Source organism: Kocuria rosea subsp. polaris (genome assembly GCF_001483755.1).
GTDB lineage: Bacteria > Actinomycetota > Actinomycetes > Actinomycetales > Micrococcaceae > Kocuria > Kocuria cellulosilytica.
The window spans coordinates 170,295-225,647 of record NZ_LQBK01000002.1 but is presented as its reverse complement, the minus strand read 5'-3'; the positions used below and the strand labels follow the sequence as shown (position 1 = coordinate 225,647).

Sequence of the window (55,353 nt, the reverse complement as noted above, 5' to 3'; positions counted from 1 at the left end):
GTGATCATGTTCTTGACGTAGTCGGCGTGGCCCGGGGCGTCCACGTGAGCGTAGTGACGCTTCTCCGTCTGGTACTCGATGTGCGCGATGTTGATGGTGATGCCGCGCTGCTTCTCCTCCGGGGCGGAGTCGATGGCGCCGAAGTCGCGCTGCTCGTTGAGGTCCGGGTACTTGTCGGCCAGGACCTTGGAGATGGCAGCCGTGAGCGTCGTCTTGCCGTGGTCGACGTGGCCGATGGTGCCGATGTTGACGTGCGGCTTGCTGCGCTCGAACTTGGCCTTCGCCATGGTTGTTCCTCCTAGAACATTTGTCGAAACTTGCTCAGCACTTCCCCGCCGCGTGGTGTGGGGGGAGCTTGAGGCGCTCAGCAGTACTGAAACCTCTGCAAGTCTACTTTGGCTGTACTTGTTTGATGAAATTCCCGGCCGGGGCCGAGGGGGTGGTGCCTACTCGCCGCGGTTCTTCTGGACGATCTCCTCGGCGACGGCCTTGGGAACCTCCGAGTAGCTGTCGAACTGCATCGAGTACACGGCGCGGCCCTGGGTCTTGGACCGGAGGTCGCCGATGTAGCCGAACATCTCGGACAGCGGGACGAGGGCCTTGACCAGCTTGACGCCGGACACGTCCTCCATGGACTGGATCTGGCCGCGGCGGGAGTTCAGGTCGCCGATGACCTCGCCCATGTACTCCTCGGGCGTGCGGACCTCGACGGCCATCAGCGGCTCGAGCAGGACGGGCTGGGCCCGGCGGGCGCCCTCCTTGAAGACCATGGAGCCGGCGATCTTGAACGCCATCTCGGAGGAGTCGACGTCGTGGTAGGCACCGTCGAGCAGCGTGGCCTTGACGCCCACGACCGGGTACCCGGCGAGGATGCCCAGGCGCATGGCGTCCTGGATGCCGGCGTCCACGGAGGGGATGTACTCGCGCGGGACGCGGCCGCCGGTGACCTTGTTGTCGAACTCGTAGAGCTCCTCGGCGTCCAGCGGGATCGGCTCGAACGCCACCTGCACCTTGGCGAACTGGCCGGAGCCGCCGGTCTGCTTCTTGTGCGTGTAGTCGACCTTGTCGACGGCCTTCTTGATGGTCTCGCGGTAGGCCACCTGGGGCTTGCCGACGTTCGCCTCGACCCGGAACTCGCGCTTCATGCGGTCCACCAGGATGTCCAGGTGGAGCTCGCCCATGCCGCCGATCTCGGTCTGGCCGGTCTCCTCGTTGAGGGACACGGTGAACGTGGGGTCCTCGGCCGAGAGCTTCTGGATCGCGGTGGAGAGCTTCTCCTGGTCGCCCTTGGTCTTCGGCTCGATGGCCACGGAGATCACGGGGGCCGGGAAGGTCATCGACTCGAGCACGATCGGCTCCTGCGGGGAGCACAGGGTGTCGCCCGTGGTGGTGTCCTTGAGCCCGATGGCCGCGTAGATGTGGCCGGCCCGGATCTCGTCGACCGGGTTCTCCTTGTTGGAGTGCATCTGGAACAGCTTGCCGATGCGCTCCTTCTTGCCCTTGGTCGAGTTGAGGACCTGCTCGCCGTTGACGGCCTTGCCGGAGTACACGCGGATGTAGGTCAGCTGCCCGTAGAACGGGTGCGAGGCGACCTTGAACGCGAGCGCCGAGAAGGGGGCGCTGTAGTCGACGGGGCGGGAGAGGATCTCCTCCTCGTCGTTGAGCGCGTGGCCCTCGACGTTCGGGACGTCCAGCGGGGACGGCAGGAAGTCGATGACGGCGTCGAGCATCGGCTGCACGCCGCGGTTCTTGAACGCGGAGCCGCACAGCACGGGGTACGCCTCGGAGTTGATGGTCAGCTTCCGGATGCCGGCCTTGAGCTCCTCGAGGGTGAGCTCCTCGCCGCCCAGGTACTTCTCCATGAGCTCGTCGTCCGCCTCGGCGACGGACTCGACCAGCTGGTTGCGGTACTCCTCGGCCCGCTCCTGCAGGTCGGCGGGGATCTCCTGGATCTCGTACTTGGCGCCCAGGGAGACGTCGCCCTTGGAGTCGCCCGGCCAGACGAAGGCCTTCATGGTGAGCAGGTCGACCACGCCGGTGAACTCGGACTCGGCGCCGATCGGCAGCTGCATCACCAGCGGCTTGGCACCGAGGCGGTTGATGATGGTGTCGACGGTGAAGTAGAAGTCGGCGCCCAGCTTGTCCATCTTGTTGACGAAGCAGATGCGGGGCACGTCGTACTTGTCGGCCTGGCGCCAGACCGTCTCCGACTGGGGCTCGACGCCCTCCTTGCCGTCGAAGACCGCCACGGCGCCGTCGAGCACGCGCAGGGAGCGCTCGACCTCGACCGTGAAGTCCACGTGGCCGGGGGTGTCGATGATGTTGATCTGGTTGTCGTGCCAGTAGCAGGACGTCGCGGCGGACGTGATCGTGATGCCGCGCTCCTGCTCCTGCGCCATCCAGTCCATGGTGGAGGCACCATCGTGGGTCTCGCCGAGCTTGTGGGAGATACCGGTGTAGAACAGGATGCGTTCGGTGGTGGTGGTCTTACCGGCATCGATGTGCGCCATGATGCCGATGTTGCGGACCTTCTTGAGGTCGGTAAGCACGTCAAGTGCCACGGTGGTTCCCTTTCGGAGATGGTGCCGGCGGCCTGCCGGCCCGGATGGGGCCGACAGGCCTGGAAGATTCTACCAGCGGTAGTGGGCGAAGGCCTTGTTGGACTCCGCCATCTTGTGGGTGTCCTCGCGGCGCTTCACGGCGGCACCGAGACCGTTGGACGCGTCCAGGATCTCGTTCTGCAGACGCTCGGTCATGGTGTTCTCACGGCGGATCTTGGAGTAGCCGACGAGCCAGCGCAGGGACAGCGCCTGGGCGCGGCCCGGCTTGACCTCGACGGGCACCTGGTAGGTGGCGCCGCCGACGCGGCGGGACTTCACCTCGAGGGCCGGCTTGACGTTCTCCAGGGCCTTCTTGAGGGTGGCGACCGGGTCGGCGCCGGACTTCGCCCGGACGCCCTCGAGGGCGCCGTAGACGATGCGCTCGGCGGTGGACTTCTTGCCGTCCTGGAGGACCTTGTTGATCAGCTGCGTGACGACCGGGGAGCTGTAGACCGGGTCGACGACGAGCGGGCGCTTGGGAGCGGGACCCTTACGAGGCATTACTTCTTCTCCTTCTTGGCGCCGTAACGGGAACGGGCCTGCTGGCGGCCCTTGACACCCTGGGTGTCGAGCGCGCCGCGGACGATCTTGTAGCGGACACCGGGGAGGTCCTTCACGCGACCGCCGCGGACGAGCACGATGGAGTGCTCCTGGAGGTTGTGGCCCTCACCGGGGATGTAGGCCGTGACCTCGACGCCGCCGTTGAGCTTCACGCGGGCGACCTTGCGCAGCGCGGAGTTCGGCTTCTTCGGCGTGGTGGTGTACACGCGGGTGCACACACCGCGCTTCATGGGGCTGCCCTTGAGTGCGGGCGCCTTGGTCTTGACGACCTTCGGGGTCCGGCCCTTGCGGACCAGCTGCTGGATTGTAGGCACAGTGTCTCCTGATCGGACGGGACGCGTCAGCGGCCCGCTGGGTGTTCGGCTCCCCGCTCCCGGCCGGGGCCTGGTGCGGGTGCGGCGCTCGGTGTGGGCCCGGCGGGCGGGCACCACGGTCGCCGCGCCGAAGGTAGCTGGGCAGACGAAAAGGATGGCATTTTGGTACACACCGCGTACCAGAGGACCGAGTCCGTTCTGCCATGATTTCTCCGGCCTCCAGGGGCGGCGGGCGCCGAGGGATGACCGTTCAATTCCTCGACAGCCTATCAGACGCCGGCCGGGGCGGGAAAACGCGGGCCCGCCCGTCCGGCCGGCGCGGTCCCGGCGTACGGTCAGCGCCCGGTCGCGGCGAGGTCGGCGGAGATCCGCCGGGCGCACTCGAGCAGTGGCGGCACGACGTCGTCCACCGGGTCCCCGGCGCTCGCCCCGGGCATCCCCACGCGCATGGAGACGTTCACGGCCGCGACCACGCGGCCGGTGCCGTCGGTCACCGGGGCGGCGACCGAGCGCAGCCCCACCTCGAGCTCCTGGTCCACGAGGGCCCACCCCTGGGCGCGCACCTGCCGCAGGTCCGCCTCGAGGGCGGCGCGGTCGGTGAGGGTGTGGGCGGTCAGCCGCTCGATGCGCGCCGTGCGGAAGTACCCGGCGAGCTGCTCCGCGTCCAGCGCGGCGAGCAGGACCCGGCCCATGGACGTGGCGTGGGCGGGGAAACGGGTGCCCACGGCGATCGCCACGGTCATGATCCGGTGCGTGGAGACCCGGGCCACGTAGACGATGTCGGAGCCGTCCAGCACGGAGGCGGACGTGGACTCCTCGACCTGCGCCGAGAGCGTCTCGAGGTGCGGGGCGGCCAGGGCCGGCAGCGACAGCGAGGAGAGGTAGGAGTAGCCGAGCTGGAGGACCATGGGGGTGAGCTCGAAGAGGCGCCCGTCGGTCCGGACGTAGCCCAGCTCCTCGAGGGTGAGCAGGAACCGGCGTGCGGTGGCGCGGGTGAGCCCGGTGCGCCGGGCCACGTCGCTGAGGGTCATCCGGGGGTGCCGGGCGTCGAAGGCCGTGATCACGCCGAGCCCGCGCGCCAGCGACTGCACGAACTGTCCCGGGCTGCTCCGCTCCCCCGCCGGGGCGGTGGGGTCCTGCTCGGTCATCGGTGGCCTCCTGTGGGCCTCGTCCGGGGGCGCGGCGGCCGGTGCCGGCCGCCGCTCCCCCCGGGTCGGTGCGGTGCTCAGCGGGCGGGCCGCAGCGGGACGTCGACGATCTGCCGGAGCTCCTCAAAGCTCGTCCCGAAGGTCTCGCGCACCGAGACGCCGTCCTCCTCGATGAGGAACACGGCCTGGTCGGTGTAGATCCGCGAGACGCAGCCCACGCCGGTGAGCGGCATGGTGCACTGCTCCACGAGCTTCGACTGCCCCTTCTTGGTCTGCAGGGACATCATCACGAACGTCATCTTCGCACCGGTGGCCAGGTCCATGGCCCCGCCCACCGCGGGGATCGCGTCCGGCTTGCCCGTGTGCCAGTTGGCGAGGTTGCCCTTCCGGTCCACCTGGAACGCGCCGAGCACGCAGCAGTCGAGGTGCCCGCCGCGCATCATGGCGAAGGAGTCCGCGTGGTGGAAGTACGAGCAGCCCGGCGTCTCGACCACGGGGATCTTGCCCGCGTTGATGAGGTCGGCGTCGACCTCGTCGCCGTGGGCCTCGGGGCCCATGCCGAGCATGCCGTTCTCGGTGTGCAGGGTGACGTCGTCCTCGGCGGTCAGGTAGTTGGAGACCAGGGTCGGCTGGCCGATGCCGAGGTTGACGTAGGAGCCGGCCGGGATGTCGCGGGCCACCAGGCGGGCCAGCTCCTCCGGGGCGAGCGGGGTCTCGGACGTCATGGGCACGACGTCCACGGTGTTCTCGCTCATGTCAGAGCTCCTCTCGGGGGTCGGTCTGGGCCGGCGCGTCGATCCGCACGACGGTGTCCACGTAGATGCCCGGGGTCACGACGACCTCGGGGTCCAGCCCGCCGCGCTCCACGAGCTCCGCGACCTGCACGATGGAGGTGGCGGCCGCGGCGGCCATGATGGGGCCGAAGTTGCGCGCCGTCTTGCGGTACACGAGGTTGCCCGCCCGGTCCGCGACGTGCGCCTTGGTCAGGGCGAAGTCGGCCTTGATGGGATGCTCCAGGACGTAGTGGCGGCCGTCGATCTCGCGGACCTCCTTGCCCTCGGCGAGCGGGGTGCCGTAGCCGGTGGGGGTGAAGAACGCCCCGATGCCGGCGCCGGCGGCGCGGATGCGCTCGGCGAGGTTGCCCTGGGGGACGACCTCGAGCTCGATCTGCCCGGCCCGGTACTTCTCGTCGAAGTGCCACGAGTCGGACTGGCGCGGGAAGGAGCAGATGATCTTCTGCACGCGCCCCAGCTGGATCAGCCGGGCCAGGCCCACGTCGCCGTTGCCGGCGTTGTTGTTCACGACCGTCAGGTCGGTGGCGCCGTGGTCGATCAGCGCGTCGATGAGCTCGACGGGCTGGCCGGCCACGCCGAAGCCGCCGATCATGACGGTCGCGCCGTCGTGGATCGGGGCCACGGCCTGCGCGCAGCTGTCTGCGATGTTCAGCATGCGTTGTGCCTCTCTTCGGTGGTCTTCTTCGCCCGGGTCCCTCGCGGGTCTCAGGCGTTCTCGTTCTCGAGCACGACGGCGAGGCCCTGGCCCACGCCGATGCAGATGGCCGCGACGCCCCAGCGCTGCCCGGAGGCCTGCAGGGACCGCGCGAGCGTGCCGAGGATGCGGGTCCCGGAGGCCCCGAGGGGGTGGCCGATGGCGATGGCGCCGCCGTGCCGGTTGACGATTCCCGGGTCGATCCCCCAGGCGTCGACGCACGCGAGGGACTGAGCGGCGAAGGCCTCGTTGAGCTCGACGGCGGCGACGTCGTCCCAGCCGATCCCGGCGCGCCGCAGGGCGAGGTTCGCGGCCTCGACCGGGGCGAAGCCGAAGAACTGCGGCTCGTTGGCGGCCGCGCCCCGGCCGGCGATGCGGGCGAGGGGCTGCAGGCCGGTCAGCTCGGCGGCCTTCTCGGAGCCCAGCAGGGCGGCGGAGGCGCCGTCGTTGAGCGGCGAGGCGTTGCCGGCGGTGACGGTGCCGCCCTGCTCCGCCGAGCGGAAGACGGTCCTGAGCCCGCCCAGCTTCTCGACGGTCGAGGACGCGCGGACTGACTCGTCCTGGGTCAGCTCGGTGCCGGGGACCTGGACGGTGAGGTCCGCGTAGAAGCCCTCGTCCCAGGCCTGCTGGGTGAGCTGGTGGGAGCGGTGCGCGAACTCGTCCATGCGGTCGCGGGTGATGCCGTGCCGCTCGGCGAGCTGCTCGGTGGCCTCCCCCAGGGACACGGTCCACGCGGAGTTCATGCTCGGGTTGACGAGCCGCCAGCCCAGCGTGGTGGAGGCCAGGGTCATGTCGCCGGCCGGGTAGGGTTTCTCCGTCTTCGGGAGCACCCAGGGGGCCCGGCTCATGGACTCGACGCCGCCGACGAGCATCACGTCGGCCTCGCCCGCGGCGATCTGCCGGGACGCGATGATCGCCGCGTCCAGGGAGGAGCCGCACAGCCGGTTGACGGTGGTGCCGGGCAGCTCCACGGGGAGCCCGGCCAGCAGCGTGGCCATGCGGGCGACGTTGCGGTTCTCCTCGCCGGCGCCGTTGGCGTTGCCGAGCACGACCTCGTCGATCGCGGCGGGGTCCAGCGCGGATGCGCGCCGGAGCTGCTCGCCGACCACGAGGGCGGCCAGGTCGTCGGGGCGCACGCCCGCCAGGGCGCCGCCGAAGCGGCCGAAGGGCGTGCGGACGGCGTCGTAGATGTAGGCCTGGGTCATGGTGTTCCTCACTTGCGTCGTTGCAGGTCGGTCACGGGGGTCGGGGTCCCGGGGTCTCGGGGTGGTGGGGCGTCGGTCACGGGGCGCGACCGGCACGGGGGCGCGGCGCGGGGCCGCGCAGGACTCAGGCGCCCTCGGCGTCGAGGGCGTCGAGGACCTGCTTGGCGTGCTTGAAGGCGTTGTTGGCCGAGGGCACGGAGAGGTAGATCGCCGACTGCAGCAGGATCTCCTTGATCTCGTCCCGCTCCAGGCCGTTGCGCAGGGCGGCGCGGACGTGCATCTCGAACTCCTCCCAGTGCCCGGCGGCGATCAGCGCGGTCAGGGTGACGGCGCTGCGCATCCGCCGGTCCAGTCCCGGCCGGGTCCAGATCTCGCCCCACGCGTAGCGGGAGATGAAGTCCTGGAACTCGGCGGTGAAGGCGTCCTTGCCGGCCTCGGCGCGGTCCACGTGGGCGTCGGAGAGCACCTCGCGGCGCACCGCCATGCCGTCCGCGTGCGCCTCCTGCTCGGTGCGCCGGGGGTTGCTGCTCATGCTCGTGCTCCTTCGGGGGTCGTGGTCGTCGTGGGGGCCTGCCGGCCGAAGTGCTCGTCCAGCAGCCGCGCCACGTCCTGCGGGGCCTCGGCGGGCACCAGGTGGCCGGCGCCCTCGACGACGACGAGACGCCCGCCGGTCGCCTCCGCGAGCCGCGCCACCGACTCCGGCGGCGTCGCGACGTCGTGCGCGCCCACCACGGCGAGCACGGGGACGTCGGCCGGGGCGGGCTCCGCGTGCGCGTCGAAGGCGGCGAGGGCCTCGCAGGCCCGGGCGTAGGAGAACCGGTCCGCGCCCTGCAGGTCGTGCAGCAGGGCCGTGGTGGTGGCCGCGTCCCGCTCGATGAAGCCCGGGGCGAACCACCGCTGCGCGGAGCCCACGACCTGGGTGGGGGTGCCGGCCGCGGCCACGAGCTCGGCACGCTGCGCCCAGGCACCGGGCTCCCCCACCCGGGCGGCGGTGCCGACCAGCGCGGCGGCGCGGACCCGCTCCGGGGCGTCGAGGAGCAGCTGCTGCCCCACGCACCCGCCGATCGAGCAGCCCGCGTAGAAGAACGGTCGTTCGATCTCGGCCCTGGGCGCCGCGCGGTGGCGGTCCACGGCCGTCAGCACCGCCCGGGCGAGCTCGGCCACGGTGAACGGCTCGTCGGTGGGTGCGGAGGCGCCGTGCCCGGGCAGGTCCCAGCCCAGCACCCGCACGTCGGCCCCGAGCCGCCGGGCCACGCCCGACCAGAGCGACGTCACGGACGTGCCCAGCGAGGGGCCGAGCACCAGCAGCGGGGCCTGCGCGGACGGTGCCGGCCGGTCGGCGAACTCGACGAGGGTGAGGACGGGGACGCTCATGCGGTGCTCCTGGCGCTGGTCCCGGCGTACCCGCCGGACGTGGTCGAAGGATCGTTCGCCGACCGGTCGTGCCGCTCGAGCACCCGGTCGATCAGCAGGTCGTTGGCGCCGAGGTAGCCGGCGGGGTCGAGCAGCCGGGTCACGACCCCCCGGTCCACGGGGGTGCCGTCCGCCAGGAGGGTGCCCGCGGCGAGGCCCTCGAGGGCGTCGAGCATGCCCTGCCGGTCGCTCGCGTGCTCGCGCACGACCGCCTGGACCTGCTGCTTCCCCGTGGCGCCGTCGGCGGCGGGCGGCAGCAGCGGCGCGAGCGCCGCGCTGATCCGCTCGGCGAGCACGGCGGGCCCGGACGCGTCCAGGTTGGCCCGCATCCGGGCGAGGTCCACGGTCAGGCCCGCCGTGAGCTCGGCCGCGTGCGACGACGCCGCCACGGCGAGCCGGGCCAGCTCCCGCAGCGCCGGCCACTCCGTGTGCCACGCGCCGTCGGGGCGCTCGTCGACGTACTGGGCGGCGGCGAGGTGGAGCTGGGCGACGAGCTGGGGCGCGGTCAGGGCGGTGCGCTTGAGCAGCACGGAGAGCACCGGGTTCTGCTTCTGGGGCATCGCGGAGGACACGCCGCGCCCCTCAGCGGCCGGTTCGCGCAGCTCGCCGAGCTCGGGGCGGGAGAGGAGCAGCACGTCGTTGGCGATCCGGCCCAGGGCCGCGCAGACGGCGGCCAGGGTCTCCGCGGTGCGCAGGACCGGCCGCCTGCTGGTGTGCCACACGTGCGCCGGCATGCTCAGCCCCAGCTCGCCGGCCCAGCGGCGGGCGAGCTCGACGGCCTGCTCGGCGGCGTCGGGCGTGCCGGGGAAGAGCGCGATGCTCCCGGCGAGGGTGCCGGCGGCCCCGCCCCAGGACACCGGCAGCCGGGTGAGCCCGGCGAGGTCCGCCTCGAGGTCCTGCAGTCCGGCGAGCCAGCCGGCGGCCTTGAGGCCGAAGGTGGTGGGCAGCGCGTGCTGCGTCAGGGTGCGGGCGGCCTGGAGGGTGCCGCGGTGGGTCTGCGCCAGCCGGGCCAGGGCGTCCGCGGTGCCGCACAGCTGCCGTCCCAGGGGCTCGGCGGCGCGCCGGACCAGGAGCATCATGGCGGTGTCCATGACGTCCTGGCTGGTCAGGCCGCGGTGCACGAAGCGCACGGCGTCGGGGTCGAGCTCCCCCAGCCGGCGCCGGTAGTCGGCGAGGAGCGGGATGACCGGGTTGCCGCCGCCCTCGGCGCGCCGGGCGATGTCCCCGGCGTCGTAGTCGGCGGCGCGGGCGGCCGCGCGGGCGGACTCCGCGGCGGCGCGGGGGGCGAGCCCGGCGTCCGCCTGCGCGGCGACCCAGGCGGCCTCGACGTCGAGCAGCGCCTGGAGCACGGCGGTGTCGTCCGTGTGCGCGTCGCCCCGGTGGGCCCCGGGGCGGAGCAGCCCGGCGTCGGTCATGCGCGTCCTCCTTCGGTGGTCGTCCGGTCGTGCGTCGTGGTCGGCGGTGCCGTGCGGGAGCCCCGGCCGGGGCTCCCGCACGGGCGGGTCACTGCTCGAGGTTCGGGTAGGTGAGGAAGACGGTCTCGTCCTGGCCCTGCATGCGGACGTCGAAGCGCAGGGAGCCGTCGGCCTCGCGCTCGGCGATCAGCGTGCGGCGCCGGTCCTCGGGCAGCGAGCCCAGCAGCGGGTCGTTCGCCAGCGCCTCGGTGTCCTCCGGCAGGTAGATGCGGGTGAACAGCCGGTTGAGCAGGCCGCGGGCGAAGACCGTCAGCGTGATGAACGGCGCCTTGCCGGGCTCGGTCGGCCCCGGGTCCACGGTGGTGAAGGTGTAGTGGCCCTCGTTGTCCACGGACGCGCGGCCGAAGCCGGTGAAGGTCCAGCCGTCGCGCACGAGCGAGCCGGTCGCGGTGGGCACGTCGCCGTTGCCGTCGGCCTGCCAGATCTCGAGCATCGCGTCCGGCACGTGCTCGCCGTGGCCGTCGGTGACCGTGCCGTGCAGGCGCACCGCCTGCGGGTGCCCGAGCGGCACGAGCAGCTCGCCCTTGTCGTAGGGCAGCGCGTAGCCGAAGAACGGCCCGATGGTCTGGCCGGGGGTGGCCGGGAGCCTGCGGTTCGCCGGGGTCTCAGACATTGGAGTCGCCTTCCGTCCAGGTGCGGTTCGAGCCGCTGAGCACGATGTCCCACGTGTAGCCGAGCAGCCACTCGTGCTCCGAGGTGTCGTGGTCGTACCGGGCCACGAGCCGTTCGCGGGCCTTCGGGTCCACGATGGACTGGAAGATCGGGTCCAGGGCGAACAGCGGGTCGGAGGGGAAGTACATCTGGGTGATCATCCGCTGGGTGAAGTCCGTGCCGAACAGCGAGAAGTGCACGTGCGCGGGCCGCCAGGCGTTGTGGTGGTTCTTCCAGGGGTACGGTCCGGGCTTGATGGTGACGAACTCATAGGAGCCGTCGTCGCCGGTCAGGCACCGGCCCACGCCCGTGAAGTTCGGGTCGATGGGCGCGGGGTGCTGGTCCCGCTTGTGGATGTAGCGCCCGGCCGCGTTGGCCTGCCAGATCTCCACGAGCTGGTTCCGCACGGGCCGGCCGTCGCCGTCGAGGACCCGGCCGCGGATCTTGATCCGCTCGCCGATGGGCTCCCCGCCCGACTGGATGGTCAGGTCCGACTCGAGCCGGTGCACGTCCCGCTCGCCGAAGGCGGGGGCGTGCAGCTCGATGGTCTCGGGGTCCGCGTGGTGCAGGTCCTTGGTGGGGTGCCGCAGGATCGAGCTGCGGTAGGGCGCGTAGTCCAGGCGCGGCTGCGTCTCGGTGCGCCCCGACGCCGCGTAGTCCTCGGCGACCTGCGCCATCTCGCGGTCGAGGTCGGCCTGCGTGTCGGCCGCGTCGTCGGGTCCCTTCGGGGTGAGGTGCACGAAGGCCTCCCCCGTCCCCTGGTCCTGGTCGGTCATGGTTCAGCTCCTTTGTCGCGAGGTGGCTGCCGCACCGGCGGGCGTCGCGCCCGCCGTGATCGGCGCCTGCGCGGAGAACTCTCCGAGGCTAGCGCATCCGGTGCAGCATTCGCACATGTGTTCGTTGTGCGAACTTATTCTGGGGTCACAGTCGACGGGCGCGGCCGTCAGCGGTCGTCGGGCCAGCCCGTGTAGGACTCCGCGAAGTAGGCGGCCCCGCGCGCCGAGCCGGTGATGGCCTTGAACTCGCCGTGCCGGCGCTTCTGGTTGAAGGGGTTCTCCCCCGGCTGGGTGTGCATGAGCTGGGTGGCCCAGTAGGAGAAGTTCTGGGCCTTCCAGACGCGCTCCAGCGCCGTGGCCGAGTACCCGGCCAGCCCGGAGTCGTCGCCGGAGCGGAAGAACTCCACGAGCGCCGGGGCGAGCACGCGAACGTCGCAGAACGCCAGGTTCAGGCCCTTGGCCCCGGTCGGGGGCACCGTGTGGCCGGCGTCGCCCACGAGGAACAGGTTGCCGTGGCGCAGGGGCTCGCAGACGTAGGAGCGGAACTTCAGCACCGTCTTGTCGAAGATGGGCCCCTCCTGGAGCCGCAGGCCGTCGGGGCCCGCGACGCGGCGCTGGAGCTCGGCCCAGATCCGCTCCTCGTCCCAGTCGTCGACGTCCTCGTCCGGGTCGCACTGGAAGTACATCCGCTGGACGGTGTCGCTGCGCTGGGAGACGAGGGCGAAGCCGTGCTCGGAGTTCGCGTAGATGAGCTCCGGGGCGCTCGGCGGGGCCTCGGCGAGGATCCCGAACCAGGCGAAGGGGTACTCGATGAAGTTGTCGGTGCGCTCCTGCTCGGGGATCGCGCGGCGGCAGATGCTCTGCGAGCCGTCGGCGCCCACGAGGACCTCGCAGCGGATCTCGAAGTCCTCGCCCGCGGCGTCGGTGAAGCGGATGCCCGGCCGGTCGGTGGTCAGGTCCAGGACCTCGGTGCCGGTGACCGACCAGCGCACGTCCCCGCCGTCGCGCTCGCGGGCCTCGGCCAGGTCCAGGAACACCTCGTTCTGCGGGTAGAGCCACACGGACTCGCCGACGAGCTCCTTGAAGTCGATGCGGTGGCTCTCGCCCTGGAAGCGCAGCACGGTGCCCTCGTGCTCGTGGCCCTCGGTGAGCACGCGCCCGTCGACGCCCTCCTCGACCAGCATCCGCACGGTCGGGGCCTCGAGGATGCCGGCCCGGTGGGTGGCGTGGATGGTGTCCTTGTCGCGCTTCTCGACGACGATGCTGTCGATGCCGGCGCGGCCGAGCAGGTGGGCGAGCATCAGCCCGGCCGGGCCGCCGCCCACGATGCCGACCTGGGTGCTGAGAACGGTGCGCTGTGCGCTCATGAGTGCTCCTGGTGATACGACGGGAATCGTGTCCAGTGTCCCAGCGGGCTGTGGGCGGCACCACAGTCTTCCCGTTGAACGGGACGGGAGCGGCGGCGGGGCGGCGGGTCCGGCGGCGCGGCCGGTTCGGCGGCGCGGCCGGTTCGGCGGCGCGGCCGGTTCGGCGGCGCGGTCGGTTCAGCGGGAGGCGTCCCGCAGCGTCCGGCGGATGCCGTGCGCGGCGGTGTGCAGCGCCTGGACGATCGCGCCGGCGCGCGCGGCGGGGTCGCCCGCGGGGGTGATGACGCCCAGGCCCGCCACCACCTGGTCGCCGCGGCCCCGCACGGGCACGGCGATGCCCGCCGTCCCCGCCTCGAGGTAGCCGGTCTGCAGGGCGTGGCCCGCGCCGCGGATCCGCTCGAGCTCCGCGGCCAGCAGCCCGGGGTCCGTCGGGGAGAGCTCGGTGAACGCGTCGAGGGGGCCCCGGAGGTACTCCTCCCGGTACTCCTGCGGCGCGTGCGCCAGCAGGACCAGGCCCGTGGCCGAGAGGTGCAGGGGCAGCCGGCCCGCGACCTCGGCGCGCACGGGCACCGCCCGGGGGTGCGAGAGCCGCTCCACGAGCAGCACCTCGCGGCCCTCCACGATGCCGAGCTGCACGTGCTGGCGCAGCACCGCGTGGATGTCGCCCATGAACGGGCGGGCGGCGCGCGCCAGCCCGAGCTCGCGCGAGGAGCGGTTGGCCAGCTCCCACAGCCGGGTGCCGATCACGTAGTGCCCGCCCTCCACCCGCTCGAGCCAGCCCTGGCGGGCCATGTCCCGGGCCAGCCGGTGCGCGGTGGCCGTGGGCAGGCCGGTGAGGGCCGCGATCCGGCCCCCCGTCAGCCGGGAGTTCTCGGCGGTGAACGCCGCGAGGATCCGGTCCGCCCGCTCGAGCACGGACTCCCCGGTGGGTGAGTTCGCCATGGTGGCTCCTGACGCTCCTTCCTGGTCCCCGGCCGTGCACCGCGGACGTGTGCCGCGGCCCGCCGCGGGACGGGGACAGCCCCGCCCCGGAAGACGGGTCTTCCGGAACGGGGCTGCCTGGTGATCACGGGAGTGACCACGTCCTGTCGGGGGACGCCGACCTCAGTTGGAGCCGAAGTCGTAGTCCTCCAGCGGGATCGCCTGGAACTCGGCGGGCGAGGAGTTCTCCTCCGCGTAGCTGAAGTCCGAGAACGAGCCCGGCTCCGTGAACAGCGAGGCCTTCGCCTCGTCCGTCGGCTCCACGTCGATGTTGTTGTACCGCGCGAGCCCGGTGCCGGCCGGGATCAGCTTGCCGATGATCACGTTCTCCTTGAGGCCCACCAGCGGGTCGGACTTGCCCTCCATGGCCGCCTGCGTGAGCACGCGGGTGGTCTCCTGGAAGGACGCGGCCGACAGCCACGAGTCGGTGGCCAGCGAGGCCTTCGTGATGCCCATCAGCTCCGGCCGGCCCGCGGCCGGGCGGCTGCTCTCGGCCACGGCCTTGCGGTTGGCCTCCAGGAAGCGGACGTTCTCCACGAGCTCGCCCGGCAGCAGGTCCGTCTCGCCGGACTCGATGATCGTCACGCGGCGCAGCATCTGCCGCACGATGACCTCCACGTGCTTGTCGTGGATGCCCACGCCCTGGGAGCGGTACACGCGCTGCACCTCGTCCACGAGGTGCTTCTGCGCCTGCCGCGGTCCGCGGATGCGCAGCACCTCCTTGGGGTCCACGGCGCCCGAGACCAGCTGCTGGCCGACCTCGACGTGGTCGCCCTCGGTCACGAGCAGCTTCGCGCGGCGCAGCACCGGGTACCCGATCGCCTCGTCCCCGTTGTCCGGGGTCACGACGAGCTTGAGGGCCTTCTCGGTGTCCTCGATGCTGACCCGCCCGGCGACCTCCGAGATCGGCGCGACGCCCTTGGGAGTGCGGGCCTCGAAGAGCTCCTGGATGCGGGGCAGACCCTGGGTGATGTCGCCGTCCGAGGACGCCACGCCACCGGTGTGGAAGGTGCGCATCGTCAGCTGCGTGCCGGGTTCACCGATCGACTGCGCGGCGATGATGCCCACGGCCTCGCCGATGTCCACCAGCTGGTTGGAGGCCAGCGAGCGGCCGTAGCACGCCGCGCACACGCCCACCGCGGACTCGCAGGTCAGCACGGAGCGCACGCGCACCGTGTCGGCCCCGCCCGCGAAGAGGGCGCTGATGAGCGCGTCGGAGAGGTCCGTGCCGGCCTCGGCCAGGATCTCGCCGTTGGCGTCCACCACGTCCACCGCGAGCACGCGGCCGTGCACCGTGTTCTCGATGTCCTCGTGCAGCACCCGGGCACCGGACTCCTGCACGTCGGCGAGCGGCAGGTTCAGGCCGCGCTCCGTCATGCAGTCCGCCTCCCGCACGATGACGTCCTGGGAGACGTCCACGAGACGACGGGTCAGGTAGCCCGAGTTCGCCGTGCGCAGCGCGGTGTCGGCCAGGCCCTTGCGGGCACCGTGGGTCGCGATGAAGTACTCCAGCACCGACAGGCCCTCCCGGTAGGAGGACTTGATCGGGCGGGGCATGATCTCGCCCTTCGGGTTGGACACGAGCCCGCGGATGCCGGCGATCTGGCGGACCTGCATCCAGTTGCCTCGGGCGCCGGAGGACACCATCCGGTTGATGGTGTTCAGCGGCGAGAGGTTCGCCTGCATGGCCTGGGCGACCTCGTCGGTGGCCTTCGTCCAGATGTCGATGAGCTCCGAGCGACGCTCGTCGTCGTCGATCAGACCGCGGTCGTACTGGCCCTGGATCTTCGCGGCCTGCGCCTCGTAGCCCTCCATGATGGCGGGCTTCTCCGGCGGGGTCGCGATGTCCGAGATGGCCACGGTCACGCCCGAGCGGGCCGCCCAGTGGAACCCGGCGTCCTTGAGCTCGTCGAGGGTGTGCGCCACGGTCACCATCGGGTACCGCTCCGCGAGGTCGTTGACCAGCGCGGACAGGTGCTTCTTGTCCGCGACGGCCTCGTCCCAGGGGTAGTCCTCGGGCAGCGTCTCGTTGAACAGCACGCGGCCCAGCGTGGTCTCCACGACCACGGGCGAGCCCGGCTCCCAGCCCTCGGGGGCCTCCCAGCCCTCGAACGGCACGAAGTCGTCCAGCTCGATCCGGCACAGCGCGTTGAGGTGCAGCTTCCCGGCGTCGTGGGCCATGATCGCCTCGGCCACCGAGGAGAACGCGCGGCCCTCCCCCTCCTCGCCCTCGCGGACGGTGGTGAGGTGGTACAGCCCGATGATCATGTCCTGCGAGGGCAGGGCGATCGGCTTGCCGTCCGAGGGCTTCAGGATGTTGTTCGAGGACAGCATCAGGATGCGCGCCTCGGCCTGGGCCTCCGGGGACAGGGGCAGGTGCACGGCCATCTGGTCGCCGTCGAAGTCGGCGTTGAACGCGCCGCACACGAGCGGGTGGAGCTGGATGGCCTTGCCCTCGACGAGCTGCGGCTCGAACGCCTGGATGCCCAGGCGGTGCAGGGTGGGGGCACGGTTGAGCAGCACGGGGTGCTCGGTGATGACCTCCTCGAGCACGTCCCACACCTGGGGGCGGTAGCGCTCGACCATGCGCTTGGCCGACTTGATGTTCTGCGCGTGGTTGAGGTCCACGAGCCGCTTCATCACGAACGGCTTGAACAGCTCGAGCGCCATCTGCTTGGGCAGACCGCACTGGTGCAGCTTCAGCTGCGGGCCGACCACGATGACCGAGCGGCCGGAGTAGTCCACGCGCTTGCCGAGGAGGTTCTGCCGGAAGCGGCCCTGCTTGCCCTTGAGCATGTCGGACAGCGACTTCAGCGCACGGTTGCCCGGCCCGGTGACCGGGCGGCCGCGGCGGCCGTTGTCGAACAGCGAGTCCACGGCCTCCTGCAGCATCCGCTTCTCGTTGTTGACGATGATCTCCGGGGCGCCCAGGTCGAGCAGGCGCTTGAGCCGGTTGTTGCGGTTGATCACGCGCCGGTAGAGGTCGTTGAGGTCCGAGGTGGCGAAGCGGCCGCCGTCGAGCTGGACCATCGGGCGCAGCTCCGGCGGGATCACCGGGACGGCGTCCAGGACCATGCCCAGCGGGGAGTTGTCCGTGGTCAGGAACGCGTTGACGACCTTGAGCCGCTTCAGGGCGCGGGTCTTGCGCTGGCCCTTGCCGGTGGCGATGGTCTCCCGCAGGGACTCGGCCTCGGCCTCGAGGTCGAAGGTCTCGAGGCGCTTCTTGATCGCCTCGGCGCCCATCGAGCCCTCGAAGTACATCCCGTAGCGGTCCACCATGACGCGGTAGAGCGCCTCGTCGCCCTCGAGGTCGTTGACCTTGAGGTTCTTGAAGCGGTCCCAGACCTGCTCGAGGCGGTCGATCTCCAGGTTGGCGCGCTTGCGCACGTTGGCCATCTGGCGGTCGGCGGAGTCGCGGAGCTTGCGCTTCTCCGCGGCCTTGCCGCCCTCCTCCTCGACCCGGCCGAGCTCGGTCTCGAGGTCGCGGGCGATCGCGGCGATGTCGGAGTCGCGGGTGGACTCCATCTGCGCCTTCTCGCGGTCCACGGCGGCCTGCAGGTTGGGCAGGTCGTCGTGGCGGGCGTCCTCGTCCACGGACGTGATCATGTACGCCGCGAAGTAGATGACCTTCTCCAGGTCCTTCGGGGCGAGGTCCAGCAGGTAGCCCAGCCGCGAGGGCACGCCCTTGAAGTACCAGATGTGGGTCACGGGAGCGGCGAGCTCGATGTGGCCCATGCGCTCACGGCGCACCTTGGCACGGGTGACCTCCACGCCGCAGCGCTCGCAGATGATGCCCTTGTAGCGCACGCGCTTGTACTTGCCGCAGTAGCACTCCCAGTCCCGGGTGGGACCGAAGATCTTCTCGCAGAACAGGCCGTCCTTCTCGGGCTTGAGCGTGCGGTAGTTGATGGTCTCCGGCTTCTTGACCTCGCCGTAGGACCAGGTCCGGATGTCCTCCGCGGTCGCAAGACCGATCCGCATGAGGCCTAGTGAAGATTCGTTGGACATGAGGGTCCTTTATCTCTTTCTCTGGAAAAGTTGACGTCTCGTCGGGGTGGACCGAGGGGGATCAGACCTCTTCGACCGAGCTGGGCTCGGAGTGCGAGAGATCGATGCCCAGTTCCTCGGCCGCCCGGAAGACCTCGTCATCCGAATCGCGCATCTCGATGGTGTTGCCGTCGGCCGAGAGCACCTCGACGTTCAGGCACAGCGACTGCATCTCCTTGATGAGGACCTTGAAGGACTCGGGGACACCCGGCTCCGGGATGTTCTCGCCCTTCACGATGGCCTCGTAGACCTTCACGCGCCCGTGCACGTCGTCGGACTTGACCGTCAGCAGCTCCTGCAGCGTGTAGGCGGCGCCGTACGCCTCGAGCGCCCAGACCTCCATCTCGCCGAAGCGCTGGCCGCCGAACTGCGCCTTACCGCCCAGCGGCTGCTGGGTGATCATGGAGTACGGGCCGGTCGAGCGCGCGTGGATCTTGTCGTCCACGAGGTGGTGCAGCTTCAGGATGTACTGGTAGCCCACCGACACCGGGTCCGGGAACGGCTCGCCGGAGCGGCCGTCGAACAGGCGGGCCTTGCCGGACCGGTCGATCAGCCGCGCGCCGTCCCGCGTCGGGTTGGTGTGGTCGAGGAGGTCGAAGATCTCCTCCTCCCGCGCGCCGTCGAACACCGGGGTGGCCACGTTCGTGGGCCCGGACTGCTTCGGGAAGTTCGGCAGCCGGTCGAGCCACTCGGGCTCGCCCTCGATGTTCCAGCCCTGCTTGGCGAGCCAGCCGGTGTGCACCTCGAGGACCTGCCCGAGGTTCATGCGGCCGGGCACGCCCAGCGGGTTGAGGATGATGTCCACGGGGGTCCCGTCCTCGAGGAACGGCATGTCCTCCAGCGGCAGGATCTTCGAGATGACGCCCTTGTTGCCGTGGCGGCCGGCGAGCTTGTCGCCGTCCGTGATCTTGCGCTTCTGCGCCACGTACACCCGGACCACCTGGTTGACGCCCGCGGGCAGGTCGTCGTCCTCGTCGTCGCGGTCGAAGACGCGCACGCCGATGACGGTGCCGGACTCGCCGTGGGGCACCTTCAGGGACGTGTCGCGCACCTCGCGGGACTTCTCGCCGAAGATGGCCCGCAGCAGGCGCTCCTCGGGGGTCAGCTCGGTCTCGCCCTTCGGGGTGACCTTGCCCACCAGGATGTCGCCGGCCTGGACCTCCGCGCCGATGTGGATGATGCCGCGCTCGTCGAGGGCGGACAGCACCTCCTCGGACACGTTCGGGATGTCCCGGGTGATCTCCTCGGCGCCCAGCTTCGTGTCGCGGGCGTCGATCTCGTGCTCCTCGATGTGGATCGAGGTGAGCACGTCCTCCGAGACCATGCGCTGGGAGAGGATGATCGCGTCCTCGTAGTTGAGGCCCTCCCAGGACATGTAGGCGACCAGCAGGTTCTTGCCCAGGGCCAGCTCGCCCTGGTCCGTGGAGGGACCGTCGGCGATGACCGAGCGCTCCTCGACCCGCTCGCCCTCGGAGACGATGACGCGCTGGTTGTAGGTGTTGCCCGGGTTCGAGCGCGTGAACTTGTTGATCGGGTAGACCGTGGTCGTCCCGTCGTCGTTGAGCACGCGCACGAGGTTCGCCGAGACCTCCTCGACCACGCCGGCCTTGCGCGCCAGCACGGAGTCGCCGGCGTCCAGGGCCGCGTAGCGCTCCATGCCGGTGCCCACGAGCGGGGCCTCGGACTCGAGCAGCGGCACGGCCTGGCGCTGCATGTTGGCGCCCATGAGCGCGCGGTTGGCGTCGTCGTGCTCGAGGTACGGGATGAGGGCGGTCGCCACGGACACCATCTGGCGCGGGGAGACGTCCATGTACTGCACGGCGGTCGGGTCGACCAGCACGGCCTCGCCGGAGCCGTCGGCGGCGCGCGCGAGCACGGCGTCCTCGGCGAACCGGTTGTCCAGGCCCAGCGGGGCGTTGGCCTGGGCGATCGTGACGCCGCGCTCGTCGTCGGCGGTGAGGTACTCGACGTCGTCGGTCACCAGGCCGTCGACGACCTTGCGGTAGGGCGTCTCGATGAAGCCGAACGGGTTGATCCGCCCGTAGGTCGCCAGCGAGCCGATGAGGCCGATGTTGGAGCCCTCAGGGGTCTCGATGGGGCACATGCGGCCGTAGTGCGACGGGTGGACGTCACGGACCTCCATGCCGGCGCGGTCGCGGGAGAGACCGCCCGGGCCGAGCGCGGACAGGCGGCGCTTGTGGGTCAGGCCCGCGAGCGGGTTGTTCTGGTCCATGAACTGCGACAGCTGCGAGGTGCCGAAGAACTCCTTGATCGCCGCCACGACCGGGCGGATGTTGATCAGGGTCTGCGGGGTGATCGCCTCGACGTCCTGGGTGGTCATGCGCTCGCGCACCACGCGCTCCATCCGGGACAGGCCGGTGCGGATCTGGTTCTCGATCAGCTCGCCGACCGCGCGGATGCGGCGGTTGCCGAAGTGGTCGATGTCGTCGACGTCCACGACGACCTCGCGGGGCTCGCCGTCCCGCACGCCCTTCATGGTGCCGCCGCCGGCGTGCAGGGTCACGAGGTAGCGGATCATCGCGACGATGTCGTCGACCGAGAGCACCGAGGCGTCCTCGTCCTCGAACGCCTTGTCGAGGCCCAGCTTCCGGTTGATCTTGTACCGGCCCACCTTGGCGAGGTCGTAGCGCTTGGAGTTGAAGTACATGTTGTCCAGCAGCGCCTGGGCGGCGTCGACCGTGGGCGGCTCCCCCGGGCGCAGCTTGCGGTAGATGTCCAGCAGCGCGTCCTCGCGGGACTCGACGGTGTCCTTCTCGAGGGTCGCCCGGATGGAGTCGAACTCCCCGAACTCCTCGAGGATGCGGGACTCGCTCCAGCCGAGGGCCTTGAGCAGCACGGTCACCGACTGCTTGCGCTTGCGGTCCAGGCGCACGCCCACCTGGTCGCGCTTGTCGATCTCGAGCTCGAACCAGGCGCCGCGGGACGGGATGATCTTCGCGGAGTAGATGTCCTTGTCCGAGGTGCGGTCCTGGCCGCGCTCGAAGTACGCGCCCGGCGAGCGGACGAGCTGGGAGACGACGACACGCTCGGTGCCGTTGATGACGAAGGTGCCCTTCTCGGTCATCAGCGGGAAGTCGCCCATGAACACGGTCTGCTGCTTGATCTCACCCGTGTTGTTGTTCATGAACTCGGCCTTGACGTACAGGGGCGCCGAGTAGGTGGCGTCCCGGTCCTTGCACTCGTCCATGGTGTACTTCGGGTCGTAGAACTCCGGCTCCGAGAAGGACAGGGACATGGTGCCCTGGAAGTCCTCGATCGGGGAGATCTCCTCGAAGATGTCGGAGAGGCCAGAGGTGCGGGCGATGCCCTGCTCCCCGGTCTCGATGGCCTGCTGGACGCGGGCCTGCCACCGCTCGTTGCCCACGAGACGGTCGAAGCTGTCCGTCTGGAGGGCCAGCAGGTTCGGCACGTCCAGCGGTTCATGGATCTTGGCGAAGGAGATGCGGCGCGGGACGTCCCCGTCGGCCGGTCGGTTAGCGGTTACGTTCGAATCGGTGCTCGAGGCGACCAAGATGGATTCCTTCCACAGACCTGCAGTTGAATCGCGCAGTTCCCGGCTCGGGGATACGGGTGTGCGAGGGCCAGCGGGCTGACGATGCTGGTTCGCTCCCCGGGGGCGCCCACCGCTATATGAAGGCACGCAGAATGAGGGACAACGCAAAGATCCAGCATAGGCCCCGATCGCGACTCTGTCCACACGAGCGGTGGACGCCGGCGCCCACCGCTCGTAGGATGAGAGATTTCGTGCTCCGGGTCTCAGCGGCCCCCGGGGCCCGGCGCACCCGGGCTCACCGGGCGGCCTCCACGGCTCCGGACTCGACGGCCTCCTCGGCGGTCGCCTGGCTCTCGGCGGCGAACGCCTCGATGGGCGGGCAGCTGCAGACGAGGTTGCGGTCCCCGGCGGCGTTCTCCACCCGGCCCACGGGCGGCCAGTACTTGGCCAGCCGCAGCTCGGGCAGCGGGTAGGCGGCCCGGGAGCGGGGGTAGGCCCGGTCCCATTCGTCGGCCGTGAGCACCTCCGCGGTGTGCGGGGCGTGGCGCAGGACGGAGTCCTCGAGCGCGACCTCGCCCTCCGCCACGGCGGTCATCTCCGCGTGGATCGCGCGCATCGCGGCCACGAACCGGTCCAGCTCCGCGAGGTTCTCGGACTCCGTGGGCTCCACCATGAGCGTGCCGGCCACGGGGAACGCGAGGGTGGGCGCGTGGAAGCCGTAGTCGACGAGCCGCTTGCACACGTCCTCCGCGGTCACCCCGGAGGCCTTCGTGAGCGCGCGGAGGTCGAGGATGCACTCGTGCGCCACGAACCCGCCGGGGCCGGTGTAGAGGGTCGGGAAGACGTCGGCGAGCCGGGTGGAGACGTAGTTCGCGCTGAGGATCGCGGTGCGCGAGGACGCGGTGAGCCCCTCCGCGCCCGTCATGGCGATGTACATCCAGGTGATCGGCAGCACCCCGGCCGAGCCGTAGCGGGCCTGGGACACGGGGAACGTCCACTCCTCGCCGTCCACGGCGCCGGGGTCCCCCGGGTCGCCGGGCAGGAACGGCACGAGGTGCTCCGCGACGCCCACGGGCCCCACGCCGGGTCCCCCGCCGCCGTGCGGGATGCAGAAGGTCTTGTGCAGGTTCAGGTGGGAGACGTCCCCGCCGAAGCGGCCCGGCCGGGCGAGGCCCATGAGGGCGTTGAGGTTGGCGCCGTCCACGTAGACCTGGCCGCCCGCGTCGTGCACGGCGGCGCACACGTCGGTGATCTGCTCCTCGAACACTCCGTGCGTCGAGGGATAGGTGATCATGATGCCCGCGAGCTCGTCCCCCACGGTCGCGATCTTCGCGGCAAGGTCCTCCATGTCCACGGAGCCGTCCCCGGCGGTGGCCACGACCACGACCTTGAGGTCGGCGAGCACCGCGGAGGCGGCGTTGGTGCCGTGGGCCGAGGACGGGATGAGGATCGTCTTGCGCTGCCGGTCGCCCCGGGAGAGGTGGTAGCGGCGGATCGCGAGCAGCCCGGCGAGCTCGCCCTGGGAACCCGCGTTGGGCTGGACGGAGACCGCGGCGTAGCCGGTGATCTCCGTGAGCCAGGCCTCGAGCTGGGTGATGAGCTCGCGCCAGCCGACGGTCTGGTCCTCGGGGGCCAGCGGGTGGATGGAGGCGAGCTCGGGCCAGCTGATGGGCTCCATCTCGGCGGCGGCGTTGAGCTTCATGGTGCAGGAGCCCAGCGGGATCATGGTCCGGTCGAGGGCCAGGTCCTTGTCCGCGAGGGCGCGCAGCCAGCGCATCATCGCGGTCTCGGAGCGATGCAGGGTGAACACCGGGTGCGTGAGGTAGGAGTCGGTGCGCAGCAGCTCGGCCGGGAGCTCCCAGGCGTCCCCCTCGCCGCCGTCGTCCGTGGCCGCGGCGCCGAACGCGGCGAGCACGGCGTCGACGTCCTGCTCGTCGTGGGGCTCCCCGACCGACACGGACACGTGGTCCGCGTCGGCCCGGCGCACGTTGATCCCGCGCTCCGCGGCGGCCGCCACCACGGCGTCGGCGCGGCCGGGGACCTCGGCCAGCACGGTGTCGAAGAACCGGTCGTGGACCACGCGGACGCCGCCGGCGGCGAGCCCGGCGGCGAGGCGGGCGGCCAGTCCGTGCAGGCGCTCGGCGATGGCGCGCAGCCCGTCCGGGCCGTGGTAGGCCGCATAGGCGCCGGCCACGATGGCCAGGAGGGCCTGGGCGGTGCAGATGTTCGAGGTGGCCTTCTCCCGGCGGATGTGCTGCTCGCGGGTCTGCAGGGCCAGCCGGTAGGCGGGCCGGCCGGAGGAGTCGGTCGAGACGCCCACCAGGCGGCCCGGCAGGTTCCGCTCGAGGCCCTTGCGGCAGGCCATGAACGCGGCGTGGGGCCCGCCGAAGAACAGCGGCACCCCGAAGCGCTGGGCGGAGCCCACGGCGATGTCGGCCCCCTGCTCCCCCGGGGAGCGCAGCAGGGTCAGGGCCAGCAGGTCGGTGGCCACGGCCACGAGCGCACCCCGCGCGTGCGCCGCCTCGGCGGTCTCGGCGAGGGGGACGACCTCCCCGTCGACGCCCACCTGGCTCAGGACCACGCCGAAGAGGTCGCCGTCGGGCAGCCCCTCGGCGAGGTCGGTGACGACCAGTTCGATGCCCACGGCCCGGCAGCGCCCGCGCAGCACGGCGAGGGTCTGGGGAAGCGTCCTGGCGTCCACGACGACGCGCCGGCTCGTGGCCCTGCGGTTGGACCGGTGCATCATGAGCACGGCCTCGGCCACCGCGGTGGCCTCGTCCAGCAGGGAGGCGTTCGCCAGGTCGAGACCGGTGAGGTCCATGACGGCGTTCTGGAACGTCAGCAGCGCCTCCAGGCGTCCCTGGGAGATCTCGGCCTGGTACGGGGTGTAGGAGGTGTACCAGGCCGGGTTCTCGAGGATGTTGCGGCGCAGCGCGGGCGGGGTCACGGTGTCCGCGTAGCCCTGCCCGATCATCTGGGTCATCACGCGGTTCTTCGCGGCGACCCGGCGCAGGGCCGTGAGCGCCTCGTGCTCCGACAGCGGGGCGGGAAGCTCCAGGGGCTGGTCAGAGGTGATGCCTGCGGGCACGGCGCGGGCGACGAGCTCGTCGAGATCGGCGGCGCCGACGACCTCGAGCATGCTCCGGGTCTCGGCGGCGTCCGGTCCGAGGTGGCGTGGCAGGAAGGACAAGGTCAGCTCCTCGTGGGTCGGGGCCCGTCCGGTCTCCCCTCCGAGGCCCCCACCCGCGCGCTCCGCCGGCCGGGCCGCGCTCGGCGGCGGTCGGCACTGCGGCGCACGGGCGGCCGATGTGGTTGTGCGCCCAGTCTCCCACAGAACGGCCGGGCACGGCACGAGGCCCCGGACGCCGTGCGTCCGGGGCCTCGCTGGAGCGTTCGCCGAGGGAACGCGTCCGGGGTGCTGCTGGGTCCTACTTGAGGGTGACGGTGGCGCCGGCGCCCTCGAGGGCCTCCTTGGCCTTGTCCGCAGCCTCCTTGTTGGCGCCCTCGAGGACGGCCTTGGGGGCCGAGTCCACGAGGTCCTTGGCCTCCTTGAGGCCGAGGGAGGTCAGCGCGCGGACCTCCTTGATGACCTGGATCTTCTTCTCGCCGGCGGCCTCGAGGACGACGTCGAACTCGGTCTGCTCCTCGGCCTCCTCGGCGGCGGCGGCCGGAGCGGCGGCACCGGCGACGGCCACGGGGGCGGCGGCGGTGACGTCGAAGGTCTCCTCGAAGGCCTTCACGAACTCGGAGAGCTCGATGAGGGAGAGCTCCTTGAACGCGTCGATCAGTTCAGCGGTGGTGAGCTTGGCCATGGTTGTGGCTCCTTTTCGATGGTGTGCCCCGGCCGGGTTTCGTCGGCGCGGGACGGTCTGGTTCCGTGGTGAGAATGTGCCTCGCGGCGGGGATGCTGGTCAGGCGTCCTGCTCCTCGACCTTGGCGCGCAGCGCCTCGGCCGTGCGGACCGTCTTCGACAGCGGGGCCTGGAACAGCGCCGCGGCCTGGGACAGGGACGCCTGGGCGGCACCGGCCACCTTGGCCAGCAGCACCTCGCGGGACTCGAGGTCCGCGAGCTGCTTGATCTCCGCGTCGCTCAGGGCCTTGCCCTCGAGGTAACCGCCCTTGACGACGAGCTGCGGGTTCGCCTTGGCGAAGTCACGCAGGCTCTTGGCGGCCTCGACGGGGTCCCCCGAGATGAAGGCGATCGCGCTCGGGCCGGCGAGCTGGCCGTCGAACGCGTCGATGCCCAGCTCCTTGGCCGCGATCGCGGTCAGCGTGTTCTTCACCACGGCGTATTCGGCGTTCTCACCGAGCGAGCGGCGCAGCTCCTTGAGCTGGGCCACGGTGAGGCCGCGGTACTCAGTCAGGACAGCGGCGTCCGAGTTGGAGAACATCTCCTTCAACTCGGCGACCGCGGCTGCCTTTTCCGGGTTCGCCATGGTACTCCTTCCGGTCTTCGATGCCGGTCGCTGCCGGAAGGGCCCGGGCACAGAAAAAGCCCCGCGCAGATGCCCGGGGCTCGGCGTCGCGCCCCGTGCAGGACGGGACGTGCTCGCTGTGCTGGTTCACCTGCGCTGGCGGTTCCTGGCGGAACTCTTACGGCGGTCCTCCCGTGATGCGCGCTCCGAAACGGGGTGCACGGGCAGGGGGGACCACGACCGGCGGTCTTTGGTGAGTCCCACGCTACCCGAGGGAGCCGCCGCGGCCAAATCGGGGCCGGCCCGTTCGTCGGTCCGGCCGCCGGTCCCGCGCGGTCGCTCAGGCCGCGGGGAAGTCCCGGGCCCACACGCCGCTGCGCCCGGCCACCCGGAAGCCCAGTCGCCCGTTGACCCGGCTCATCCGGTCGTCGCCGCTGTGGCTCCAGGAGTAGACCGTGCGCACGCTCGGCGCCAGCCGCTCGAGCTGCTGCAGGTTCGCCAGCTTCAGCCGGGTGGCGAGCCACCGGCGGCGGTGCTCGCGCAGGACCACGGTCTCGTCCTGCATGCCGATGGGCGGGGCCTCCCCCGCCAGGACGATCTCGGTCATCCCGACGAGCCGCCCGCTGGGCTCGTGCTCGGCCACCGCCACGAGGGACCGGTTGCCCGCCTCGGCGCGCAGCTGCTCGGTGCGCCGCACGCGCTCGGCGTCCCAGGGCTCGGGGTCGGCGGGGACCACGGGGGCCAGGAAGGAGTCGGCGGCCATCCGCGAGTGCAGGGCGGCGAGCTCGTCGAGCCGTTCCTCGGGGGCGGGCCCGCTCCAGACGTGGATCCGGTAGGGCTCCGGCGCCGGCGAGGCGGCGACCTCGCGCAGCAGGGCCTCGACCCTCCGGGGCGGCAGCGGGACGTCCAGCACCCCGAAGTCGCTCACCGACTCGAGCCGGTAGCCGGCGCTGAGGGCGAAGCGGGTCTGCCGGTTGGACACCGGCAGCCGGCCCGAGCCGTCCGCGGCGTCCACCCACTCGACCATGCCCGGTGTGATCACGGGGAAGACCCCGGTGACGCTGCCGTCGCCCTGGATCTCCTGCGGCCCCGGGTGCTCGGTCTGGATCCGCAGGTGCCGCCGGGACTCCCCCACGGCGAGCTGCTCGGCGGCGGCCAGCAGCTCGGTGCCGGTGCCCTGGGAGGTGACGTCGGGGTCCACGTCGACGGTGATGTGGGCGGAGTCGGTGAGCGCGACCAGGGGCATCCGGACCTCGGCGCGTCCCGTGAGCCGGTCCTGGGTCCACGCGAGCAGGACGACGACGCGTTCGAAGGGGTCGTGCAGGTCCCGGTAGAGCTCCTGGGCATCGCCGGTGAGGTCCGAGATCCCCCACACGTGCTGCCGGGACCGGCGCACGAGCTCCGCGACGCGCCCCAGCAGCTGCTGGGCGGCGTCGTCGAACTCGTCGGGGATGCGCATCTGCTCGATGCGCACTGGGGGGTGCTCGCTCACGTGGGGGATCTCCGTTCCGTGGGCGCCGGCGGACTCCCGCCGGCTGCTGGGTCGTGGGAGGACTGCTCCCGTCGGACGGCAAGGGGCCCGGCCGCATCGGCCGGGCCCCCACCCGTCGGAGCCCCGCGGGCTCCGGTGCACGGCGTCAGGCGCCGACGACGACCTCGGTGACGTTCGGGTCGACCGGGATGCCCGGGCCGAACGTGGTCGAGACGGTCGCCTTCGTGATGTAGCGGCCCTTCGACGCGGAGGGCTTCAGGCGCAGGATCTCCTCGAGGGCGGCGCCGTAGTTCTCCGCGAGCTTCTGCACGTCGAAGGACGTCTTGCCCACGATGAAGTGCAGGTTCGAGTGCTTGTCGACGCGGAAGTCGATCTTGCCGCCCTTGATGTCGTTGACGGCCTTGGTCACGTCCATGGTGACGGTGCCGGTCTTGGGGTTCGGCATCAGGTTGCGGGGACCGAGGACCTTGCCCAGGCGGCCGACCTTGCCCATCATGTCCGGGGTCGCCACGGCGGCGTCGAAGTCGGTCCAGCCGCCCTGGATGCGGGCGATCAGGTCGTCGGAGCCGACGTGGTCCGCCCCGGCCTCCTCGGCGGCGGCGGCCTTGTCGCCGGTCGCGAAGACGACGACGCGGGCGGTCTTGCCGGTGCCGTTGGGCAGGTTCACGGTGCCGCGGACCATCTGGTCGGCCTTGCGGGGGTCGACGCCCAGGCGGAGGACGACCTCCACGGTGGAGTCGGTCTTCGCGGTGTCGAGCTCCTTGGCCAGGGCCACGGCCTCGGCCGGGGCGTACAGCGCGCCCTCGTCGATCTTGGCGGCGGCCGCCTGGTATGCCTTGCTGCGCTTTGCCATCTGCTTCTTCTCCTTGTGCAGTTGTGGTCTGCGGGCCGCGCTCGGCCCTGCCACGTCAATATCGGTGGGTGGTGTCAGCCGAGGCTGATCACTCGACCTCGATGCCCATGGAGCGGGCGGTGCCGGCGATGATCTTCGCGGCGGCGTCGACGTCGTTGGCGTTGAGGTCTTCCTTCTTGGTCTCGGCGATCTCGCGCACCTGGTCCATGCTGAGCTTGCCGACCTTCTGGGTGTGCGGGACGCCGGAGCCCTTGGTGATGCCGGCGGCCTTCTTGATCAGCTGCGCGGCGGGCGGGGTCTTCGTGATGAAGGTGAACGAGCGGTCCTCGTAGACCGTGATCTCCACGGGCACGATGTTGCCGCGCTGGGACTCCGTGGCCGCGTTGTAGGCCTTGCAGAACTCCATGATGTTCACGCCGTGCTGACCGAGGGCCGGGCCCACGGGGGGCGCCGGGTTGGCGGCGCCTGCCTGGATCTGCAGCTTGATGAGGCCGGAGACCTTCTTCTTCTTGGGAGCCATGTGCTGGTCCTTCTTCTGCTGGACGTACCGGCGCACAGGAGCGTACGACGGCGGGTGGCCGCCGTGGCGCGGCGGCCGGGCGGTCCCGGCGGCGAAGCATGCGCCGCAGGGGCCGGGAACTGGGGCGGGCCGGAGCGGCCCGCGGGGCTCAGATCTTGGAGACCTGGTTGAAGCCGAGGGTCACGGGGGTCTCGCGCTCGAAGATCGACACGAGGACGACGAGCTGCTGGGACTCCACCTTGATCTCGGAGATCGTGGCGGGGAGGGTCTCGAACGGGCCCTCCTTGACGATGACGGACTCGCCGACCTCGAAGTCGACGTCGACCTGCGGCTGCGCGCTGGGCTGGGCCGCCGTCTCGCCGCCCGCGCCCTGCGGGGCCTCGAAGACCGGGTTGAGCATCTCGAAGACCTCGTCGAGGCGCAGCGGCACGGGGTTGTAGGCGTCCTGTCCGACGAAGCCGGTGACGCCCGGGGTGTGGCGGACCGCGCCCCAGGAGGCGTCGGTGAGGTTCATCCGCACCAGGACGTAGCCGGGGATCCGCACCCGGCGCACGATCTTGCGCTGGGCGTTCTTGATCTCGACGACCTCCTCCATCGGCACCTCGATCTGGAAGATGTCGTCCTCCATGTTGAGGGACTGGATGCGGGTCTCGAGGTTCGTCTTCACGCGGTTCTCGTAGCCGGCGTAGGTGTGGATGACGTACCAGTCACCCTCCTGGCGGCGCAGCTTCGACTTGAACTCCTCGACGGGGTCCACGGCGGGCGCCTCGTCCTCGGCGGCCGGGGCCTCCTCGGCGGGGACCTCGTCCTCCGCGGGCCCGTCGGCCTCGGGGCCGGCCGGCTCGGCGGGAGCCGCGTCCGCGGCCGCCGGGGCCTCGTCCGGCTCGTGGGCGGCCGCGAAGTCGTCCTCCTGCACGGAGGTCTCGGCCTCCGGCAGCTCCGGAGCCTGCTGGTCGACCTCGGCCGGTGCCTCGGTGCCGTTTTCGAGCTCGTGCTCGGTCACTGGATCTCCCTCACGTTCTTTCGTGGATGTCGTGCTCTGCTGGGTCACGGTGGCCGGCCGTGCCGGTCCGTGCGCCGCCCGGATCAGCCGGCGGCGTCCCCCTCCCCGAAGATCCACAGGGCGGCCTGCCCGAACCCGAGGTCCAGGACCGAGATGAGCACCATCATGAACGCGACGAACACGAGGACGACCAGGACGTAGTTGACCAGTTCGTGCCGGGTGGGGGTGACGACCTTCCGGAGCTCACCCACGACCTGGCGCAGGAACAGGAACAGGCGCCCGAAGACACCGCGGGGGCTCTCGGCCCCCTGCTCCGGGGGCTGTCCCGACGCCCGGCCGGCGGTGGTCTGCGACATCGGCTCTCCCTGTGTGGACTCGTGCGTGCCGCGCGGTGCTGCCGGCCCGCCGTCGCCGCGGCCGCTCCCGGCACCCCGGTCCGGGGTGCCGGGAACCGCCCCGGACTGGAGCAGGGCAGACAGGACTCGAACCTGCAACCTGCGGTTTTGGAGACCGCTGCGCTACCAATTGCGCCACTGCCCTACGTGCCTCGCGAGCTCGCCCGGCGTCGGAACACCGGCCTCGATCGCTCGGACCCGGTCACCGACTCTACCACCCGGCCTCGCCGCGACGGCGCGGCGGAGCAGGCGTCGATGACACCAGTGGACCATCCTAGGCGACCCGGGCGGCGGGGTGCAATCCGGGCGGGACGGGCCGCCCGCGCGCCGGATCCGCCCGCCGGACCCCCGAGTAGCATGGGGGCGTCCGCACCGCCGCCGCCGCACCCGGCGGAAACCGTCCGTTCCCCTCCAGGAGGCCCCCGGTCATGACCACGTCCCGCATCTCCCGGCGCGTCGGCGCCATCGCAGAGTCCGCGACGCTCGCCGTGGACGCCAAGGCGAAGGCGCTCAAGGCCGCCGGCCGCCCCGTGATCGGCTTCGGCGCCGGGGAGCCCGACTTCCCCACGCCCCAGTACATCGTGGACGCCGCCGCGGCCGCCCTGCAGGACCCGGCCAACTTCCGGTACACGCCGGCCGCGGGCCTGCCCGAGCTGCGGAAGGCGGTCGCCGAGCAGACCGCCCGGGACTGCGGGTACACGGTGGAGCCCTCCCAGGTCCTCGTCACCAACGGCGGCAAGCAGGCCGTCTTCGAGGCCTTCGCCACGGTCGTGGACGAGGGCGACGACGTCCTGCTGCCGGCCCCGTACTGGACGACCTACCCCGAGGCCATCAAGCTCGCCGGCGGCAACCCGGTGGAGGTCTTCGCCGGGCCGGAGCTCGGCTACAAGGTCACCCCCGAGCTGCTCGAGGCCGCGTGGACCGAGCGCACCAAGGCGCTGCTGTTCTGCTCGCCGTCGAACCCCACCGGCGCCGTGTACTCCCCCGAGGAGACCGCGGCCGTGGGCCGCTGGGCGGCGGAGAAGGGGATCTTCGTGCTGACCGACGAGATCTACCAGCACCTCACCTACGACGGCGTGCCGTTCACCTCGATCGCCGCCGCCGTGCCGGAGCTGGGCGAGAACGTGGTGGTCCTCAACGGCGTGGCCAAGACGTACGCGATGACCGGTTGGCGGGTGGGCTGGATGATCGGGGCCCCCGACGTCATCAAGGCGGCCACGAACCTGCAGTCCCACCTGACGTCCAACGTCAACAACGTGGCCCAGCGGGCCGCGCTCGCGGCGGTGTCCGGCCCGCTCGACGAGGCCCACCGGATGCGGGAGGCCTTCGACCGCCGCCGCAAGGTCATGGTCGAGGCGCTCAACGCCATCGACGGCGTGGAGTGCCCCACCCCGACCGGCGCGTTCTACGCCTACGCGGACGTGCGCGGCCTGCTCGGCCGGCGGTTCGGCGACGCGACGCCGCAGACCTCCGCCGAGCTCGCGGAGCTGATCCTGGAGGAGGCGGAGGTCGCCGTGGTCCCCGGCGAGGCCTTCGGCCCCTCCGGCTTCCTGCGCCTGTCCTACGCCCTGGGCGACGACGACCTCGCCGAGGGCCTGCGCCGGCTCCAGGAGTACCTGGGGGGCGCCGCGTGAGCGCCCTCGACCGCGCCGTGGCCGCGGCGGAGTCCGTGCCGGCGGCGGCCCTCGTGAGCGCGGGTCTGATCGGCGGGTACGCCACCGCCCGGGCGACCGGTGTGCGCCCCCTGGGCGGTGCGGTGCTGGCCGCCGCCGGCGCCGCGGCCGCCCACTCGTGGTGGCACCGCGGGGGGCCGGGGACCACGGCCGCGCTCGGCGGGCTCTACGTCCTCGGCTTCGGGCTCTCCCACCCGCTGGCCAGGCGGATCGGGGCCTGGCCCTCCGTCCTCGCCGTGACCGCCGTCAACACCGCCGCCAACGCCGTCCTGGTGGACCGTCCCGACCGCTGAGCCGGGACCGCCCCGCCGACGGCGCCGCCCGCCCCTGGCAGGGACGGGCGGCGCCGTCGCGCACGGGCCGGCCCTCAGTCGCCGACGGCCTCCAGGCCGCGCCGGACGATCAGCGGATCGGGGGGATAGACCACGTCCGGGTCCTTGTCCTCGTAGTCGAACTGGTCCAGGAAGAAGCGCATCGCGTTGAGCCGGGCCCGCTTCTTGTCGTTGGACTTCACCGTGATCCACGGGGCGTGGTCGGTGTCGGTGCGCAGGAACATCTCCTCCTTGGCGTCCGTGTAGTCCTCCCAGCGGTCGAGGGAGGCAAGGTCCATGGGCGAGAGCTTCCAGCGCCGCACGGGGTCGATCTGGCGGATCGCGAACCGGGTGCGCTGCTCGTGCTGGGTGACGGAGAACCAGAACTTCGTCAGGTGGATGCCCGAGTCCACGAGCATCTTCTCGAAGACGGGCGCCTGCGCCATGAACTGCTCGTACTGCCGGTCCGTGCAGAAGCCCATGACGCGCTCGACGTTGGCGCGGTTGTACCAGGAGCGGTCGAACATCACGATCTCCCCGGCGGTGGGCAGGTGCTGGATGTAGCGCTGGAAGTACCACTGCCCCCGCTCCCGGTCCGAGGGCTTGGTGAGGGCGACGACGCGGGCCGCGCGCGGGTTCAGGTGCTCGGTGAAGCGCTTGATCGTCCCGCCCTTGCCGGCGGCGTCGCGGCCCTCGAACACGATGACGTGCTGGAGGTCGTGGTCCTGGCCCCAGTACTGGAACTTCAGCAGCTCGATCTGCAGCTGGTACTTCTCGAGCTCGTACTCCTCCCGGCTCATCCGCTCCGCGTACGGGTAGTCCTCCCGCCAGGTCTCCACCGCCGAGCCCCCCGGGTCGATCAGGTCCGGGTCCGGGGACTGCCCGTCCCGCACCGTGTACCCCTGGTCGACCAGCTTGTCGATGAACTCCCGCAGGTTCTCCCGGGCCGGTTCTCTGTCCGCGCTCAACGCCATCCCTCCTCGCGGGCCCGGCGGGGCCCTCCCCGGCAGTCTAGGCCGGGGACGCGGAGGGGCGCCGGGGCCAACACGTTCGGGCCGGGCCCTGCCGCCGGGGGCCGTACTCACTAGACTGGGCATGCCGGTGCACGTCCGGCCGCCACGCACGCCCCGCCCACCCGGAGGAGACTGTACGGATGAAGATCGGACTGCTGACCAGCGGCGGGGACTGCCCCGGACTCAACGCGGTGATCCGCGGCGCCGTGCTGCACGGGATCAAGACCTACGGGCACGAGTTCGTGGGCTTCCGCGACGGCTGGCGCGGGGTGCTCGAGGGCGACATCATGGATCTGCCGCGCACCCGCGTCCGCGGCCTGGCCCGCGAGGGCGGCACGATCCTGGGCACCTCCCGCACCAACCCCTACTCCGGCCCCGGCGGAGGGCCCGAGAACATCGGCGTGATGCTCGAGCGCCACCACATCGACGCGATCGTGGCGATCGGCGGCGAGGGCACCCTGGCCGGGGCCGCGCGGCTGGCCGAGGCCGGACTGCCCGTGATCGGAGTCCCCAAGACCATCGACAACGACCTGCAGGCCACCGACTACACCTTCGGCTTCGACACCGCGGTGCAGATCGCCACCGACGCCATGGACCGGCTGCGCACCACCGGGGAGTCCCACCACCGGTGCATGGTCGCCGAGGTCATGGGCCGCCACGTCGGCTGGATCGCCCTGCACTCGGGGATGTCCGCCGGGGCGCACGCGGTGCTGATCCCGGAGCAGCAGGTCTCCATGGACCAGGTCTGCACCTGGGTCACCGAGGTCCACGACCGCGGCCGCTCCCCCCTGGTGGTGGTCGCCGAGGGCTTCATCCCCGAAGGCCACGGGGACGTGCTGGCCGGCAAGGGGGTGGAGGACTCCGGGCGGCCCCGCCTGGGCGGGGTCGGGGAGTACGTCACCGAGCAGATCGAGGCGGCCACCGGGATCGAGACCCGCAACACCATCCTGGGCCACATCCAGCGCGGCGGGGCCCCCACGGGTTTCGACCGGGTGCTGGCCACCCGCTTCGGGCTGGCCGCGGTGGACCTGGTGCACGAGAAGGGCTGGGGGCAGATGGTCGCCATCCGCGGCACCGACCTCGTCCGGGTGCCCTTCAGCGAGGCGCTGGCCGGGCTCAAGACCGTGCCCCAGCACCGCTGGGACGAGGCCAAGGTCCTCTTCGGCCGCTGAGCCGCGCCGACGGACTCCGGGGCGTGCCCCCCGGGGGCCGCCGGCCCCGCCGGAGCGCGGGCCCGGAGCCCGCGTTCCCGGGGGCGCCGGCGTCCGGGCGCGAGCTAGGAGCGGGGGCCCCGGAGGAAGCCCGTCTGCCGGCCGACCACCTGCCCGGCGTCCGGCGGGACGACGACCTGCTGTGCGGCGGCCCACCGCTGCTCGCCGTCCGTGACCACGAGCTGGGCGGCCGGGTCGACGGTGCGCTTGAGCACGGCGAGCGCGATGGGGCCCTGCTCGTGGTGCAGCTGCACGGACGTCACGCGGCCCACCGTGCGCTCCCCCGCGACCACGTCGGCCCCCGCGGCGGGCAGCGTGTGCTCCGAGCCGTCGAGGTCGAGGAGCACCAGCCGGCGGGGCGGGTGCCCGAGGTTGTGCACCCGGGCGACGGTCTCCTGGCCCTTGTAGCAGCCCTTGGCCAGGTGCACGGCGGTGCGCAGGAGGTCGAGCTCGTGCGGGATGCTCCGCTCGTCCGTCTCGGCGCCCCGGCGCGGGCGCCAGGCGGCGATCCGCAGCGCCTCGGCGGCCCAGGCGCCGGCGAGCGGGAGGTCGCGGGTCAGGCTGTCGAGCTCGTCGCGGGGCACGAGGTGCTCCCACCAGGTGCGCTCCTCGCCCGGGTGGGGGCCGTGGAGGTCGGCGTAGCTCCAGCCGCCGGGGGCGATCTCGGGCCACGGGTCCCGCCACACGACGGTGGCGGGCAGGCCCGGCACGGGTCCGGTGGCCCCGAGCACGGCCCACTGCCCGGTGCGGTCCTCGATCTCGACGCGCAGCGCGAAGCGCATGGACTCCAGCCACGCCAGCAGGGGCGCGGTCTCGTCGGCCTCGGTGAGCAGCCACGTGGTGGTGCCGTCGTCGACCACGTGGGGGGCGTACTCGATCCTGCCCTGCACGGACAGGAAGAGGGTCTCGGTGCTGCGCCCGGGCTCCAGCCCGGTGAGCACCTGGGAGGAGAGCGTGGTGAGCCAGCTGAGCCGGTCGGGCCCGGTGACGGTGACGACGCCCTTGTGGGAGAGGTCCACGACGGTGCCGGGGGTCCGCACGAGCGAGCGCTGCTCGCGCAGCGGGTCGCCGTAGTGGGCGGCCACCCCGCGGTCCAGGTGCTCGGCCTCCACGGCGCCGGGGCGCAGGAGCAGGGGGGAACGGTGGTCGGTCACGGGCATCAGCCGATCTTCCGCAGCTGCGCGGAGGCGTGGGTGGCCAGCGGCTCACCGAGGGCGGCCATGTCCCAGGCCCAGAACAGGTCGCCGTGCACCAGGCCGTACATGCGGGTCGAGGAGCTGTACTCCTTGGCCCCGCGGGCGCGGATCACGGCGTCGGTGGCGAGGTCGATGCGGGGGCCCTTGATCTGCCCGGCGTAGAGCTCGGCGATGCCGCCCGGGTGGGTCAGGGTCACGAGGACGTCGAAGCCGCCGTCCGCGTTGCGCATCCGCTCCACGTCCTCCGCGCCCTGGAGCACGGGCACGAGGTCCGGCGGGAGCATCCCGGGTCCCACGTCGCCGTCCTCGAGGGTGCGGTCGAGCTGCCAGAACCCCTGCTCCACGGTGGCCGGGCGCATCGGCTGCCCCTCCTCGTCGAGGAGCATGGTCTGCGCCCGGTACTCGAGGAACGGCAGGCCGTTCTGCTCGAAGGTCACGCGCTGCCGGAAGGGCCGCTGCTCGACCTCGCCGTAGCCCATGAAGCCGTCGCCCTCCCAGGTGCCCAGCAACCAGGCGAACGGGACGAGCTCGGGGGTCAGATCCGAGGGGATCTCGATGGGCACGGGACTAGTGCTGTCCCTTGAACAGGCCCAGGACCACCTTGAGGGAGATCCCGGCGATGAACAGACCGGAGATGCCGAGCAGGGCGAGGTAGAAGATTTCGAGTGCAAGCATGGCCCTAAACTACCACGGTGCTCACGAGCCGGGCAGTGAACACGGCCCCCACCCCGAGGAACGCCACGGGGGTCACGCCGAGCGCCACGACGCCGCGCTTGGGCGAGCTCTTCGGCGCCGCCGCGATGACGCGGCCGCCCACGAGGGCCACGAGGGCGGCCAGGACGCCCCCGACCACCACGAGCAGCACGGGGTCGGAGCCCGTGGCCCGGTAGTCGCCGGCCAGGGCGATCCAGCCGGAGGAGCTGACCGCGGCGAGCACGCCGGCCGTCGAGGCGATCGCGGACTCGAGCCGGTGCTCGGCGCCCTCGCCCCGCACCAGCTCCGCCGCGAACACGGTCATCAGGGCCACCCCGACGACGGCGGGCAGCCAGACGAGCTGCTGGCCGGGCAGGAACTGCACGAGCAGCGCCGCCGCGACGCCGGCGGCGCTCATGATCACGTTGTGCCGGTGCCTCGCCTCGATGCCGGTGGCCGCCGGCCAGCCGAAGCCGATCACCACGGACATCCCCAGCGCCAGGACCAGCGGCGCGGGCCCGGCGACCGCGACCGCGGCCAGGGCCGCCACGAGGCCGGCCACGCTGCACGCGGCGATCATGGCGTATCTCATGGCGATCGGGCTTCCTGCACTGTCGAGGGCCGGGACCTGCGCCCGGGCGGACACGAGCAACGATAGCGGCTCGCCGCCCCGGCGCGGGCGACGCCCGGACGGGACGGGGGCGCAGGACGCTCCGGACCGGCTGCGCCGCGGGGCCGGCCGCCTGCCCGCACCTATACTGACAGCTCAGTCCGTACGCCAGAGTGGAGAAGCACGAGTGTTCCAGATCCTGATGCTGACCGACGCGGACGGACCCTCGGCATCGGTGCTCCCGGCCCTCGACCTGCTCAACCACAAGGTCTCGGTCGCCCCGACCCGGACCGCCTCCGGCAGCCTCGACGGACGCTCCCCGGACGTGGTCCTGCTGGACGGGCGCACCGATCTGATCACCGCGCGCAACCTCGCGCAGCTGCTCACGGCCAAGGGCCTGGCGGCGCCGCTGCTGATGGTCCTCACCGAGGGCGGCATGGCGGCGGTGGCCGCGAACTGGATGGTCGACGACGTGGTACTGGACACCGCCGGTCCCGCGGAGGTCGAGGCCCGGCTGCGCCTCGCCTCCTCCCGCACGGCCGAGGTCCCCGAGGACGACACCCGGATCCGGGCCGGCTCCGTGGTCATCGACGACGCCGCCTACTCCGCGCACGTCAACGGCCAGCCCCTGAACCTGACCTACAAGGAGTTCGAGCTGCTGAAGTACCTGGCCCAGCACTCCGGGCGGGTCTTCACGCGCGCCCAGCTGCTGAGCGAGGTCTGGGGCTACGACTACTACGGCGGCACCCGCACCGTGGACGTCCACGTGCGGCGGCTGCGCGCCAAGCTGGGCGCCGACCACGAGCACCTGATCACCACGGTGCGTAACGTGGGCTACAGCTTCGCCACGACGCGGGCCCGGGAGGGCTGAGCACCGTCCGTCCCGGCCCGCCCGTTCCGCACCCCACGCAGGAGGTCCCCATGTCCCAGCCCGTGCCGTACGACCTCGACCGGCCGGAGGCCCCGCCGGCCGAGGAGATCGTGGAGCTCGCCTCCCGCGCCGCCGCCGCGGACGGCGACCCGCCGTTCTCCGACCAGACCCTGGTCGACCTGCGCTCGGCCCCGGACGGCGGGGTCGGCACCGTCCTGGCGCGCTCGCGCGGCGGGGAGCTCCTCGGCGCCGCCGTGCGCGTGCCCGAGCCCGACGGCGCCCAGCTCGTGGAGCTCGTGGTCGATCCCGCCCACCGCGGCGCCGGGATCGGCACGGCCCTGGCGTCGGCGGTGGCCGCCGGCACCACCGGCACGGTGCGGGCCTGGGCCCACGGCGGCCACCCCGCCGCCGCGGCGCTCGCGGCCCGGCACGGTCTGTCCCCCGTCCGGGACCTGCACCGGCTGCTGCGCCCGCTGCGCGGCGCGGCGGACCTCCCCCTCCCCGAGGAGATGCCCGTGGGCTTCCGGCTGCGGGCGTTCGAGCCCGGCCGCGACGAGCAGGAGTGGCTGCGGGTCAACGCGGCGGCGTTCGCCGGGCACCCCGAGCAGGGCCGGATGACCCTCGACGACCTGCGGCAGCGGGAGGCCGAGCCGTGGTTCGACCCCGCCGGCTTCCTGCTCGCGGTCCGGGAGGACGAGCCGGGGACGGTGGCCGGCTTCCACTGGACCAAGGTCCACGCGGGCGGCGCCGACCACGGCCCGCTCGGCGAGGTGTACGCCGTGGGCGTGGTGCCCGGGCACCAGGGCACGGGCCTGGGCCGGGCCCTGACGGCCGCCGGCGTCAACCACCTGGCACGGCAGGGCCTGGACGAGGTCATGCTCTACGTGGACGGCGACAACGCCGCCGCCCTGCGGCTGTACGAGGCCCTGGGGTTCCGGCCCTGGCACCTCGACGTGATGTACGCCGGGGACCTGCCCGCCTGACCCGCACCGCCCGCCCCGCGCCGGGACCGCCCCGACACGCCACCACGAGACAGGACCCTGATGACCACGCACCAGCAGGACACCCCGCAGTCCGCGCCGGCCCCCGGCGCGCCCGGGGTCCAGCCCGGCGGGCCCGCGCCGGACGAGCCTCCCGTCCCCGACGGCGCGGCCGCCCGGGGCCACGGCGACCGGGACCGGATCGACGACCCGGTGCCCGCGGCCCGGCAGGTGCTGGAGGGCCGGCACGGCCCCGAACGCTTCCTGGACCGCGAGGCGAGCTGGGTAGCGTTCAACTCCCGGGTCCTGGAGCTCGCGGAGGACCCGGACCTCTTCCTCCTGGAGCGCGTGCACTTCCTGTCCATCGTGGCCTCCAACCTGGACGAGTTCTTCATGGTCCGGGTGGCGGGGCTCAAGCGGCGCATCGCCACCGGCATCGCCCGGCCGGCCGCCTCCGGGCACTCCCCCGCGGAGCAGATGGCCACCATCGCCGCGCGCGCCCACGAGCTCCAGGAGCGGCACGCGAGGGCCTTCCACGACCTGGTGCGGCCCGAACTGACCCGGCACAACATCCACCTGGTCGGCTGGGAGGACCTCGACGCCGCCACGCGGGAGCGGCTCACCCAGGACTTCCACCGCCAGGTGTTCCCCATCCTCACGCCGCTGGCCGTGGACCCGGCCCACCCGTTCCCCTACATCTCCGGACTGAGCCTCAACCTGGCCGTGATGGTCCGCAACCCGCAGTCCGGCAAGCGGCTGTTCGCCCGCGTGAAGGTCCCGGACCAGCTGCCCCGGCTGCTCCCGGTGGACGGGGCCCGCGCCTCCCGGCTGCCGAACGGCCAGGCCCGGTTCATCCCGCTCGAGGACGTCATCGCCCAGCACCTGGACGATCTGTTCCCCGGGATGGAGGTCGAGGAGCACCAGGTGTTCCGGGTGACCCGCAACGAGGACCTGGAGGTCGAGGAGGACGACGCCGAGAACCTGCTGCAGGCGCTCGAGAAGGAGCTGCTGCGCCGCCGCTTCGGTCCCGCGGTGCGCCTGGAGGTCACGGACAGCATCAGCACGGAGGTGCTCGAGCTGCTCGTCTCCGAGCTGGGCATCGACGAGTCCGAGATCTACCGGCTGCCCGCCCCCCTGGACCTGCGCGGACTGGGGGTCATCGCCGGGATCGACCGCCCGGAGCTGCACTACCCCCGCCACGTGGCCCACACCTCCCGCTACCTCAACGCCGCGGAGACCGCCAAGGCCGCGGACGTCTTCGCCGCGACCCGGGCCCGGGACGTGCTGCTGCACCACCCCTACGACTCGTTCGCCACGAGCGTCCAGGCCTTCCTGGAGCAGGCCGCCGCGGACCCGAGGGTCCAGGCCATCAAGCAGACCCTGTACCGGACCTCGGGCGACTCCCCCATCGTGGACGCGCTCATCGACGCCGCCGAGGCCGGCAAGCAGGTGCTGGCGCTCGTGGAGATCAAGGCCCGCTTCGACGAGCAGGCCAACATCTCCTGGGCCCGCAAGCTCGAGCAGGCCGGGGTGCACGTGGTCTACGGCATCGTGGGGCTGAAGACCCACTGCAAGCTCTCCCTCGTGGTGCGCCAGGAGGAGCACGGGCTGCGCCGCTACGTGCACATCGGCACCGGCAACTACCACCCCTCCACCGCGCGCTTCTACGAGGACCTGGGCCTGCTCACGTGCGACCCCGAGGTCGGGGAGGACGTCTCGAGGCTGTTCAACCAGCTCTCCGGCTACGCCCCCAAGACCACGTTCCAGCGCCTGCTCGTGGCGCCGCGGTCGGTGCGCTCCGGGCTCATCGACCTCGTCGAGGCCGAGATCCGCCACCACCGGGCCGGCCGGCCGGCGCGGATCCAGGTCAAGTGCAACTCGATCGTGGACGAGGCCGTGATCGACGCCCTGTACCGGGCCTCGCAGGCCGGGGTGCCCGTGGACGTGGTGGTCCGCGGGATCTGCGCCCTGCGCCCGGGGGTGCCGGGGCTCAGCGAGAACATCCGGGTCCGGTCGGTGCTGGGCCGGTTCCTGGAGCACTCCCGGGTCTTCGCGTTCTGCAACGCCGGCGCGCCCCTGGTCTACATCGGCTCGGCGGACATGATGCACCGCAACCTGGACCGCCGGGTGGAGACCCTGGTCCGGATCACCGACCCCCAGCAGGCGGAGGCGCTCGTGCGACTGCTCGCCCGCTACGTCTCGGACGGCACGGCCAGCTGGCACCTGGACGCCGAGGGCGTGTGGACCCGCCACCACCGGGACGCCGAGGGGAACCCGCTCGTGGACGTCCAGGAGCACCTGCTGCGCAGCCGGGCCCTCGGCCGGCCCACGATCTAGCCGGCGATCAGGTCGGCGGTAGCATCGTGGGGGTGCCACCCGATGGTCCGGACCGCGGGCCCCGGCACGCCCGTGCACCACGGACAGGGGACGAGAGAGGGACCATGCCCAGGACCGTCGAGAACACCGCAGCGACCAGCACCGAGAAGGCCGCTGAGAAGACCACTGAGAAGACCGCTGAGAAGGCGGCTGTGAAGACCGCCGCGAAGGCCGCGGAGCGGACCGGCGACAGAACCGCAGTGAGGACCGCCGTGCGGACCGCGGGGAGGACCTCCGGGCCGGGCCCGGACGGGAGCACCGGCAGGGCGGGAACGAGGACCGGTGCGAGGAGCACGGCGGCGGGCGGACGGCCCGCCGCCGTGCTCGCGGCCGGGTGCCTGTGCTGGCGACGGACGGGCAACGACCTCGAGGTCCTGCTCATCCACCGGCCGCGCTACGACGACTGGTCCTTCCCCAAGGGCAAGCAGGACGAGGGCGAGACGCTGCCCGAGACCGCCCACCGGGAGGTCAGCGAGGAGATCGGCCTGCTCCCGCGGCTGGGGGTGCCCCTGCCCACCATCCGCTACGAGGTCAAGGACGGCAGCAAGGACGTGCACTACTGGGCCGCGGAGTTCGGTCCCGGGGCGCGCCCCGAGCCCGACGGCCGGGAGGTCGATGCCGTCCGCTGGGTCGGGCCCGACGAGGCGCACCGGATGCTGACCAACCCCTCCGACCGGGAGCCGCTCGCGGCCCTCGTGGAGCTGCACGAGCAGGGGGACCTCGCCACGCGCCCGGCGATCGTCGTGCGCCACGCCAAGGCGAAGCCGCGCTCGTCCTGGTCCCGGGCCGAGGGCGACCGCCCCCTGGCCGCGACCGGCAAGCGCCAGGCCCTCGCCGTGACCCGGCTGCTGCGGGCCTGGTCCCCCGAGCGGGTGCTCACGTCCCCCTGGCTCCGGTGCCTGTCCACGGTGGTGCCGTACGCGCGGAAGGCCGGGGTCTCCGTGCGGGAACGCCCCCAGCTGACGGAGGCCTCGCACAAGCGCCATCCCAAGAAGGCGGCCGCCGTGGCCCAGACCATGTTCGACAAGGACGTCCCCGTGGCGCTGTGCACCCACCGCCCGGTGCTGCCCACCGTCATCAAGGTCATCGCCCGGCACACGGACCCCGAGCTCGCCGCGCTGCTGCCGGCCAAGGACCCGTACCTGTCCCCCGGCGAGATGATCGTGCTGCAGGTCTCCCGCCGGCACCGCCGCCGCGTGGTCTCCGTGGAGCTCGTGAAGCCCTTCGACGACTGACCTCCCGCCCGGCCCGCCACGAGGTCCCCCGCCACGCCCCTTTCTGCCGCGTCCCCTTCCGCCACGAGCCTTCCCGAGGAGTCCCGCATGACCTCCCCCGCCCCCGTGTCCGCCCCGGTGCCGACGCCCTACGAGGACCTCCTGCGGGAGGTCCTCGACCAGGGCGTGCACAAGTCCGACCGCACGGGCACCGGGACGCGCAGCGTCTTCGGGCGCCAGATCCGCTTCGACCTGGCGGAGTCCTTCCCGCTGCTGACCACCAAGCGCGTGCACTTCAGGTCGCTCGCCCTCGAGCTGCTGTGGTTCCTGCGCGGGGACTCGAACGTGCGGTGGCTGCAGGAGCGCGGGGTGTCCATCTGGGACGAGTGGGCCGACCAGGACGGGGAGCTCGGCCCGGTCTACGGCGTGCAGTGGCGGTCCTGGCCCACCGCCGACGGCGGGTCGATCGACCAGATCGCCAAGGTCGTGGAGCAGATCCGCACGAACCCCGACTCGCGGCGCCACGTGGTGACCGCGTGGAACCCGGCCGAGGTGGACGAGATGGCCCTGCCGCCGTGCCACGCACTGTTCCAGTTCTACGTCGAGCCCCGGGAGGACGGACCGGGCCGGCTGTCCTGCCAGCTCTACCAGCGCTCCGCGGACATGTTCCTGGGCGTGCCGTTCAACATCGCCTCCTACGCGCTGCTCACCGTCATGATCGCCCAGCAGACCGACCTCGAGCCCGGGGAGTTCGTCTGGACCGGCGGCGACTGCCACGTCTACGACAACCACGTGGCGCAGGTCCGCGAGCAGCTCTCGAGGGAGCCCTACCCCTATCCGCGGCTGCGGCTCGCCCGGCGCCCCGCCACCGTCTTCGACTTCGAGTTCGAGGACTTCGAGGTCCTCGACTACCGCCACCACCCCGCGATCAAGGCGCCGGTGGCCGTATGAGCGCCGCCCCGGACCCGGCGCGCCCGCCCGGCCCCACCGGGACGGTCGGGGCGATCTGGGCGCAGACCGCCGGCGGTGTCATCGGCCGCGGCGGGACGATGCCCTGGTCCCTGCCGGAGGACATGGCCTTCTTCCGGCGCACCACGACCGGCCACCCGGTGATCATGGGCCGGCGCACGTGGGAGTCCTTCCCGGAGCGCTTCCGTCCCCTGCCCGCACGGACCAACATCGTGATCACCTCGTCCCCCGACCGCGTGGCCCCGGGGGCCGGTCCCGGCGCGGTGCTGACCGCGGCGTCCTACGCCGAGGCCGTGCGCCTGGCCCGGTCGAGCCCCGGCGCGGAGCGGATCTGGGTGATCGGCGGCGGCGAGGTCTACCGGCAGGCCCTGGCGGACGCCGAGCACCCCGTGACGGAGGCGCTCGTGACCGTCATCGACCTCGACGCCGAGGGGGACACGCACGCCCCGGTGCTCGACGGCACGTGGGCCACGGAGCCGGTCGTGGGTCCGTCGGTGTCCCGCACCGGCCTGGGCTACCGGATCGACCGGCGCACGCGCGGCCCGCACGGGGACGGGGCAGGCGTGCGCGGTTCCGGTGGCCCGGCGGCTCCGGTAGCGTGAGCTGCACCACGACCAGGAGGACGACCGTGACCGACCGGCACCCCGACCCCACGATCCGGGACGACGAGCAGCTGCGCGTCGTGAAGAACTCGGACCTCGACCGCTTCGAGCTGTGGCGGGGAGAGCAGTTCATCGGCTTCGAGGGCTTCCAGGAGCACGAGGACGGCACGGTCGAGCTCCAGCACACCATCATCGGCGAGCAGTTCGGCCGGCAGGGCTACGCGCGCACCCTCGTCACGCTGCTGCTGGACGGCTTCCGGGAGCAGGGCGTCGCGGTGCGGCCCACGTGCACCTACGTCCAGGACTACCTCCACCGCTTCCCGCAGTACGGGGACGTGGTGGTGCCCGGTCTCGAGCTCCCGCCGGCGCAGAAGGTCAAGGAGAAGCGGCGGCGCTGGGCCCTCCACCGCGCCCAGTAGACTGGGGGCCATGACTTTTCGCTCGGGAGATTCGGTAGGGTTCGTCGGCTGGCGCGGCATGGTGGGCTCCGTGCTCATGCAGCGCATGCAGGAGGAGGGGGACTTCGGGGGGATCACCCCGGTGTTCTTCTCCACCTCGAGCGCCGGCCGCCCCGCCCCGCAGTTCGCCGGGGACGCCGGCACGCTGCAGGACGCCCACGACCTCGAGACCCTGTGCAAGCTGCCCGTGATCGTCACCGCCCAGGGCGGGGACTACACCAAGGAGGTGCACGGCCGGCTCCGCGCCGCCGGGTGGGACGGGCTGTGGATCGACGCCGCCTCGACCCTGCGGATGAACGACGACGCGATCATCGTCCTGGACCCCGTCAACCGGGACGTCATCGACCGCGGGCTCGAGAGCGGCGTGAAGGACTTCGTGGGCGGCAACTGCACGGTCTCCTGCCTGCTCATGGGGCTGGGCGGGCTGTTCCGCAACGACCTCGTGGAGTGGGCCACGTCGATGACCTACCAGGCCGCCTCGGGCGGCGGGGCCCGGCACATGCGCGAGGTGCTGGCGCAGTTCGGCGCCCTCCACGGCGTCGTCGCGGACGAGCTGGCCGATCCCGCCGCCGCGATCCTGGACATCGACCGCAAGGTGCTCGACGCCCAGCGCGGCGACACCCTGGACACCTCGATGTTCGGCGCGCCCCTGTCCGGCTCCCTCATCCCCTGGATCGACGCCGACCTCGGCAACGGGCAGTCCCGCGAGGAGTGGAAGTCCGCGGCCGAGACCAACAAGATCCTGGGCCGCACGGACCGGTTCGCCCAGGACTGGGTGCCCATGGACGGGCTGTGCGTGCGGATCGCCACGATGCGCTCGCACTCCCAGGCCCTCACGATCAAGCTGCGCGAGGACCTGCCCGTGGACGAGATCGAGCGGATCATCGACGCCGACAACGAGTGGGCCACCGTGGTGCCCAACACCAAGGAGGACTCGATGCGGGACCTCACCCCCGTGGCGACCTCCGGGACCCTGGACATCCCCGTGGGCCGGATCCGCAAGCTCGCCATGGGGCCGGGCTACATCAGCGCCTTCACGATCGGCGACCAGCTGCTGTGGGGCGCGGCCGAGCCGCTGCGCCGCATGCTGCGCATCGCCACCGGCACCCTGTAGCCGGTGGCGGAGACCCCGATCCCGCCGGGGCTCGCGCTCGACGCGGGCGACGCCCGTCCGCCGTCCGAGCAGCTCCGGCACCGGGTGCAGCAGGGCCGCACGGACGGCACCCTGCCGCCGGGCACCCGGCTGCCCCCGGTGCGCCGGCTCGCCGAGGCGCTGGGCCTCGCGGCCGGCACCGTGGCCAAGGCCTACCGCGAGCTCGAGGCCGCCGGCGTCATCGAGACCCGGGGCCGCCGGGGCAGCTTCGTGCGCGCCGCGGACCGGACCGAGGACCTGGCGGTGCAGGCCGCCCGCCGCTACGCCGCCGAGATCGCGGACCTCGGGCTCTCGGCGGAGCAGGCCCTCGAGCTGGTGGCCGCGCAGCTGGGCCGCTCCCGCTGATCCGGGCTTCCGCCGGCCCGCGCGGAGCGCCTCCGGAGGCCGGGTCACCGGGGGACGGACGGCCCGAGGACGAACCGCCCGTGGACGAACCGCAGGAGGGCGGACCGCCGCAGGGCCGGCCGGCCGGGGCGCGGGTGCGCTCAGGCGCCGGGGGTGCGCAGGTGCCGGGGACCCGGCACGAGGTTGCCGGGGCCGGCGAGGGCCCGGCGGTGGCGCCCCTCGGCCGTGCGGGCCAGCCACCACCGCCAGCCGCGCACCACCTGTCCCTTGGCCCACTGGTTGAGCCGGTGCGCCCAGTGGAACTCGGTGCCCCAGATCCCGAGGCCCAGGAAGATGGCCAGCCACCCCGGGCCCGGCGTCACGAGCATGACCAGCCCCGCCAGGACGAAGACGCCGCCGAGGACCGTCACGAGCGTCCGGTAGACCGCGAACAGCAGGGGGTGCCCGCGCGACCAGCGGCGCAGTCGGCCCAGGGCCCTCCGCACCCGGCCCTCGGAGTTCTCCCCCTGGGCGATCTCGTCCTCGAGGCTGCTCACGGCCGCCGCCTCAGACCGCCGTGCCCACGATGACGGGCTCGGCGACGAGGTCCACCCCGTAGACGGACGCGACGCCGTCCCGGACCGTCCGGGCCAGCGCCATGAGGTCCTGCGCGGAGGCGCCGCCGCGGTTGGTGAGCGCGAGCGTGTGCTTGGTCGACAGCGAGGCGCGCCCCCCGGCGACCGCGGCGCCGTCGAGGTCCAGGAGCTCGTTGCGGGTGCCGGGCAGCCCGAAGCCCTTGCCGAAGCCCGCGTGGTCGATGAGCCACGCGGCCGAGAGCTTGACCCGGTCCGCGATCGGGCGTCCCGCGGCGTCCACCACGGGGAAGCGGGGGGCGTCGGCGGGCAGCCGCTCCCCCAGCGCGTCCGCCGGGAGGATCGGGTTCGTGAAGAACGAGCCGGTGCTGTAGGTGTCGCGGTCCCCGGGGTCGAGGACCATGCCCTTGCCCGCGCGCAGGGCCAGGACGGTCTCCCGCACCCGGCCCAGCGGGGCGCGCTCCCCCACCTCGACGCCGAGCCGGCGTGCGAGCTCGCCGTAGCGCACCGGCGCGCTCTCGGTGCCCCGCCCGAGCCGGAACCGCACCGCGAGGACGACGAAGCGCGGGGAGCCGGCCACCGTGCTGCGCTTGAGGGCGGAGTCCCGGTAGGAGAAGGCCAGGTCGGCCGGGGCGAACTCCCGCACGCGCCGCTCGTGGCGGTCCCAGGCCCGCACGAGCTCCACGGTCTGGGCCACCTCCTGGCCGTACGCCCCGACGTTCTGCACCGGGGTGGCACCGGTGGTGCCGGGGATGCCGGACAGGGCCTCGATGCCGACCAGTCCCCCGGCCACGGCCTGCGCCACGAGCTCGTCCCAGGAGTGGCCGGCCTGGACCTCCAGGAGGGTGCTCCCCGGAGCCTCGTCGAGGACCTCGACGCCGTGCGAGGCCACGTGCACCACGGTGCCCGCGAACCCGGCGTCGGCCGCGATGAGGTTGGAGCCGCCCCCGACCACGAGCACGTCCCGTCCGGCGGCGTCGGCGGCCGCGACGGCGTCGACGACCGCGTGCTCGGACTCCGCCCGCACGTAGTGGCGGGCGGGTCCGCCCACGGCGGCGGTCGTGAGGTCTGCGATGCGAGGGGACGTCATGGCGACCAGTTTATCGGCCGGCCCGCCGCGCCCCCGGCCGGCGCTCACGCCAGCCGCACCACGGCCTGGGCCTTCACCAGCACCTTCAGCGGGGCCGCGGTCGCCGGGTCGGCGCCCGCCGCGGAGAGGTCGGGGGCGGTCACGGTGAGGTCCACGCGCGCGGTGCGGGCGGCGTCGTCGAGGGCGCCGACCTTCCCGGAGACCGTGAGGGCCGTGGAGGACTCGACCTCGGTCCCGAAGCGGTTGGGGACGACCACCGGCTTGGTGAAGCGGGTCTGGTAGTCGACGACGGCGCCCGGGTCGCCGGCCCAGTCGGTGACGAGCTGCACGGCGGCGCCCATCGTGAGCATCCCGTGGGCGATGACGTCGGGCAGGCCCACGGAGCGGGCGAACTCCTCGTTCCAGTGGATCGGGTTGAGGTCCCCGGAGGCCCCGGCGTACCGGACCAGGTCGGCGCGGGAGAGCTCGATGCGGCGCTCCCCGATCTCCTGGCCCTTCTCGAGGCTGTCGAAGTCGATGCGCGCGGTCACTGGTCCTCCCCTCGCACCAGCAGGGACGACACGGTGGTGGCGACCTGCTCGCCGTCCGCGGCGCGGATCTCGGCGCGGGACGTCACCATCGCCCCGGAGCCCATGGCCCGGACCTGGTCCACGTGCAGCTCGGCGACGAGCTCGTCCCCGGCCACGATCGGGCGGTGGTGGGTGAAGCGCTGGTCGGCGTGGACCACGCGCGAGAAGTCGATGCCGGCCTCGGGGTCGGCGATCAGCGCGGCGTCGGCGCGCTGGGCCACCACGATCGCGAAGGTGGGGGGTGCGACGAGATCGGCGTGGCCGAGGGACCGGGCCGCCTCGACGTCGTGGTGGGCGGGGTGGGCGGCCCGGACGGCGCGGGCGAAGTCGCGGATCGCCTCCCGTCCGACGCTGTAGGGCTCGGCCGGCGGGTAGGTCCGCCCGACGAGATCGGGGTTCACGGGCATGGCAGCTCCTCGCTGGACGGGGCCGCGCGCAGGCGGCGGGACGCGCCCAGTCTACGGTGGCGTGCTCCGCCCCACGGGCCGCGGACGCTCCCGGCACGTACACTCCTGCCCATGGATCTCCTGGACGCGGGCCGGATCGTCGCCGGACTGGTGCTGCTGGTGCTGGGCGGGGAGCTCCTGGTGCGGGGGGCGTCCGCGCTCGCCCGGCGGGTCGGGATCTCCTCCCTGGTGGTCGGGCTCACCGTGGTCTCGGCGGCCACGTCGGCGCCGGAGCTGGCCGTCACCGTCGGCGCCGTGCTGCGCGACGAGCCCGGCCTGGCCGTCGGCAACGTGGTGGGCAGCAACATCGTCAACGTCCTGCTCATCCTCGGGGCCTCCGCGCTGGTGCTGCCCCTCGCGGTCACCCAGCGCCTGGTGCGCCTGGACCTGCCCCTGGTGGTGGCCCTGTCGGCCGCGCTGCTCCTGGTCTCGCTCGACGGGCGGATCGGCGCGCTGGACGGGGTCCTCCTGCTCTCCGCGGTGGTGGCGCACACGGTGCTGACCGTCGTCCTCGGCCGGCGCGGGGCCGAGGTGCCCGCAGGGCGCCCGTCCGGCGAGCACGGGGCCGGCGCAGGCGCCGGACCCGGTGATGAGCCGGCGCCCGCCTCGGTCCCCCGCTCGGTGCTGCTCGTGGTGCTCGGCGTGGCCCTGCTGGTGGCCGGGGCGAGCCTGCTCGTCGACGGGGCCGTCAGCATCGCCACCTCGCTGGGCGTCAGCAGCCTCGTGGTCGGGCTGACCGTCGTGGCCGTCGGGACGTCCCTGCCCGAGCTGGCGACGTCGATCATCGCGGTGCGCCGGGGTGAGCGCGACCTCGCGGTCGGCAACGTGGTCGGCAGCAACCTCTTCAACATCGGGGTGGTGCTCGGCCTGCCCGCCCTGATCGCCCGCGACGGCATCCCGGTGGCGGGCGCCGCGGTGGCCCTGGACATCCCGGTGATGCTGGCCGCGTCGGTGGCCCTCCTGCCCGTGGCGTTCACGGGTTTCGCGGTGGCCCGCTGGGAGGGTGCCCTGTTCGTGGGGCTGTACGCCGCCTACACCGGCTACGTGGTCCTCGCGGCGACCGAGCACGACGCCCTGGAGGGGTTCACGCTGACCATGGCGTGGTTCGTCCTGCCGCTGGTCGTCCTGACGCTCGCCGCCCTCACGGCCTACGAACTGGGGCTGCGCCGGGGCCGCCGGGACGCCGGCCGCTCCCCGTGACCGGCGTCGGCGGCCCGCCGGGCCGCACCCGGATGGACCGGGGTCGCCCGGGCCGTGCCCCGGCACGACAAAAGCCCGTGACCTTCGGTCACGGGCTTTTCGCCGTAGCGGTGGACGGGCTCGATCCGTCGACCTCACGATTATGAGTCGTGCGCTCTAACCAGCTGAGCTACACCGCCAGAGGGATGGGACTCCGCGGCTGATCGGCCTGCACGGCCGGGCCGCGGGATCTCATCACGAGAGCCCCGACCGGGAATCGATCCCGGGACCTCCATCTTACCAAGATGGCGCTCTACCACTGAGCTATCGGGGCAACGACGAAGACTCTACCAGCACGTTTCGGGAGAACCAAAATCGCCCGGGGCCCTCCCCCGGCGCCCTCGGAGCCGCGCCGCAGCCCCTGCCGGGGACAGGAGCGCAGGCCGGGAAAGGTGCGGCAGGTCCGCGGCGAAGGTGCCGGGCAGCACCACGCGCACCTGGTCGGCCGGGAACAACGCGGGTATCGTGGAGGGAGGTCGAGCAGGCGGCCATGGGGAAGATCGCATGCGACGAAGGATGCTCCCGTGGACCACAAGCTCTCCGTGCTCGTCCAGGTCGATCTAGGCGGCGCCTCCGTGCGCCTGGTCGTCACCGGCTGCCTGACCGAGACCAACCAGCACGCCCTGTACCCGCTGGTGCGCCGCGCCCGGACGCTGATCCCGCCGGTGACCGTCAGCGTGGACCTCACCGCCGCCGGCCACGTCGAGGCGATCGCGGTGGACCTGCTGCGCTGGGCCGTCGAGCACGACCGTTCCCCGGACGGGGTCAGCCCCGTGGAACTGCTGGTCCCCAACGGCCTGCCCGTCCACCCGCACGCCCCACCCCCTGCGCCCGGCCGGCTGGAGGCCTCGGGGCGCCACGGATGAAGGCGCGGCCCCGCGCCAGTTGATCAGCACACTTCCTTTTTTTCGGGCCGCTCACTAGCGTGGGACGCACAGCCGGCAACCGAGGACGCGGCATCCGCCCCACCGCCGGCCACGGAAGTCGACAACGGAGGTCAGCATGTTCACGCACCGTCAGGCGCTGCAGTACAGGTCCACCCCGGAAAAGCCGGACGCGGTCTACGCGCGCAAGCTCCAGGAGGTGATCGGCGGCCAGTACGGCGAGATCACCGTGGCCATGCAGTACAGCTTCCAGGCCTGGAACGCCCACATCCCGGGCAAGTACCGCGATCTGCTCTTCGGCACCGCCGCCGAGGAGTTCGGCCACATCGAGATGCTCGCCACGATGGTCGCCCAGCTGCTCGAGAAGGCCCCGCTGGGCATCACCGAGGACGCCGTTCAGGGGGACCCGGCGGTCGCGGCCGTGATCGGCGGCACCGACCTGCAGCACGCCATCGTGGCCGGGGCCGGCGCCCGGCCGGTGGACTCGATGGGCAACCCGTGGTCCGGGTCCTACGTGACCGCCTCCGGGAACCTGCTCGCGGACATGACCGCCAACGTCAACGCGGAGATGCAGGGCCGCACCCAGGTCGCCCGGCTCTACCACATGACCGACGACAAGGGCATCCGGGACATGCTGTCCTTCCTGCTGGCCCGCGACACCATGCACCAGAACCAGTGGATGGCCGCGGTCAAGGAGCTGCAGGAGGACGGCCTGGAGCGGATGCCGGTGCCCTCGAACTTCCCGCAGTCCAAGGAGGCCACCGAGTTCTCCTACGACTACTACAACTTCTCCGACGGTGCCGCCGCGGCGGACGGCTCCTGGGCCCAGGGGCGCACCCCGGACGGGCACGGGAGCTTCGGCTACCGGGCCGAACCCATGGAGGGCGTGCCGATGCCGCCCCCCACCCACCCCGACGCCCGCTTCTACGGCACCACCGAACAGTCCAACCTCAAGGAGAAGGCCGCCGGCACCATCCAGGACAAGCTCAAGAAGGAGTAGCCTCCGGCGTTCCGCCGCACCGCCCTGAAGCAACTCGAGGAGAGGAGCCATCATGACCACCCCAGCCGCCCGACCCGACGACCGCACGCCCCGACGCTCGCCCGTCCGGACGGCGGCCCTGCTCTACGGGGTCGTCTTCCTGCTCGTGGGCGCGGCCGGTTTCATCCCCGGCATCACCACGGGCTACGACCAGCTCATGGTCGCCGGACACCGGTCCGAGGCCATGCTCCTGGGCATCTTCCAGGTCTCGATCCTGCACAACCTCGTGCACCTGCTCTACGGTGTGGCCGGCATCGCCCTGGCCCGCAGCGTCTCCGGGGCGCGGAACTTCCTGCGCTGGGGCGGTGCCGTGTACCTGCTGCTGTGGCTCTACGGCCTGCTCATCGACAAGGAGTCCAGCGCGAACTTCGTGCCCCTCAACACCGCCGACGACTGGTTGCACCTGATCCTGGGCGTGACCATGGTCGGCCTGTCCTTCCTGGACCGGAACACCCACGACCGGACCGCGGACAGGGCGCGCGCCTGAGGTCCACCACCGGACGCCCTGCGCGCCCGGGAACCGGAGAAGCGGCTCCCCGCCGTCGGCGGGGAGCCGCTTCCCGCGCGCCCTCGGGACCCGGCTCCGCCCCGGGGGCACCGCCGCGTCATCAGGTGAAGACGTACTCCACGTCGGCGAAGTCGTCGGCGGCGAGCACGTAGAACACCTGCAGGACCGGAGGCGCGTCCGCGCCGGCGGCCGGGGCTCCGGTGCGCCCCGTCGGCGGTCCGCCGGCCCTGGTCCGGCTCACGGGGCCCGCCCCGTGACGTCCGGGCCGGGCGCGGCGCCCGTCCCGTCGCCCATCCCCGGCGAGGCCGGCTCGGTCGAGGCATCCTCCTCCGGGCGCGGCCCGTAGTAGCGGCCCAGCCAGCGGCACAGGCCGTCGAGGCCGGGGAAGAGGACGCGCTCCGTCATGTTCGCCTGGTCGAGGTGGTCGCGGATCCGCCACTTCAGCCCCGGCGGGATGACCACCTTCCGGTAGAGCTCGGGGTGCTCGCCCAGCCACTCGTGCAGGGACGCCGTCGCCGCGGACATGGCGGAGAAGACCGCGGCCTGGTTCACGATCCGCTCGTCCAGCGACGGGGGCTCGAAGAACAGCGGCACCGCTCGCCCCTGCCGGTCCCGGAACCGGTCGAAGTCGGCCATGCTGTACGCCACCCGCCCCAGCATGCCGGTGGTGAACAGACCTGCTGCATGCGCGCTGATCTCCTCCCGCAGCTGCGCCGGGAGCAGTTCGTGCACCGCCGCGTAGTCCACGCACCACACCGCGCCGGGCAGGTCGTAGCAGCGCGGGTCCGCGGTGGCGAAGTGCAGCGCCACGTAGGGCGAGTTCGACCAGTCCAGCAGGCGGGTGGGCAGCCCGTGGTGCTGGGCCACGGACAGCCAGTTCCAGTCCGAGTCCCCCGGGGAGGTGTCCCGGGCGGCGTACTTGCGGAAGTTCCGCAGGATGTGCGGCTCGATCTGCTCGCTCGAGGCGCCCCGGAGCCGGAACAGGCTGGTCTCCAGGTCCCGGTCGGCCAGCGCGTGCCCCCGGTAGACCACGTTGATCCGGAGACTGCCGCCGGAGGGCTGCCAGTCGCTGTGGGTCAGGGCCGCGATCAGCCCGTACAGGTCGTCCTCGGCGATCTCGACGACCGGTCCCGCTCCCGCGCTCACCGCCGGCTCCTCTCCCGCCACCGGCCGGCCTCGGCCGTCCCGCAGACGACCACGGCCCCGGCGATCCACCGGCCGGGGCGCCGCACGCACCAGCCCAGCAGGGGCAGCAGGGTCAGCTCGGCGAGCAGGCGCCCGGGCTGGGCGAAATCGTCGTAGGCCTGGCGGACGCGCTGGCCGAGGAAGTGGGGCACGGTGGGCGGCACCCGGCCCACGAGCACGTCCAGGGCCACGCACTCCCGCCCGCCGGCCGCCCGCACCGTGCGGACGAGCTCGAGGTTCTCGAACAGGACGTCGCCGTCGTAGCCGCCCGCGCCCAGCAGCACCGACCGGCGCACCCCCAGGGTGCCCGGCCAGTCCCCGCCCAGGGCGCGGTTGAGCAGGGTGCGCCCGGAGTCCCAGCGGGCCTGCCAGGGCAGCTCCAGGTAGTAGTTCTGCGGGCGCACCACCTCGGCGTGCCCCAGCAGCCCCACGATCCGCTCCAGGGACCGGCGGGTGTGGCGCACGTCGTCGTCGGCCACCACGATGCGATCCTCGCGGGCACGGCGGACACCGGTCATCACCCCGGCGACCTTGCCGTTGCGGCCCGGCCGCGGCTCCGGGCGCACGTGCTCGACCGCCTCGGGCAGCGCTCGTCGATGAGCGGTGAAGAGCTCCTCGGCGGAGCCGTCGACGACCGTGACGGGCAGCCACGTCACGACCTCGGCCAGGTAGCGGGCGAGCCCGGCCAGCCCGGCGTCGTCGTCCCACCTCAGCGGCAGGACATAGCGGGCGTCCGCCAGGGCGGCGGACGTGGCGGGGACCGCCGGAGGGCGTCGGGGAACGGTCTTCTCGGGAACGCCGTGGTGGCGGACGGCCTCGGCTTCGACGGGGACGGCCTGAACGGTGACGGTGTGATCCACGAGAGCATCCTTGTCGACAGGATCGCACTGCGGGCCGGCTGCTCGACCACGCTCCAGCCTAACCACACACCGGCCGCGGGGACCAGATGTCCGCGGAGCGCGCGCCCGTCCTCGGCAGAGCCGGCAGGACCGTCGGCCGGACGGCTGGGCACGTCGCCCACGGCGGCTCCCGCGCCCTGTCGGCCCTGACCGGGCCGGGGTCCGTCACAGGAGAGCAGTGGTTCCCTTGCCCGGGGCAGGTCACTAAGGTGGGTGTCACAGTTCACGGTAAGGAGGCTTCCTATGACCACTCCGAACAACGACGACGCCCCGGACCTCGACGACGTCATCACCCCCGAGGAGGACGCCCTGCCCCGCCCCATCCACCAGGGCCACGCCGGGATGCCGGAACGGCTCGACGACGAGGCGCTGGCCGCGGCCACCGAGCAGGAGCGGGTGGCCGCCGGACTGGCCGACTACGCCCCCGGTCAGGTCCCGCCGGCCGCCGACCCGCTGCCCGAAGGCTCCTCCGAGGCCGCCGACCGCGCCCAGCGCGGGCTGGACGAGGACGCCGCCGGGACCGACTGACCCCTCCCGCGCGAGGTGCGCGCGGACCAGCCGCTGCAGGAACCGATTCGGACGAGGAGGACCACGATGGCCGAGAGAGGCAACACCAAGCACGGGTCGGAGCTCGACGACCAGATGAAGCACGAGGTCGAGGACGCGCTCCAGGCCCAGCAGCCCGCCCACGTCGAGGAGCACCGCCAGACCGAGCCGTGGGTCGACGACACCGACGACCCCGCGGTGCGCTCCTCGGTCGAGGAGCGCGAGCGCCCCGACCGTCCGGAGGAGCAGTCGCCGGACGGAGGATGACGGACCTCGAGGCCGGCGCCCTTCCCCCGGCCTGAACAACCCCGTCCCCGCCGGAGGCCGCCGCTCCCGGCGGGGACGCCCATCCCTTCCCCGAACCTTCCCGCTGCACCTCGGACACCTCACCAGGAGACGGCCATGGCCACCTGTGACACCTGCGGCAACGACTACGACAAGACGTTCACCCTCACCCAGGGCGAGCGGACGGGCACCTTCGAC

The 55,353-nt window shown here is 72.4% G+C and carries 55 protein-coding genes and 3 tRNA genes (2 of these 58 running past the window's edge); 19 read left to right on the top strand and 39 right to left on the bottom strand.

Annotation, left to right across the window (positions count from 1 at the left end; all coding sequences use genetic code 11):
• The 26 genes from tuf to AVL61_RS01060 all read right to left on the bottom strand — a co-directional run.
• Window positions 1–287, bottom strand: partial view of an elongation factor Tu gene (gene tuf, locus AVL61_RS01185; protein ID WP_058872527.1) — the start only. Its footprint begins 904 nt before the window's first position; 287 of the gene's 1,191 nt are visible here — the first part of the coding sequence; its start codon is at window positions 285–287; its stop codon lies beyond the left edge, outside the window.
• 159 nt (window positions 288–446) lie between these two features.
• A complete protein-coding gene (gene fusA, locus AVL61_RS01180) occupies window positions 447–2,561 on the bottom strand; it encodes an elongation factor G (protein ID WP_058872526.1) in 2,115 nt (704 codons plus the stop codon).
• A 69-nt stretch (window positions 2,562–2,630) separates the two neighbouring features.
• Entirely contained in the window at window positions 2,631–3,101 is a 471-nt protein-coding gene (gene rpsG / locus AVL61_RS01175) for a 30S ribosomal protein S7 (protein WP_017833292.1), read from the bottom strand.
• Entirely contained in the window at window positions 3,101–3,475 is a 375-nt protein-coding gene (gene rpsL, locus AVL61_RS01170; protein ID WP_017833291.1) for a 30S ribosomal protein S12, read from the bottom strand. Before rpsL ends, rpsG begins: the two co-directional genes overlap by 1 nt.
• Window positions 3,476–3,810: 335 nt before the next feature.
• Window positions 3,811–4,623 carry an IclR family transcriptional regulator domain-containing protein gene (locus AVL61_RS01165; protein WP_058872525.1) on the bottom strand — a complete coding sequence of 271 codons (813 nt, stop codon included), beginning with the start codon at window positions 4,621–4,623 and terminating at the stop codon, window positions 3,811–3,813.
• A gap of 77 nt (window positions 4,624–4,700) precedes the next feature.
• Window positions 4,701–5,378 carry a 3-oxoacid CoA-transferase subunit B gene (locus tag AVL61_RS01160; protein ID WP_058872524.1) on the bottom strand — a complete coding sequence of 226 codons (678 nt, stop codon included), beginning with the start codon at window positions 5,376–5,378 and terminating at the stop codon, window positions 4,701–4,703.
• A 1-nt stretch (window position 5,379) separates the two neighbouring features.
• Window positions 5,380–6,072, bottom strand: a complete 693-nt coding sequence (locus AVL61_RS01155) for a 3-oxoacid CoA-transferase subunit A (RefSeq protein ID WP_058872523.1) — start codon at window positions 6,070–6,072, stop codon at window positions 5,380–5,382.
• 50 nt (window positions 6,073–6,122) lie between these two features.
• On the bottom strand, window positions 6,123–7,316 hold the full coding sequence (locus tag AVL61_RS01150; protein ID WP_058872522.1) for a thiolase family protein: 1,194 nt from the start codon (window positions 7,314–7,316) through the stop codon (window positions 6,123–6,125).
• A gap of 124 nt (window positions 7,317–7,440) precedes the next feature.
• Entirely contained in the window at window positions 7,441–7,848 is a 408-nt protein-coding gene (gene pcaC / locus AVL61_RS17705; protein WP_058872521.1) for a 4-carboxymuconolactone decarboxylase, read from the bottom strand.
• Window positions 7,845–8,690, bottom strand: coding sequence for an alpha/beta fold hydrolase (locus tag AVL61_RS17245; RefSeq protein WP_157571240.1), 846 nt, complete (start codon window positions 8,688–8,690; stop codon window positions 7,845–7,847). Before AVL61_RS17245 ends, pcaC begins: the two co-directional genes overlap by 4 nt.
• Entirely contained in the window at window positions 8,687–10,144 is a 1,458-nt protein-coding gene (locus tag AVL61_RS01135) for a lyase family protein (protein WP_058872520.1), read from the bottom strand. The genes AVL61_RS17245 and AVL61_RS01135 overlap by 4 nt, the downstream gene beginning before the upstream one ends.
• An 88-nt stretch (window positions 10,145–10,232) precedes the next feature.
• Complete coding sequence (pcaG, locus tag AVL61_RS01130; protein WP_058872519.1) at window positions 10,233–10,817, bottom strand: protocatechuate 3,4-dioxygenase subunit alpha; 585 nt, start codon at window positions 10,815–10,817, stop codon at window positions 10,233–10,235.
• The gene (pcaH, locus tag AVL61_RS01125; RefSeq protein ID WP_058872518.1) at window positions 10,810–11,631 is read right to left on the bottom strand and encodes a protocatechuate 3,4-dioxygenase subunit beta; all 822 of its coding nucleotides are present in this window, start codon (window positions 11,629–11,631) and stop codon (window positions 10,810–10,812) included. Before pcaH ends, pcaG begins: the two co-directional genes overlap by 8 nt.
• Before the next feature lie 167 nt (window positions 11,632–11,798).
• Entirely contained in the window at window positions 11,799–12,998 is a 1,200-nt protein-coding gene (locus AVL61_RS01120) for a 4-hydroxybenzoate 3-monooxygenase (protein ID WP_058872517.1), read from the bottom strand.
• A gap of 177 nt (window positions 12,999–13,175) precedes the next feature.
• On the bottom strand, window positions 13,176–13,940 hold the full coding sequence (locus tag AVL61_RS01115) for an IclR family transcriptional regulator (RefSeq protein ID WP_058872516.1): 765 nt from the start codon (window positions 13,938–13,940) through the stop codon (window positions 13,176–13,178).
• A 162-nt stretch (window positions 13,941–14,102) separates the two neighbouring features.
• Window positions 14,103–17,987 (bottom strand): DNA-directed RNA polymerase subunit beta', encoded by a 3,885-nt coding sequence (locus tag AVL61_RS01110; protein ID WP_058872515.1) that lies wholly within the window; start codon window positions 17,985–17,987, stop codon window positions 14,103–14,105.
• A gap of 61 nt (window positions 17,988–18,048) precedes the next feature.
• Window positions 18,049–21,558 carry a DNA-directed RNA polymerase subunit beta gene (gene rpoB / locus AVL61_RS01105; protein WP_058872514.1) on the bottom strand — a complete coding sequence of 1,170 codons (3,510 nt, stop codon included), beginning with the start codon at window positions 21,556–21,558 and terminating at the stop codon, window positions 18,049–18,051.
• Between the two features lie 277 nt (window positions 21,559–21,835).
• Window positions 21,836–24,730 (bottom strand): aminomethyl-transferring glycine dehydrogenase, encoded by a 2,895-nt coding sequence (gene gcvP / locus AVL61_RS01100; RefSeq protein WP_058872513.1) that lies wholly within the window; start codon window positions 24,728–24,730, stop codon window positions 21,836–21,838.
• Between the two features lie 238 nt (window positions 24,731–24,968).
• Window positions 24,969–25,352: a 50S ribosomal protein L7/L12 gene (gene rplL / locus AVL61_RS01095; protein WP_058872512.1), complete on the bottom strand. Its 384-nt coding sequence runs from the start codon at window positions 25,350–25,352 to the stop codon at window positions 24,969–24,971.
• 99 nt (window positions 25,353–25,451) lie between these two features.
• Window positions 25,452–25,976 (bottom strand): 50S ribosomal protein L10, encoded by a 525-nt coding sequence (gene rplJ, locus AVL61_RS01090; protein ID WP_058872511.1) that lies wholly within the window; start codon window positions 25,974–25,976, stop codon window positions 25,452–25,454.
• Window positions 25,977–26,295: 319 nt separating this feature from the next.
• The gene (locus AVL61_RS01085; RefSeq protein ID WP_058872510.1) at window positions 26,296–27,447 is read right to left on the bottom strand and encodes a GNAT family N-acetyltransferase; all 1,152 of its coding nucleotides are present in this window, start codon (window positions 27,445–27,447) and stop codon (window positions 26,296–26,298) included.
• A 145-nt stretch (window positions 27,448–27,592) separates the two neighbouring features.
• Window positions 27,593–28,300 (bottom strand): 50S ribosomal protein L1, encoded by a 708-nt coding sequence (gene rplA / locus AVL61_RS01080; protein WP_058872509.1) that lies wholly within the window; start codon window positions 28,298–28,300, stop codon window positions 27,593–27,595.
• A gap of 88 nt (window positions 28,301–28,388) precedes the next feature.
• A complete protein-coding gene (rplK, locus tag AVL61_RS01075; protein ID WP_058872508.1) occupies window positions 28,389–28,820 on the bottom strand; it encodes a 50S ribosomal protein L11 in 432 nt (143 codons plus the stop codon).
• 148 nt (window positions 28,821–28,968) lie between these two features.
• Window positions 28,969–29,823 carry a transcription termination/antitermination protein NusG gene (nusG, locus tag AVL61_RS01070; protein ID WP_058872507.1) on the bottom strand — a complete coding sequence of 285 codons (855 nt, stop codon included), beginning with the start codon at window positions 29,821–29,823 and terminating at the stop codon, window positions 28,969–28,971.
• A gap of 83 nt (window positions 29,824–29,906) precedes the next feature.
• Window positions 29,907–30,179 carry a preprotein translocase subunit SecE gene (gene secE / locus AVL61_RS01065; protein ID WP_058872506.1) on the bottom strand — a complete coding sequence of 91 codons (273 nt, stop codon included), beginning with the start codon at window positions 30,177–30,179 and terminating at the stop codon, window positions 29,907–29,909.
• 111 nt (window positions 30,180–30,290) lie between these two features.
• Window positions 30,291–30,363: transfer RNA gene (locus tag AVL61_RS01060), tRNA-Trp, on the bottom strand.
• A gap of 283 nt (window positions 30,364–30,646) precedes the next feature.
• Here AVL61_RS01060 and AVL61_RS01055 point away from each other — a divergent pair.
• On the top strand, window positions 30,647–31,852 hold the full coding sequence (locus tag AVL61_RS01055; RefSeq protein WP_058872505.1) for a pyridoxal phosphate-dependent aminotransferase: 1,206 nt from the start codon (window positions 30,647–30,649) through the stop codon (window positions 31,850–31,852).
• Window positions 31,849–32,184: a hypothetical protein gene (locus AVL61_RS01050; protein ID WP_197412606.1), complete on the top strand. Its 336-nt coding sequence runs from the start codon at window positions 31,849–31,851 to the stop codon at window positions 32,182–32,184. The genes AVL61_RS01055 and AVL61_RS01050 overlap by 4 nt, the downstream gene beginning before the upstream one ends.
• Before the next feature lie 74 nt (window positions 32,185–32,258).
• Here the strand turns inward: AVL61_RS01050 and ppk2 are convergent, their stop codons facing one another.
• Entirely contained in the window at window positions 32,259–33,176 is a 918-nt protein-coding gene (ppk2, locus tag AVL61_RS01045) for a polyphosphate kinase 2 (protein WP_058872504.1), read from the bottom strand.
• Between the two features lie 179 nt (window positions 33,177–33,355).
• Here ppk2 and AVL61_RS01040 point away from each other — a divergent pair, with 179 nt between their 5' ends.
• Window positions 33,356–34,387 (top strand): 6-phosphofructokinase, encoded by a 1,032-nt coding sequence (locus AVL61_RS01040; protein ID WP_058872503.1) that lies wholly within the window; start codon window positions 33,356–33,358, stop codon window positions 34,385–34,387.
• A gap of 104 nt (window positions 34,388–34,491) precedes the next feature.
• Here the strand turns inward: AVL61_RS01040 and ygfZ are convergent, their stop codons facing one another.
• The 3 genes from ygfZ to AVL61_RS01025 all read right to left on the bottom strand — a co-directional run bounded on the left by ygfZ (window position 34,492) and on the right by AVL61_RS01025 (window position 36,907).
• Window positions 34,492–35,586, bottom strand: coding sequence for a CAF17-like 4Fe-4S cluster assembly/insertion protein YgfZ (gene ygfZ / locus AVL61_RS01035; RefSeq protein WP_058872502.1), 1,095 nt, complete (start codon window positions 35,584–35,586; stop codon window positions 34,492–34,494).
• Window positions 35,586–36,185: a heme-binding beta-barrel domain-containing protein gene (locus AVL61_RS01030; protein WP_058872501.1), complete on the bottom strand. Its 600-nt coding sequence runs from the start codon at window positions 36,183–36,185 to the stop codon at window positions 35,586–35,588. The genes ygfZ and AVL61_RS01030 overlap by 1 nt, the downstream gene beginning before the upstream one ends.
• A 116-nt stretch (window positions 36,186–36,301) precedes the next feature.
• Window positions 36,302–36,907, bottom strand: coding sequence for a hypothetical protein (locus AVL61_RS01025; RefSeq protein ID WP_058872500.1), 606 nt, complete (start codon window positions 36,905–36,907; stop codon window positions 36,302–36,304).
• Window positions 36,908–37,112: 205 nt separating this feature from the next.
• On the opposite strand from AVL61_RS01025, the gene AVL61_RS01020 reads away from it, so the two are divergent.
• The 9 genes from AVL61_RS01020 to AVL61_RS00980 all read left to right on the top strand — a co-directional run bounded on the left by AVL61_RS01020 (window position 37,113) and on the right by AVL61_RS00980 (window position 45,893).
• Window positions 37,113–37,796 carry a response regulator transcription factor gene (locus tag AVL61_RS01020; RefSeq protein ID WP_157571239.1) on the top strand — a complete coding sequence of 228 codons (684 nt, stop codon included), beginning with the start codon at window positions 37,113–37,115 and terminating at the stop codon, window positions 37,794–37,796.
• A gap of 50 nt (window positions 37,797–37,846) precedes the next feature.
• Window positions 37,847–38,779 carry a mycothiol synthase gene (gene mshD, locus AVL61_RS01015; protein ID WP_058872499.1) on the top strand — a complete coding sequence of 311 codons (933 nt, stop codon included), beginning with the start codon at window positions 37,847–37,849 and terminating at the stop codon, window positions 38,777–38,779.
• 60 nt (window positions 38,780–38,839) lie between these two features.
• Window positions 38,840–41,113, top strand: a complete 2,274-nt coding sequence (locus AVL61_RS01010) for an RNA degradosome polyphosphate kinase (RefSeq protein ID WP_058872498.1) — start codon at window positions 38,840–38,842, stop codon at window positions 41,111–41,113.
• Between the two features lie 104 nt (window positions 41,114–41,217).
• On the top strand, window positions 41,218–42,387 hold the full coding sequence (locus AVL61_RS01005; RefSeq protein ID WP_231738230.1) for an NUDIX hydrolase: 1,170 nt from the start codon (window positions 41,218–41,220) through the stop codon (window positions 42,385–42,387).
• An 87-nt stretch (window positions 42,388–42,474) separates the two neighbouring features.
• Complete coding sequence (locus tag AVL61_RS01000; protein WP_058872496.1) at window positions 42,475–43,317, top strand: thymidylate synthase; 843 nt, start codon at window positions 42,475–42,477, stop codon at window positions 43,315–43,317.
• Complete coding sequence (locus tag AVL61_RS00995) at window positions 43,314–43,937, top strand: dihydrofolate reductase (RefSeq protein WP_058872495.1); 624 nt, start codon at window positions 43,314–43,316, stop codon at window positions 43,935–43,937. Before AVL61_RS01000 ends, AVL61_RS00995 begins: the two co-directional genes overlap by 4 nt.
• 26 nt (window positions 43,938–43,963) lie before the next feature.
• Window positions 43,964–44,356, top strand: a complete 393-nt coding sequence (locus tag AVL61_RS00990; RefSeq protein ID WP_058872494.1) for a GNAT family N-acetyltransferase — start codon at window positions 43,964–43,966, stop codon at window positions 44,354–44,356.
• Between the two features lie 10 nt (window positions 44,357–44,366).
• Window positions 44,367–45,509 carry an aspartate-semialdehyde dehydrogenase gene (asd, locus tag AVL61_RS00985; protein ID WP_058872493.1) on the top strand — a complete coding sequence of 381 codons (1,143 nt, stop codon included), beginning with the start codon at window positions 44,367–44,369 and terminating at the stop codon, window positions 45,507–45,509.
• Between the two features lie 3 nt (window positions 45,510–45,512).
• The gene (locus AVL61_RS00980; protein WP_082696878.1) at window positions 45,513–45,893 is read left to right on the top strand and encodes a GntR family transcriptional regulator; all 381 of its coding nucleotides are present in this window, start codon (window positions 45,513–45,515) and stop codon (window positions 45,891–45,893) included.
• A gap of 140 nt (window positions 45,894–46,033) precedes the next feature.
• Here AVL61_RS00980 and AVL61_RS00975 read toward each other — a convergent pair whose 3' ends face one another.
• From AVL61_RS00975 to AVL61_RS00960, 4 genes are read right to left on the bottom strand one after another with little or no spacing between them, the layout of a single operon-like run.
• Window positions 46,034–46,429, bottom strand: coding sequence for a TIGR02611 family protein (locus AVL61_RS00975; protein ID WP_058872492.1), 396 nt, complete (start codon window positions 46,427–46,429; stop codon window positions 46,034–46,036).
• Window positions 46,430–46,439: 10 nt separating this feature from the next.
• On the bottom strand, window positions 46,440–47,555 hold the full coding sequence (locus tag AVL61_RS00970; RefSeq protein WP_058872491.1) for a UDP-N-acetylmuramate dehydrogenase: 1,116 nt from the start codon (window positions 47,553–47,555) through the stop codon (window positions 46,440–46,442).
• A gap of 44 nt (window positions 47,556–47,599) precedes the next feature.
• Window positions 47,600–48,085 carry a MaoC family dehydratase gene (locus AVL61_RS00965; RefSeq protein ID WP_082696877.1) on the bottom strand — a complete coding sequence of 162 codons (486 nt, stop codon included), beginning with the start codon at window positions 48,083–48,085 and terminating at the stop codon, window positions 47,600–47,602.
• The gene (locus AVL61_RS00960) at window positions 48,082–48,531 is read right to left on the bottom strand and encodes a MaoC family dehydratase N-terminal domain-containing protein (RefSeq protein ID WP_058872490.1); all 450 of its coding nucleotides are present in this window, start codon (window positions 48,529–48,531) and stop codon (window positions 48,082–48,084) included. The genes AVL61_RS00965 and AVL61_RS00960 overlap by 4 nt, the downstream gene beginning before the upstream one ends.
• Window positions 48,532–48,642: 111 nt before the next feature.
• Between AVL61_RS00960 and AVL61_RS00955 the strand changes: the two genes are divergently transcribed.
• The gene (locus AVL61_RS00955) at window positions 48,643–49,770 is read left to right on the top strand and encodes a calcium/sodium antiporter (RefSeq protein WP_058872489.1); all 1,128 of its coding nucleotides are present in this window, start codon (window positions 48,643–48,645) and stop codon (window positions 49,768–49,770) included.
• Between the two features lie 105 nt (window positions 49,771–49,875).
• On the opposite strand, the gene AVL61_RS00950 is transcribed toward AVL61_RS00955, so the two are convergent.
• Window positions 49,876–49,949, bottom strand: a tRNA-Met gene (locus AVL61_RS00950).
• A gap of 62 nt (window positions 49,950–50,011) precedes the next feature.
• Window positions 50,012–50,083: transfer RNA gene (locus AVL61_RS00945), tRNA-Thr, on the bottom strand.
• A 250-nt stretch (window positions 50,084–50,333) separates the two neighbouring features.
• Here AVL61_RS00945 and AVL61_RS00940 point away from each other — a divergent pair.
• The 3 genes from AVL61_RS00940 to AVL61_RS00930 all read left to right on the top strand — a co-directional run bounded on the left by AVL61_RS00940 (window position 50,334) and on the right by AVL61_RS00930 (window position 52,219).
• Window positions 50,334–50,675, top strand: coding sequence for a hypothetical protein (locus tag AVL61_RS00940; RefSeq protein ID WP_058872488.1), 342 nt, complete (start codon window positions 50,334–50,336; stop codon window positions 50,673–50,675).
• A 136-nt stretch (window positions 50,676–50,811) separates the two neighbouring features.
• Complete coding sequence (locus tag AVL61_RS00935; RefSeq protein WP_058872487.1) at window positions 50,812–51,693, top strand: manganese catalase; 882 nt, start codon at window positions 50,812–50,814, stop codon at window positions 51,691–51,693.
• A 52-nt stretch (window positions 51,694–51,745) separates the two neighbouring features.
• Window positions 51,746–52,219 (top strand): DUF4383 domain-containing protein, encoded by a 474-nt coding sequence (locus AVL61_RS00930; RefSeq protein WP_058872486.1) that lies wholly within the window; start codon window positions 51,746–51,748, stop codon window positions 52,217–52,219.
• A gap of 121 nt (window positions 52,220–52,340) precedes the next feature.
• Here the strand turns inward: AVL61_RS00930 and AVL61_RS17700 are convergent, their stop codons facing one another.
• From AVL61_RS17700 to AVL61_RS00920, 3 genes are read right to left on the bottom strand one after another with little or no spacing between them, the layout of a single operon-like run.
• Window positions 52,341–52,481, bottom strand: coding sequence for a hypothetical protein (locus tag AVL61_RS17700; RefSeq protein WP_157571238.1), 141 nt, complete (start codon window positions 52,479–52,481; stop codon window positions 52,341–52,343).
• The gene (locus tag AVL61_RS00925; protein WP_058872485.1) at window positions 52,478–53,386 is read right to left on the bottom strand and encodes an FRG domain-containing protein; all 909 of its coding nucleotides are present in this window, start codon (window positions 53,384–53,386) and stop codon (window positions 52,478–52,480) included. The genes AVL61_RS17700 and AVL61_RS00925 overlap by 4 nt, the downstream gene beginning before the upstream one ends.
• Complete coding sequence (locus AVL61_RS00920) at window positions 53,383–54,285, bottom strand: glycosyltransferase family 2 protein (protein ID WP_231738229.1); 903 nt, start codon at window positions 54,283–54,285, stop codon at window positions 53,383–53,385. The genes AVL61_RS00925 and AVL61_RS00920 overlap by 4 nt, the downstream gene beginning before the upstream one ends.
• Before the next feature lie 282 nt (window positions 54,286–54,567).
• On the opposite strand from AVL61_RS00920, the gene AVL61_RS00915 reads away from it, so the two are divergent.
• The 3 genes from AVL61_RS00915 to AVL61_RS00905 form a co-directional block, all read left to right on the top strand.
• Window positions 54,568–54,852 (top strand): hypothetical protein, encoded by a 285-nt coding sequence (locus AVL61_RS00915; protein ID WP_058872484.1) that lies wholly within the window; start codon window positions 54,568–54,570, stop codon window positions 54,850–54,852.
• A gap of 66 nt (window positions 54,853–54,918) precedes the next feature.
• Window positions 54,919–55,137 carry a hypothetical protein gene (locus AVL61_RS00910; protein WP_058872483.1) on the top strand — a complete coding sequence of 73 codons (219 nt, stop codon included), beginning with the start codon at window positions 54,919–54,921 and terminating at the stop codon, window positions 55,135–55,137.
• Window positions 55,138–55,272: 135 nt separating this feature from the next.
• Window positions 55,273–55,353, top strand: partial view of a hypothetical protein gene (locus AVL61_RS00905; protein WP_058872482.1) — the 5' portion only. It continues 153 nt past the right edge of the window; the window shows 81 of its 234 coding nt (coding positions 1–81); its start codon is at window positions 55,273–55,275; its stop codon lies off the right edge, out of view.

Excerpts from the sequence above, each read along its gene's own strand:
- rplK (WP_058872508.1), bottom strand. The coding sequence starts at position 28,820 with ATGGCTCCCAAGAAGAAGAAGGTCTCCGGCCTCATCAAGCTGCAGATC.
- AVL61_RS01120 (WP_058872517.1), bottom strand. The coding sequence starts at position 12,998 with ATGAGCGCACAGCGCACCGTTCTCAGCACCCAGGTCGGCATCGTGGGC.
- AVL61_RS01150 (WP_058872522.1), bottom strand. The coding sequence starts at position 7,316 with ATGACCCAGGCCTACATCTACGACGCCGTCCGCACGCCCTTCGGCCGC.
- AVL61_RS01010 (WP_058872498.1), top strand. The coding sequence starts at position 38,840 with ATGACCACGCACCAGCAGGACACCCCGCAGTCCGCGCCGGCCCCCGGC.
- AVL61_RS01155 (WP_058872523.1), bottom strand. The coding sequence starts at position 6,072 with ATGCTGAACATCGCAGACAGCTGCGCGCAGGCCGTGGCCCCGATCCAC.
- ppk2 (WP_058872504.1), bottom strand. The coding sequence starts at position 33,176 with ATGGCGTTGAGCGCGGACAGAGAACCGGCCCGGGAGAACCTGCGGGAG.
- AVL61_RS01110 (WP_058872515.1), bottom strand. The coding sequence starts at position 17,987 with ATGTCCAACGAATCTTCACTAGGCCTCATGCGGATCGGTCTTGCGACC.
- AVL61_RS01055 (WP_058872505.1), top strand. The coding sequence starts at position 30,647 with ATGACCACGTCCCGCATCTCCCGGCGCGTCGGCGCCATCGCAGAGTCC.
- mshD (WP_058872499.1), top strand. The coding sequence starts at position 37,847 with ATGTCCCAGCCCGTGCCGTACGACCTCGACCGGCCGGAGGCCCCGCCG.
- AVL61_RS17245 (WP_157571240.1), bottom strand. The coding sequence starts at position 8,690 with ATGAGCGTCCCCGTCCTCACCCTCGTCGAGTTCGCCGACCGGCCGGCA.
- AVL61_RS00960 (WP_058872490.1), bottom strand. The coding sequence starts at position 48,531 with ATGCCCGTGAACCCCGATCTCGTCGGGCGGACCTACCCGCCGGCCGAG.
- rpsG (WP_017833292.1), bottom strand. The coding sequence starts at position 3,101 with ATGCCTCGTAAGGGTCCCGCTCCCAAGCGCCCGCTCGTCGTCGACCCG.
- rplA (WP_058872509.1), bottom strand. The coding sequence starts at position 28,300 with ATGGCAAAGCGCAGCAAGGCATACCAGGCGGCCGCCGCCAAGATCGAC.
- pcaC (WP_058872521.1), bottom strand. The coding sequence starts at position 7,848 with ATGAGCAGCAACCCCCGGCGCACCGAGCAGGAGGCGCACGCGGACGGC.
- AVL61_RS01160 (WP_058872524.1), bottom strand. The coding sequence starts at position 5,378 with ATGAGCGAGAACACCGTGGACGTCGTGCCCATGACGTCCGAGACCCCG.
- AVL61_RS01000 (WP_058872496.1), top strand. The coding sequence starts at position 42,475 with ATGACCTCCCCCGCCCCCGTGTCCGCCCCGGTGCCGACGCCCTACGAG.
- AVL61_RS00910 (WP_058872483.1), top strand. The coding sequence starts at position 54,919 with ATGGCCGAGAGAGGCAACACCAAGCACGGGTCGGAGCTCGACGACCAG.
- AVL61_RS00955 (WP_058872489.1), top strand. The coding sequence starts at position 48,643 with ATGGATCTCCTGGACGCGGGCCGGATCGTCGCCGGACTGGTGCTGCTG.
- pcaG (WP_058872519.1), bottom strand. The coding sequence starts at position 10,817 with ATGTCTGAGACCCCGGCGAACCGCAGGCTCCCGGCCACCCCCGGCCAG.
- AVL61_RS01040 (WP_058872503.1), top strand. The coding sequence starts at position 33,356 with ATGAAGATCGGACTGCTGACCAGCGGCGGGGACTGCCCCGGACTCAAC.
- rplJ (WP_058872511.1), bottom strand. The coding sequence starts at position 25,976 with ATGGCGAACCCGGAAAAGGCAGCCGCGGTCGCCGAGTTGAAGGAGATG.
- AVL61_RS00935 (WP_058872487.1), top strand. The coding sequence starts at position 50,812 with ATGTTCACGCACCGTCAGGCGCTGCAGTACAGGTCCACCCCGGAAAAG.
- AVL61_RS00915 (WP_058872484.1), top strand. The coding sequence starts at position 54,568 with ATGACCACTCCGAACAACGACGACGCCCCGGACCTCGACGACGTCATC.
- pcaH (WP_058872518.1), bottom strand. The coding sequence starts at position 11,631 with ATGACCGACCAGGACCAGGGGACGGGGGAGGCCTTCGTGCACCTCACC.
- AVL61_RS01135 (WP_058872520.1), bottom strand. The coding sequence starts at position 10,144 with ATGACCGACGCCGGGCTGCTCCGCCCCGGGGCCCACCGGGGCGACGCG.
- asd (WP_058872493.1), top strand. The coding sequence starts at position 44,367 with ATGACTTTTCGCTCGGGAGATTCGGTAGGGTTCGTCGGCTGGCGCGGC.
- AVL61_RS01165 (WP_058872525.1), bottom strand. The coding sequence starts at position 4,623 with ATGACCGAGCAGGACCCCACCGCCCCGGCGGGGGAGCGGAGCAGCCCG.
- rplL (WP_058872512.1), bottom strand. The coding sequence starts at position 25,352 with ATGGCCAAGCTCACCACCGCTGAACTGATCGACGCGTTCAAGGAGCTC.
- AVL61_RS00970 (WP_058872491.1), bottom strand. The coding sequence starts at position 47,555 with ATGACGTCCCCTCGCATCGCAGACCTCACGACCGCCGCCGTGGGCGGA.
- AVL61_RS01005 (WP_231738230.1), top strand. The coding sequence starts at position 41,218 with ATGCCCAGGACCGTCGAGAACACCGCAGCGACCAGCACCGAGAAGGCC.
- ygfZ (WP_058872502.1), bottom strand. The coding sequence starts at position 35,586 with ATGCCCGTGACCGACCACCGTTCCCCCCTGCTCCTGCGCCCCGGCGCC.
- AVL61_RS00930 (WP_058872486.1), top strand. The coding sequence starts at position 51,746 with ATGACCACCCCAGCCGCCCGACCCGACGACCGCACGCCCCGACGCTCG.
- secE (WP_058872506.1), bottom strand. The coding sequence starts at position 30,179 with ATGTCGCAGACCACCGCCGGCCGGGCGTCGGGACAGCCCCCGGAGCAG.
- AVL61_RS01025 (WP_058872500.1), bottom strand. The coding sequence starts at position 36,907 with ATGAGATACGCCATGATCGCCGCGTGCAGCGTGGCCGGCCTCGTGGCG.
- AVL61_RS00995 (WP_058872495.1), top strand. The coding sequence starts at position 43,314 with ATGAGCGCCGCCCCGGACCCGGCGCGCCCGCCCGGCCCCACCGGGACG.
- AVL61_RS01115 (WP_058872516.1), bottom strand. The coding sequence starts at position 13,940 with ATGGCGAACTCACCCACCGGGGAGTCCGTGCTCGAGCGGGCGGACCGG.